Annotated in this window: 58 protein-coding genes and 1 riboswitch (1 of these 59 running past the window's edge); of the genes, 30 read left to right on the top strand and 28 right to left on the bottom strand. The window is 54.3% G+C overall.

Annotation, left to right across the window (positions count from 1 at the left end; all coding sequences use genetic code 11):
- Positions 1–160, bottom strand: partial view of an SDR family NAD(P)-dependent oxidoreductase gene (locus tag QWY30_RS12650; protein ID WP_290241589.1) — the 5' portion only. It extends 638 nt beyond the left edge of the window; the window shows 160 of its 798 coding nt (coding positions 1–160); the start codon lies at positions 158–160; its stop codon lies off the left edge, out of view.
- Positions 161–279: 119 nt separating this feature from the next.
- Here QWY30_RS12650 and QWY30_RS12645 point away from each other — a divergent pair, with 119 nt between their 5' ends.
- A complete protein-coding gene (locus tag QWY30_RS12645) occupies positions 280–1,161 on the top strand; it encodes a LysR family transcriptional regulator (RefSeq protein WP_290241588.1) in 882 nt (293 codons plus the stop codon).
- Positions 1,162–1,280: 119 nt separating this feature from the next.
- Positions 1,281–2,102 (top strand): alpha/beta fold hydrolase, encoded by an 822-nt coding sequence (locus QWY30_RS12640; RefSeq protein WP_290241587.1) that lies wholly within the window; start codon positions 1,281–1,283, stop codon positions 2,100–2,102.
- Positions 2,103–2,122: 20 nt separating this feature from the next.
- On the opposite strand, the gene QWY30_RS12635 is transcribed toward QWY30_RS12640, so the two are convergent.
- The 6 genes from QWY30_RS12635 to QWY30_RS12610 are packed head-to-tail and all read right to left on the bottom strand — an operon-like array spanning position 2,123 to position 7,865.
- Positions 2,123–3,376 carry an FAD-dependent oxidoreductase gene (locus QWY30_RS12635; RefSeq protein WP_290241586.1) on the bottom strand — a complete coding sequence of 418 codons (1,254 nt, stop codon included), beginning with the start codon at positions 3,374–3,376 and terminating at the stop codon, positions 2,123–2,125.
- Entirely contained in the window at positions 3,373–4,491 is a 1,119-nt protein-coding gene (locus QWY30_RS12630) for an acyl-CoA dehydrogenase family protein (protein ID WP_290241585.1), read from the bottom strand. The genes QWY30_RS12635 and QWY30_RS12630 overlap by 4 nt, the downstream gene beginning before the upstream one ends.
- A gap of 14 nt (positions 4,492–4,505) precedes the next feature.
- Positions 4,506–5,057, bottom strand: coding sequence for an OsmC family protein (locus tag QWY30_RS12625; RefSeq protein WP_290241584.1), 552 nt, complete (start codon positions 5,055–5,057; stop codon positions 4,506–4,508).
- The gene (locus QWY30_RS12620) at positions 5,054–5,809 is read right to left on the bottom strand and encodes an ABC transporter permease (protein WP_290241582.1); all 756 of its coding nucleotides are present in this window, start codon (positions 5,807–5,809) and stop codon (positions 5,054–5,056) included. Before QWY30_RS12620 ends, QWY30_RS12625 begins: the two co-directional genes overlap by 4 nt.
- Positions 5,810–5,812: 3 nt before the next feature.
- The gene (locus tag QWY30_RS12615; protein ID WP_290241580.1) at positions 5,813–7,012 is read right to left on the bottom strand and encodes an ABC transporter substrate-binding protein; all 1,200 of its coding nucleotides are present in this window, start codon (positions 7,010–7,012) and stop codon (positions 5,813–5,815) included.
- Positions 7,002–7,865, bottom strand: coding sequence for an ABC transporter ATP-binding protein (locus QWY30_RS12610; RefSeq protein ID WP_290241578.1), 864 nt, complete (start codon positions 7,863–7,865; stop codon positions 7,002–7,004). Before QWY30_RS12610 ends, QWY30_RS12615 begins: the two co-directional genes overlap by 11 nt.
- Before the next feature lie 90 nt (positions 7,866–7,955).
- Between QWY30_RS12610 and QWY30_RS12605 the strand changes: the two genes are divergently transcribed.
- Both QWY30_RS12605 and QWY30_RS12600 read left to right on the top strand, forming a co-directional pair.
- Positions 7,956–8,564: a TMEM175 family protein gene (locus tag QWY30_RS12605; protein WP_290241575.1), complete on the top strand. Its 609-nt coding sequence runs from the start codon at positions 7,956–7,958 to the stop codon at positions 8,562–8,564.
- A gap of 12 nt (positions 8,565–8,576) precedes the next feature.
- The gene (locus QWY30_RS12600) at positions 8,577–9,419 is read left to right on the top strand and encodes a PhzF family phenazine biosynthesis protein (protein ID WP_290241573.1); all 843 of its coding nucleotides are present in this window, start codon (positions 8,577–8,579) and stop codon (positions 9,417–9,419) included.
- Between the two features lie 39 nt (positions 9,420–9,458).
- Here QWY30_RS12600 and QWY30_RS12595 read toward each other — a convergent pair whose 3' ends face one another.
- Both QWY30_RS12595 and QWY30_RS12590 read right to left on the bottom strand, forming a co-directional pair.
- Positions 9,459–10,721: an aspartate carbamoyltransferase gene (locus QWY30_RS12595; RefSeq protein WP_290241571.1), complete on the bottom strand. Its 1,263-nt coding sequence runs from the start codon at positions 10,719–10,721 to the stop codon at positions 9,459–9,461.
- Between the two features lie 77 nt (positions 10,722–10,798).
- Positions 10,799–11,089 carry a GNAT family N-acetyltransferase gene (locus QWY30_RS12590; protein ID WP_290241569.1) on the bottom strand — a complete coding sequence of 97 codons (291 nt, stop codon included), beginning with the start codon at positions 11,087–11,089 and terminating at the stop codon, positions 10,799–10,801.
- Positions 11,090–11,138: 49 nt separating this feature from the next.
- On the opposite strand from QWY30_RS12590, the gene QWY30_RS12585 reads away from it, so the two are divergent.
- Both QWY30_RS12585 and QWY30_RS12580 read left to right on the top strand, forming a co-directional pair.
- Positions 11,139–11,894, top strand: a complete 756-nt coding sequence (locus tag QWY30_RS12585; protein WP_290241567.1) for an alpha/beta fold hydrolase — start codon at positions 11,139–11,141, stop codon at positions 11,892–11,894.
- A 2-nt stretch (positions 11,895–11,896) separates the two neighbouring features.
- The gene (locus QWY30_RS12580) at positions 11,897–13,273 is read left to right on the top strand and encodes a sensor histidine kinase (protein ID WP_290241564.1); all 1,377 of its coding nucleotides are present in this window, start codon (positions 11,897–11,899) and stop codon (positions 13,271–13,273) included.
- A gap of 79 nt (positions 13,274–13,352) precedes the next feature.
- Here the strand turns inward: QWY30_RS12580 and QWY30_RS12575 are convergent, their stop codons facing one another.
- Positions 13,353–14,330, bottom strand: coding sequence for a TerC family protein (locus QWY30_RS12575; protein ID WP_290241561.1), 978 nt, complete (start codon positions 14,328–14,330; stop codon positions 13,353–13,355).
- 142 nt (positions 14,331–14,472) lie between these two features.
- On the opposite strand from QWY30_RS12575, the gene nhaR reads away from it, so the two are divergent.
- From nhaR to QWY30_RS12560, 3 genes are all read left to right on the top strand, one after another.
- On the top strand, positions 14,473–15,351 hold the full coding sequence (gene nhaR, locus QWY30_RS12570; protein ID WP_290241559.1) for a transcriptional activator NhaR: 879 nt from the start codon (positions 14,473–14,475) through the stop codon (positions 15,349–15,351).
- A gap of 134 nt (positions 15,352–15,485) precedes the next feature.
- Positions 15,486–16,322, top strand: a complete 837-nt coding sequence (locus QWY30_RS12565) for a Bug family tripartite tricarboxylate transporter substrate binding protein (RefSeq protein ID WP_290241557.1) — start codon at positions 15,486–15,488, stop codon at positions 16,320–16,322.
- The gene (locus tag QWY30_RS12560; protein WP_290241555.1) at positions 16,288–16,455 is read left to right on the top strand and encodes a hypothetical protein; all 168 of its coding nucleotides are present in this window, start codon (positions 16,288–16,290) and stop codon (positions 16,453–16,455) included. Before QWY30_RS12565 ends, QWY30_RS12560 begins: the two co-directional genes overlap by 35 nt.
- Before the next feature lie 5 nt (positions 16,456–16,460).
- On the opposite strand, the gene QWY30_RS12555 is transcribed toward QWY30_RS12560, so the two are convergent.
- Positions 16,461–17,093, bottom strand: coding sequence for a trimeric intracellular cation channel family protein (locus QWY30_RS12555; protein ID WP_290241553.1), 633 nt, complete (start codon positions 17,091–17,093; stop codon positions 16,461–16,463).
- 211 nt (positions 17,094–17,304) lie between these two features.
- Here QWY30_RS12555 and QWY30_RS12550 point away from each other — a divergent pair, with 211 nt between their 5' ends.
- Positions 17,305–18,177 carry a transporter gene (locus QWY30_RS12550; protein WP_290241551.1) on the top strand — a complete coding sequence of 291 codons (873 nt, stop codon included), beginning with the start codon at positions 17,305–17,307 and terminating at the stop codon, positions 18,175–18,177.
- 10 nt (positions 18,178–18,187) lie between these two features.
- Here QWY30_RS12550 and QWY30_RS12545 read toward each other — a convergent pair whose 3' ends face one another.
- Complete coding sequence (locus QWY30_RS12545) at positions 18,188–19,126, bottom strand: LysR family transcriptional regulator (protein ID WP_290241549.1); 939 nt, start codon at positions 19,124–19,126, stop codon at positions 18,188–18,190.
- A 298-nt stretch (positions 19,127–19,424) separates the two neighbouring features.
- Between QWY30_RS12545 and QWY30_RS12540 the strand changes: the two genes are divergently transcribed.
- Both QWY30_RS12540 and QWY30_RS12535 read left to right on the top strand, forming a co-directional pair.
- Positions 19,425–20,819 (top strand): GntP family permease, encoded by a 1,395-nt coding sequence (locus QWY30_RS12540; RefSeq protein WP_290241547.1) that lies wholly within the window; start codon positions 19,425–19,427, stop codon positions 20,817–20,819.
- A gap of 125 nt (positions 20,820–20,944) precedes the next feature.
- On the top strand, positions 20,945–22,264 hold the full coding sequence (locus tag QWY30_RS12535) for an MATE family efflux transporter (protein ID WP_290241650.1): 1,320 nt from the start codon (positions 20,945–20,947) through the stop codon (positions 22,262–22,264).
- On the opposite strand, the gene QWY30_RS12530 is transcribed toward QWY30_RS12535, so the two are convergent.
- Together QWY30_RS12530 and QWY30_RS12525 are read right to left on the bottom strand one after the other, a co-directional pair.
- The gene (locus tag QWY30_RS12530; RefSeq protein WP_290241546.1) at positions 22,261–23,781 is read right to left on the bottom strand and encodes a glycosyltransferase; all 1,521 of its coding nucleotides are present in this window, start codon (positions 23,779–23,781) and stop codon (positions 22,261–22,263) included. The two genes, QWY30_RS12535 and QWY30_RS12530, sit on opposite strands and share 4 nt — an antisense overlap.
- Positions 23,782–23,867: 86 nt before the next feature.
- A complete protein-coding gene (locus QWY30_RS12525; protein ID WP_290241544.1) occupies positions 23,868–24,851 on the bottom strand; it encodes a high affinity choline transporter 1 in 984 nt (327 codons plus the stop codon).
- A gap of 230 nt (positions 24,852–25,081) precedes the next feature.
- Between QWY30_RS12525 and QWY30_RS12520 the strand changes: the two genes are divergently transcribed.
- From QWY30_RS12520 to can, 3 genes are read left to right on the top strand one after another with little or no spacing between them, the layout of a single operon-like run.
- A complete protein-coding gene (locus QWY30_RS12520) occupies positions 25,082–25,831 on the top strand; it encodes an SDR family NAD(P)-dependent oxidoreductase (protein ID WP_290241542.1) in 750 nt (249 codons plus the stop codon).
- A 15-nt stretch (positions 25,832–25,846) separates the two neighbouring features.
- Entirely contained in the window at positions 25,847–26,371 is a 525-nt protein-coding gene (locus tag QWY30_RS12515) for a hypothetical protein (RefSeq protein ID WP_290241540.1), read from the top strand.
- 35 nt (positions 26,372–26,406) lie between these two features.
- Complete coding sequence (gene can, locus QWY30_RS12510) at positions 26,407–27,087, top strand: carbonate dehydratase (RefSeq protein ID WP_290241537.1); 681 nt, start codon at positions 26,407–26,409, stop codon at positions 27,085–27,087.
- On the opposite strand, the gene QWY30_RS12505 is transcribed toward can, so the two are convergent.
- Positions 27,067–28,317 (bottom strand): MFS transporter, encoded by a 1,251-nt coding sequence (locus QWY30_RS12505; protein WP_290241536.1) that lies wholly within the window; start codon positions 28,315–28,317, stop codon positions 27,067–27,069. The genes can and QWY30_RS12505 overlap by 21 nt on opposite strands.
- An 82-nt stretch (positions 28,318–28,399) precedes the next feature.
- On the opposite strand from QWY30_RS12505, the gene QWY30_RS12500 reads away from it, so the two are divergent.
- Positions 28,400–29,293, top strand: a complete 894-nt coding sequence (locus QWY30_RS12500) for a DMT family transporter (protein WP_290241535.1) — start codon at positions 28,400–28,402, stop codon at positions 29,291–29,293.
- Between the two features lie 20 nt (positions 29,294–29,313).
- Here the strand turns inward: QWY30_RS12500 and QWY30_RS12495 are convergent, their stop codons facing one another.
- Entirely contained in the window at positions 29,314–29,508 is a 195-nt protein-coding gene (locus QWY30_RS12495) for a hypothetical protein (protein WP_290241533.1), read from the bottom strand.
- Positions 29,509–29,662: 154 nt separating this feature from the next.
- Here QWY30_RS12495 and QWY30_RS12490 point away from each other — a divergent pair, with 154 nt between their 5' ends.
- The 4 genes from QWY30_RS12490 (at position 29,663) to QWY30_RS12475 (ending at position 33,902) form a co-directional block, all read left to right on the top strand.
- Positions 29,663–30,817 (top strand): alpha-hydroxy acid oxidase, encoded by a 1,155-nt coding sequence (locus tag QWY30_RS12490; RefSeq protein WP_290241531.1) that lies wholly within the window; start codon positions 29,663–29,665, stop codon positions 30,815–30,817.
- Between the two features lie 67 nt (positions 30,818–30,884).
- Positions 30,885–31,406, top strand: a complete 522-nt coding sequence (locus tag QWY30_RS12485) for a TIGR00645 family protein (protein WP_290241529.1) — start codon at positions 30,885–30,887, stop codon at positions 31,404–31,406.
- Between the two features lie 39 nt (positions 31,407–31,445).
- Positions 31,446–33,053, top strand: a complete 1,608-nt coding sequence (locus QWY30_RS12480; protein WP_290241528.1) for an alkaline phosphatase D family protein — start codon at positions 31,446–31,448, stop codon at positions 33,051–33,053.
- 210 nt (positions 33,054–33,263) lie between these two features.
- Positions 33,264–33,902 carry a response regulator transcription factor gene (locus tag QWY30_RS12475; protein WP_290241525.1) on the top strand — a complete coding sequence of 213 codons (639 nt, stop codon included), beginning with the start codon at positions 33,264–33,266 and terminating at the stop codon, positions 33,900–33,902.
- Here the strand turns inward: QWY30_RS12475 and QWY30_RS12470 are convergent.
- The 6 genes from QWY30_RS12470 to apaG all read right to left on the bottom strand — a co-directional run bounded on the left by QWY30_RS12470 (position 33,895) and on the right by apaG (position 39,618).
- Positions 33,895–34,971 (bottom strand): AI-2E family transporter, encoded by a 1,077-nt coding sequence (locus QWY30_RS12470; protein WP_290241649.1) that lies wholly within the window; start codon positions 34,969–34,971, stop codon positions 33,895–33,897. The two genes, QWY30_RS12475 and QWY30_RS12470, sit on opposite strands and share 8 nt — an antisense overlap.
- Positions 34,968–35,915, bottom strand: a complete 948-nt coding sequence (locus tag QWY30_RS12465; RefSeq protein WP_290241523.1) for a D-2-hydroxyacid dehydrogenase family protein — start codon at positions 35,913–35,915, stop codon at positions 34,968–34,970. Before QWY30_RS12465 ends, QWY30_RS12470 begins: the two co-directional genes overlap by 4 nt.
- Before the next feature lie 49 nt (positions 35,916–35,964).
- Positions 35,965–36,702: a DsbC family protein gene (locus QWY30_RS12460; protein ID WP_290241521.1), complete on the bottom strand. Its 738-nt coding sequence runs from the start codon at positions 36,700–36,702 to the stop codon at positions 35,965–35,967.
- 8 nt (positions 36,703–36,710) lie between these two features.
- Positions 36,711–37,877: a UbiH/UbiF family hydroxylase gene (locus QWY30_RS12455; RefSeq protein ID WP_290241519.1), complete on the bottom strand. Its 1,167-nt coding sequence runs from the start codon at positions 37,875–37,877 to the stop codon at positions 36,711–36,713.
- Between the two features lie 12 nt (positions 37,878–37,889).
- Positions 37,890–39,170: a murein transglycosylase A gene (mltA, locus tag QWY30_RS12450; RefSeq protein WP_290241518.1), complete on the bottom strand. Its 1,281-nt coding sequence runs from the start codon at positions 39,168–39,170 to the stop codon at positions 37,890–37,892.
- Positions 39,171–39,243: 73 nt separating this feature from the next.
- Entirely contained in the window at positions 39,244–39,618 is a 375-nt protein-coding gene (gene apaG, locus QWY30_RS12445) for a Co2+/Mg2+ efflux facilitator ApaG/CorD (protein WP_290241517.1), read from the bottom strand.
- Positions 39,619–39,677: 59 nt separating this feature from the next.
- Between apaG and rpe the strand changes: the two genes are divergently transcribed.
- The 9 genes from rpe to QWY30_RS12400 all read left to right on the top strand — a co-directional run bounded on the left by rpe (position 39,678) and on the right by QWY30_RS12400 (position 49,410).
- Positions 39,678–40,388 carry a ribulose-phosphate 3-epimerase gene (gene rpe, locus QWY30_RS12440; RefSeq protein ID WP_290241515.1) on the top strand — a complete coding sequence of 237 codons (711 nt, stop codon included), beginning with the start codon at positions 39,678–39,680 and terminating at the stop codon, positions 40,386–40,388.
- Between the two features lie 9 nt (positions 40,389–40,397).
- On the top strand, positions 40,398–41,081 hold the full coding sequence (locus QWY30_RS12435) for a phosphoglycolate phosphatase (RefSeq protein WP_290241513.1): 684 nt from the start codon (positions 40,398–40,400) through the stop codon (positions 41,079–41,081).
- A gap of 249 nt (positions 41,082–41,330) precedes the next feature.
- Positions 41,331–42,869 carry an anthranilate synthase component I family protein gene (locus QWY30_RS12430; protein ID WP_290241511.1) on the top strand — a complete coding sequence of 513 codons (1,539 nt, stop codon included), beginning with the start codon at positions 41,331–41,333 and terminating at the stop codon, positions 42,867–42,869.
- Between the two features lie 23 nt (positions 42,870–42,892).
- Complete coding sequence (locus QWY30_RS12425) at positions 42,893–43,483, top strand: anthranilate synthase component II (RefSeq protein WP_290241509.1); 591 nt, start codon at positions 42,893–42,895, stop codon at positions 43,481–43,483.
- Between the two features lie 11 nt (positions 43,484–43,494).
- Positions 43,495–44,523 (top strand): anthranilate phosphoribosyltransferase, encoded by a 1,029-nt coding sequence (trpD, locus tag QWY30_RS12420; protein WP_290241507.1) that lies wholly within the window; start codon positions 43,495–43,497, stop codon positions 44,521–44,523.
- A complete protein-coding gene (gene trpC, locus QWY30_RS12415; protein WP_290241506.1) occupies positions 44,520–45,308 on the top strand; it encodes an indole-3-glycerol phosphate synthase TrpC in 789 nt (262 codons plus the stop codon). The genes trpD and trpC overlap by 4 nt, the downstream gene beginning before the upstream one ends.
- A gap of 8 nt (positions 45,309–45,316) precedes the next feature.
- The gene (locus QWY30_RS12410) at positions 45,317–46,057 is read left to right on the top strand and encodes a uracil-DNA glycosylase (protein ID WP_435433409.1); all 741 of its coding nucleotides are present in this window, start codon (positions 45,317–45,319) and stop codon (positions 46,055–46,057) included.
- 331 nt (positions 46,058–46,388) lie between these two features.
- The gene (locus tag QWY30_RS12405; protein ID WP_290241504.1) at positions 46,389–48,143 is read left to right on the top strand and encodes a DEAD/DEAH box helicase; all 1,755 of its coding nucleotides are present in this window, start codon (positions 46,389–46,391) and stop codon (positions 48,141–48,143) included.
- Positions 48,046–49,410 (top strand): class I SAM-dependent methyltransferase, encoded by a 1,365-nt coding sequence (locus QWY30_RS12400; protein ID WP_435433410.1) that lies wholly within the window; start codon positions 48,046–48,048, stop codon positions 49,408–49,410. Before QWY30_RS12405 ends, QWY30_RS12400 begins: the two co-directional genes overlap by 98 nt.
- A gap of 24 nt (positions 49,411–49,434) precedes the next feature.
- On the opposite strand, the gene QWY30_RS12395 is transcribed toward QWY30_RS12400, so the two are convergent.
- Together QWY30_RS12395 and QWY30_RS12390 are read right to left on the bottom strand one after the other, a co-directional pair.
- Positions 49,435–50,550 carry a tRNA nucleotidyltransferase/poly(A) polymerase-related protein gene (locus QWY30_RS12395; RefSeq protein ID WP_290241503.1) on the bottom strand — a complete coding sequence of 372 codons (1,116 nt, stop codon included), beginning with the start codon at positions 50,548–50,550 and terminating at the stop codon, positions 49,435–49,437.
- Positions 50,547–52,694: a lytic transglycosylase domain-containing protein gene (locus tag QWY30_RS12390; protein WP_290241501.1), complete on the bottom strand. Its 2,148-nt coding sequence runs from the start codon at positions 52,692–52,694 to the stop codon at positions 50,547–50,549. Before QWY30_RS12390 ends, QWY30_RS12395 begins: the two co-directional genes overlap by 4 nt.
- A gap of 69 nt (positions 52,695–52,763) precedes the next feature.
- Here QWY30_RS12390 and QWY30_RS12385 point away from each other — a divergent pair, with 69 nt between their 5' ends.
- Positions 52,764–53,384, top strand: a complete 621-nt coding sequence (locus QWY30_RS12385) for a 5-formyltetrahydrofolate cyclo-ligase (protein ID WP_290241499.1) — start codon at positions 52,764–52,766, stop codon at positions 53,382–53,384.
- A 46-nt stretch (positions 53,385–53,430) separates the two neighbouring features.
- Here the strand turns inward: QWY30_RS12385 and metF are convergent, their stop codons facing one another.
- The 4 genes from metF to QWY30_RS12365 form a co-directional block, all read right to left on the bottom strand.
- The gene (gene metF, locus QWY30_RS12380) at positions 53,431–54,276 is read right to left on the bottom strand and encodes a methylenetetrahydrofolate reductase [NAD(P)H] (protein ID WP_290241497.1); all 846 of its coding nucleotides are present in this window, start codon (positions 54,274–54,276) and stop codon (positions 53,431–53,433) included.
- Positions 54,273–54,611, bottom strand: a complete 339-nt coding sequence (locus tag QWY30_RS12375) for a phage holin family protein (protein WP_290241495.1) — start codon at positions 54,609–54,611, stop codon at positions 54,273–54,275. The genes metF and QWY30_RS12375 overlap by 4 nt, the downstream gene beginning before the upstream one ends.
- 79 nt (positions 54,612–54,690) lie before the next feature.
- Entirely contained in the window at positions 54,691–56,106 is a 1,416-nt protein-coding gene (ahcY, locus tag QWY30_RS12370; RefSeq protein WP_290241493.1) for an adenosylhomocysteinase, read from the bottom strand.
- Between the two features lie 81 nt (positions 56,107–56,187).
- A riboswitch (S-adenosyl-L-homocysteine riboswitch) is annotated at positions 56,188–56,282 on the bottom strand.
- A 61-nt stretch (positions 56,283–56,343) separates the two neighbouring features.
- A complete protein-coding gene (locus tag QWY30_RS12365) occupies positions 56,344–57,144 on the bottom strand; it encodes an N-acyl homoserine lactonase family protein (RefSeq protein WP_290241491.1) in 801 nt (266 codons plus the stop codon).
- Positions 57,145–57,275 lie beyond the last annotated feature (131 nt).

The following is a 57,275-nucleotide window of genomic DNA, read 5'->3' as shown; positions in this document are numbered from 1 at the left end:
GCGCCAGTGTTTCTGCCAAAGTTGCCTCGTCACGGTCCACCGCAAATACGCGAGCGCCCTCTTCTGCGAGCCTGACTGCCATCGCACGACCATTTCCCCACCCCTCTCCGACACAACCAGCACCAGTGACAATGGCGACTTTCTGATGAAACCTGTTCATGAATACCCTAATCCTTTTTAATCTTGCACTCAAACGACTGCTATGACATGCCATCAGTTTCGGCATAATGACCCATCATGTAAACTACATAGCTCCTATATCAGCTATACGATTACGCTATGGATCTGAAACAGCTTGAATACTTTATTGCTGTGGTGGAAAAAGGCAGCTTTAGCAAAGCAGCTATTTTTTTAAATCTTGCGCAACCCAGCATCAGCCGTAAAGTCGCCTTGTTGGAGGAGGAGTTAGGTCAAAGGCTGCTGGAGAGAACCGGGCGTGGGGTCAAAACCACCGACGCAGGTCAGACTTTGCTCGCGCATGCAAAACTGATGCTCGATACCGCAGCGACCGCGGCATTTCAGATCAAGGAAATGAGCACCGCAGTTTCCGGAAAAGTCGTGGTTGGTTTACCGCATCGTGTCGCCGAAGGCCTGTGTGTACCTTTAGTGCAAGAATTCAGAAAACGCATGCCACATGCCATGATTTCTGTTGTGGAGGGACTGAGCGTTTCTCTTCGCGAAGGTCTCATTAACGGGCGCATCGATCTTGCCGTACTCTTCGATCCACCACCCACGCCCTTGCTATCTTATGAAAAAATGATGCGCGAACGCTTGATCTTGATTGCACCGGACCAATATCAGCTAAAAAATCAGGTCAGCCTCGCAGAGCTGGCCCACTTTCCGATGATTTTGCCAGGGCAGCCCAATCCAATCAGAAATCTGGTGGATGCAGTGTTACTTCCACAAAATATTAGTTTGAATGTCATCGCCGAGGTAGGTGCTGTATACACGGCGCTCAAACTTGTTGAAAACGGTGTGGGCTGTTCGATTTTGCCTGAAAGCGCCTTGAAGCATAAACACAATCCAAACATCAAATACGCACAGATTGGTCCTCCAGCCATGCGCAACCTGTTAGTACTCGCCACGCCCAAATCTCGTCCGATCAACAGGCTGCATCAGGAAACCGCAAAACTATTGAGAGAACTGGACTTTCGCGCCTGAGTATTGCTCAAGACCCCTTTGTTATAGCACTCGCCTATACCTGTTATAGACAAGATGTCCTTCACGGTTTAAAAGAAAAGCGTGAAACTTTAATTTTCTGATTCGAAGAAGAACCAAGCATGACATTCTCCACCCGATCGGTCACCTATCAGTCGCCAAAAGATCAACAAGCCATCACGATTGAATATAGTGACCAGGGATCTGGTCGCATCATCGTCATGCTGCCTTCCCTTGCACGCTCAGGCAGAGATTACGATGAAGTTGCAGAACTCTTAGCCAATAAAGGCTTTCGCGTCATTCGTCCTGAACCACGGGGCATAAGAGGGAGTACCGGACCAATGAAGGATCTGGACCTTCACGATTTTGCAGCGGATGTTGCAGCCGTCCTGGATCAGGAAAAAACCGGGCCAATCGTCGTGGTCGGACACGCATGGGGCAGTCAACCGGCACGCATGCTGGCTGCAGATCGACCTGATCTGGTATGTGGTGTGGTCATGGCTGCCGCCTCAGCGGGAAAACTTCCTCCCGGATCCACAGAAAAGCCCTACAGCCGCTTGCGTGCAGAAATCGACGGTGCAGGCAACCCTGAGTTGTCAACCGAAGTCAGACTTGAAAATCTCAGAAAAGCATTTTTTGCTCCGGGCAGTGATCCCAGTGTCTGGCTGGATGGCTGGTACCAAGAAGCGCATCATGCGCAGAGCCATGCGCGCATATTCACCAACATCGATGAATATTTTTCTGCCGGTGAAGTCGTCCCGATTCTGGACTTACAGGCTGAGTTTGATGCCGTTGTCGTACCAAACGTGATGAAGCCATATCTCGGGGATCGTGTCACGGTGCAGGTGATTAAAAATGCTGGTCACTCCATGGCACCCGAACAACCTGTCGCGATGAGTCAGGCCATTGCAGACTTTGCCAGCAAAGTCTATTCGTCACACTGATGCGCCTGCGTTCGTGACTATTAGATCGTCATCGGTAACGAAGTCGTCTTGATCCGTACAGGTACACGCTGATTCGCGTAAGGGATCAACGTGTCTCCAATAATCTGACTCGCAATGGTCGTGGCTTGTCGTGCGATCGGTTCAATATAGCGGCATGTTTCCCCACCGATCGAGACACAATCACCGAGAGCATAAATATCTGAGACGCTTGCCTCAAGAGAAACAGGATCCACAACAATGCCGTTGTTCCACGCCAGACCTGCACTGCGAGCCAGGCGATCACACGTTTTTAAACCGGCTGCCACAACGATCGTATCCACGCATAACGTTTGGCCGTCACTCATCTTGACGTTCAAGTCGCCCGATAGAGATTTTTTAACCTCTGATACTTGGGTATTACCAAAGAACTGGATTGGCAAACATTCCCAGGCTTTCAACAACGCCTCAGAGCGCTGAGACTCAGTCAACAAACGCTCAAGCGGTCTGCGCGCGACATCAATCAGCGTGACCGAATGCCCACCCAAAGCCAGATCATTAGAGAGCTCTGAACCAATGAGTCCTGCTCCGATCACCAGCACACGGCTCGAATGGGCACCCAATGACTCGCGAAATCGGACATACTGACTCAAATGATTGATGCGCCAGCAATACTCGGCAGGCAAGTGCTCGGGCAAGACAGACTGAGCGCCCTGGGCAATGATCAGCTGTTTATAGTGCACACTGCCCAGTGTTGTCCGGACAATATGTCTGGATGGATTCACACTAATAGCCATTGTCTTGGAAAAAAGTGAAACGTTGAATCTTTTTGCTGCATCCATACCCGTTTCCTTGACCAATTCAGACAAGGAAAAATTTCGTGCCATCGCAACAGATAAAAGCGGTTTATCGTATCGATTGGCTTCGCATTGAGAAATCATCGCGATTGAATGCTTCTCTGACAAGCTACGCAATGATTCAACAGCCTTCCAGGCAGCAGTGCCGCCCCCTACGATCACAACATCAAAATGACGAACATTCGATCTGACACCAGGACGAGAGCCCTTTACAAAACTGATTTCAAGACGCTTTTTTGATTCGGATGGAAGGGTCTGTCGTTGCTCCACCAACACGAAATCCGCTTTGGTCACTCCGCATATCGGGCAGTACCAATCCTCGGGAATATCCTCGAAACGCGTACCTGGCGCCAAGCCGCTATCCACATCGCCGTCACGCTCACGATAAACATAGCCACAGGCATGACAGAGATATTCTCTCCAGGCTTCTTGCGTACTCATGCCGGCATCGTCTCCTGACTCAGTCTGGCCATTTCACTGCGCAAATGCTTGATCGCAGGTGTGACAATCGCGACGAAATGAGATTCACGCACACGACGCTGTACTTCAGAGCTCATGAGATAGCCCCGCGCGCCCTGATGCAACAACGCAGACTGCGCAGCCCTGAGGCTCAATTCCGCACCATGGGCGCGCGCATCCAGGACTTGAATGAAAAATGCGTCACTGTCGTCATAAGGGGTCTCTGCAAGCCGCATGATTCGAGCCAACAATTCATCGAGCTCACTCTGCAAGTCCTGCGGTCTATCTTCAAGATAACAGTTCACATGTCCCAGTTGATCTTCAACCGCCCACATCGAGTCAATCGCACCTTGTATGACTCCAGCCGCCATGCCACACTGCAACATGACAAATGCTGCTCTGATTTTTTTAATCAAGGGTCTGGCGGGGTCTGCGATCACGTCATCCGGGGACACAAAACAGTCATTGAGATGCAATGCATAAGTCCCTGTGCCCTCCATCCCGGAAAAGCTGGGACACTCTCTCAGGGTCACACCTGCGGCATCGCAGCGAAGCAAGAACATCAGCTCGCGTGATCCACTTTCATCCGCGATTGAAGCAATCGCGCCACAATAATGGTCAGGTCCGAGGTTGCTGACCCAAGGCAAGCTTCCTGTCACCCTGTACCCGCCATCGGCAGGTACAGCCTTGAGCATGAAGGATTCAATCTTGGCGTAGGTTTTCATCGGATTCGATAATGCCGTGCCACCCAGGCGCTCACCTGAAACATGCGACAAAAGCGGCGCACCCTGCAGTACAGTCGATGAAGCCTCTTGCATGTAAAGACCGCAAACCGCCTGACACCACATCATGAAACCCGTCGAGCCACAGACACGAGCCACTTCTGCAATCGACTGTATCGCCAAACCAAAGTCATTGAAACCGTGAGGAGCTCTAAGATGCGCACTCATCCCACCTGCGGCCGCGAGCTGACGCAGAACAGCCTCCGGATAGAGGCCCTGTTGGTCAATAGCCTGCACGGATTGCGCCAATTCATTCTGCGCGATCGTACGCACCATCCCAATTAAAGATTCTTTGCCTGCCTCGAACGGTTTCATGTCAATGTCTCTGACTAAGCGGTCGTGATTTCAAAGGGAATCGGATTGCGAATACTGTTCGCCACAGGTGAGTAATAATTGGCATGCTTGACGATTTCATCGAGAACTTCCTGCGAAGCATCGCCCTCTACATTGACCTTGACGCGTACGGCCTGAAAGCCCATCTGTGCAGGCTGTTTGTCCAAGGCGCCTCCGGCACCCCACGCGGCTGAATTACCAATATCACCCTCCAGAAAAATCTCAAGCTTCGTGAGCTTGACTTGTTTCCAGGTGGCGACTGCCTGTATACCTACCGCCAAGCAACCACCTAAACCCGAGAGGACGATTTCGCCCGGTGCTGGCGCTGTATTTTGACCAAACAAATGCAAAGGCTCGTCGACAATCACAGGCTCATGATCACCCACATAGTTCAAAGATCTGTACTGACCCTCCAGAACGGTATGAACTTTGTTGGTTCCCTTTGAGGCGGGATTTGCTCGCCCTTTTTCAGCAAATGCGGCGAGACCGGCTGCATCGATCGGACGCAGATAAACGTTCACTGTTTCTGCTTGCTGTGTATTGCTCATGCCTTGCTCCATAATTGACAAACTTCTCTGAAAATCCAGTCGAGAATAAATCCGAGTATTCCGATCAAAACGATCGTCGCCATCAATTCGTGATACGCCAGTCGATCTCGCGTATCCAGAATGAAATATCCCAAGCCCGCTGTGACGCCGAGCATTTCACACGGCACCAACACGATCCACACAATTCCAATCGCCAAACGTGCGCCGGTCAGTACATGACCGAGCACGCCAGGCAAGATCACTCCGCGCAAAGTTTCCCATTTCGTCGCGGCCAAACTCTTGGAGAGTTGCAACCAACGTGGATCAAGAGCGCGCACGCCAGCGATCGTATTGAGCATGATTGGCCACACTGCGGCAAAAGCCAATAGAAAATAAACAGGTTGATTCCCCACACCAAAGGCAATGACAGCAATCGGCATCCATGACAGAGGCGAGACCATACGTAAAAACTGAAATGCCGGAGAGAACGTCGCGTTCAGACGCGCAGATCCTCCCAGCAACAGTCCCAACGGCACACCGATGACTAAAGCAAATCCAAGACCGACAAATACACGCTGCAAACTGACACCGATATGCGTCCAGATCTCTGCTCCGCCAAGCATCTCAACCAGCGTGATCAAAGCAGGACCGGGCGCGAACCTGCGCACCATACCCGTGCCCTCTGAAAACGGGACAGTCAAGAGCCACCATAAGGCAACCAGTAAGATCAAGCCAGATATGCCACGCAATGCATGGATGGATTTCAGACTCACTGCTTAAGCCTTTGTCAGGTCGATTGTTTCTTGGCGCGAATAAGATCCCTCGACACCGAATTTCTTTAATCCGCCGACTGCTTCGATGGATTTTTTGACAAAACGGTCATCCACCAGATCTTTCGCCGCAAACACTGGGTCTAGATCAGTTAAAAAACCGCGCTCTGCCTCGACGGCTGTATTTTTCAAGCGTGTCACCAGCTCTTCTGTGTAACTTGGATAGGGGTAGGGCTGAAATCCAATCCTTTCTTCCTTCCAGTCACTGTGACGGATAGCGCGCGAGGCCAGATAACTTTGTGTGTCACTGGCAGGCGGTGCGAGAACTTTGGTGAGTGCAGCCAAGCCGTGGGGTGTATATTGTTTGCCGCTTTCACGTGCCAGTATTTTTGCGGCCTCGGCTCTGTTTTCCAAAATCCAGAGCTGTGCGCGTACGATCGCATCAACAACACCCTGAGACCACTGAGGACGACCATTTAAATCACGCTCGTGCATGAACACTGTGCAACATGCGTGATTGCGCCAGACATCACCTGTAAAGCGCAACACTTTACCCACGCCCATCAATTCTGCCGCGGCATTGAATGGCTCCGCCACGATATAACCGGAAATACTTCCGGCAGAAAGTGCAGGCAACATGTCCGAAGGCGGCATCACCACCAGGCTGACTTCGTCTGCCTCGACCTTGCCGACACGTCGCGCAACAGGTTTGAGCCCCTCAGCGCGCAGCATGTCCTGGAGCACGATGTTATGAATCGAATACCAGAACGGAATGGCAACTGTCGTGCCGCCCAAGTCTTTTAATTGATTAATCTTTGGTGCCACAGTCAATGCCGAACCATTGATATGGTTCCAGGCGACGACTTTGGCGGGAACCTTGCTGCCAAAACGCGCCCATACTGTCATTGGTGACAACAGATGCACGACGTTTGTTTGCCCGGCAATGAAAGACTCCGCCAACTGCGCCCAGCTTCGGAACAATGTTGGCTTTTCGACCTTGACACCTGCGTCCTGAAAATAGCCATTGTGATGGGCGATCAGTAAAGGCGCGGCATCAGTGATCGGCAGATAACCAATCTTGACTGGCTGATCCGGGTTGCTCTGCGCAACCGCATTCGCCGCCGACAGCAAAGGCGCTGCGCCTGCGACAGTAAACAGACTCGCGAGTTTAAGCAGATCGCGACGTGTGGTGTATTCAGTGCACATTCGAGAGTTCCTGATGCGGGTACGCGTGACGCAATATGTTGAAATCAAATGCCGGCGGTTGCGATGTCCTCTTACCCTCGATTGATCCACGCAAAGCTTGCAGAATCTCCACCCGTGTTGCCTGAAGCATCGGGTCAAGCAAGTCTCTTGATTGAGAGCGTCCAAGCGTCCACTGACCAAACACATGCGCAGGCGACCCGCCCAGCAATACGATTCGGTCTGATACAAGCAGGGCTTCATCAATATCATGCGTGATCAGCACAGCTGCCGTGCCAAAGTCATCCCGTACGCGCAAGAGCAATTGCTGCATCGATTCACGTGTGACTTCATCCAGAGCGCCAAAAGGTTCATCCAGCAGCAGCACCGACGGCTGCCGAGCGATGCACCGCGCAAGCGCCGTGCGTTGTGCCATGCCTCCGGATAACGCCTTCGGGTAAAGCTCGCGCGCATGCTCAAGTCCTACTTCACGGATCGCCAAATCAACGCGTGCTTGACGCTCTTTGGCACTGAGCTTGGGCTGATGCTTGAAATCCAATCCAAACGCCACGTTTTGTTCCAGCGTCAGCCAAGGTAGCAAGCTCGGGTCTTGAAATGCCATGGCGACACGAGGATGCGCACCCGTCACTTCCTCATCACCTGCGAATACCCGACCTCCATTCGAAGGCTGCAGTCCCGCAAATACACGTAACAGACTCGATTTGCCGATACCGCTTGGCCCGAGCACCGTCACAATTTCACCCGCCTCGACAGCGAGGGAAAAGTCAGCAATGAGCGGACGACCCGCGCCATAAGCCAGGCCCACATTGTGTGCGCTCAGTACTAACTTTGAGTAATTTGTATATAAGCTATTCATAACCAAACAGTATTAAGATGTAACCAAATCGTATCCAAAAGGCATAAAGCCTCAAACGATTGTTTTCTTATTTACATATGGAAAATGAATATGGCGAGCGAAGTCAGTAAGCAGCGGTTGGAAGCGCTCTCCGACGGCATTTATGCGGTCGCACTCACGATACTCGTGCTCGATTTGAAATTACCATCACAGTCTTTTGGCGGTGATGAAGGTGCTTTTTTAAATGCACTAGAGGGTTTGTTGCCCAATTTACTGACCTGGCTACTCAGCTTTTGGGTGTTGTCTATTTACTGGCTCGCGCAAGTCAAGCTTTACCGACTCACCAAAGACGTCGATCATGCGATGGTGCGGTTTGCTTTTGGAGAGCTCGCACTCATCAGTCTTTTGCCCTTTTCGACCTCCCTGATCGGCGAGCACGGAGACCACGTCGCGGCCGCAGCGATTTACAGTTTGAATCTGGTGGGCATTTCCGCACTTTCATTACTCAGAACAACGCACGTTCTCAATCGTACCGAGCTACATGAAAATCAGATTCTATCCTCATACAAGGTAGCATTGTCGATTGGCGTATGGACCAGACTGTGGTGCGCGTCGGCAACCTTTGCCTTGGCGTTTTTCTATCCTGGATGGAATATGCTGGCGATGTTGCTACCGACCATACTGGTACCATTTCTTTTAAAACGCCGTCGACTCACCTAATCAGGTTCGCTTATGAATATCCGCCGTTTCATTCAATGTGATGTCTTTAGCCCCATCCCATATCAAGGTAATGGCTTGGCTGTTGTCGTGGACGCGGATGGTTTGACGGCCGAACAGATGCAACGTTTTGCCGCATGGACAAACCTTGCAGAAACCACCTTCCTCTTGACGCCCACCGATCCAAGCGCCGACTATCGCGTGAGAATCTTCACGCCGAGCCGCGAGATGCTGTTTGCGGGCCACCCGACACTCGGGACATGCGCCTCGTGGCTGCACTGTGGTGGCATCCCAAAAACAAAAGGTCTTGTCAGACAAGAGTGCGGCGTTGGTATCGTTGAAGTGGATGTCTCTCGACAGCCCACACTTTCGTTTGCCGCGCCCCCAACCACAATCAAAGAGATGGATCCTGCCCATCGCAGCGAAATCATGCGTGTGCTGGATATCCCACCTGAATCAGTCATTCACACAGCAGAACTTTGTAACGGCCCTGTGTGGCAATTGTTTGAACTGAAACACGCCGATCAAGTCCTTGCCTTGGACTCCTCTCGCGTGAGATGGCCACAATTTAAATCGATCGGCCTCATCGCACCGCACACATCGGGTCACGAATGCGACTATGAGGTGAGGATGCTTGCCCCCTCGAGCGGGATGAGCGAGGATCCCATCACGGGATCTCTCAATGCGGCGATAGCGAAATGGCTACTGGCGCAAAATCGTTTGAAACAACCCTATCTTGTCGCGCAAGGCACCTCAATCGGACGAACGGGTCGCGTGATGGTGACCCCTGAAGGCAGCGAGACCGCTTGGATTGGCGGACAGGTGCACATCCTGATTGAGGGCAAGGTCAGCATCTAACCTGCTTCAGATCTGACCTTGCGCCACACCCGCAAGCGATTATTCGAAATCAGGCAGCGCGTCGTCGGGACCGATGTGCGCGGGCGTCACCCAGGTGACATCCTTCATCGACCGTTGCACGAGCTTGTCCACGCCCAAGAGCTTGGCAAAGATCGCCATGCGGATCGGAATGCCGTTATCCGTCTGACGGAAAATCGCCAGACGCGGATCCGCGTTCAAATCAATGCTCAAATCGTAGGAGCCCGGACGACCATCTCTTGGCAAAGGATGCATGATCACCACATCACTCTTGCACGCCTGATTCACAAGCTTTTGATTGATTTCAAACTCGGCGCCATAGCCATCGATCGCTTCCTCTCCAAAGCGCTCTTTTTGAATACGCGTGGCATACAAGATATCGGCTTTGGCCAGACCATTTGCCGGCGAATCACTGAACTCGACAACATGACCGTTGCGGCTCACGACGTCGACAATCTCTGCAGGCATTTCCAAAGACTGAGGCGCGATGAGCGTGAATGTCAAACCTCGATAGAGGGACAACAACTTGATCAGCGAATGTACGGTGCGCCCATATTTCAAATCGCCCACCATCGCGATATGCGCGCCATCGATGAGCTTGCCAAGTCGGGAAAATTCGCGCTGGATCGTATATAAATCAAGCAAAGCCTGGCTCGGGTGCTCGCCCGGACCATCACCACCGTTCACCACAGGGATATTCGTGGCGCGCGCAAACTCGGCGACGGCACCCTTTTCAGGGTGACGGATCACCATCGCATCAACGTAGCCACTCACCACACGGCTGGTGTCGTAAATAGACTCGCCTTTGGCCATCGAGGAAAAAGTAAATCCGGTCGTGTCGCAAACCGATCCGCCCAGTCGGCAAAAGGCAGCTCCGAAACTGATGCGGGTACGGGTACTCGCCTCGAAAAACAGATTCGCCAATACAGCGCCTTCGAGTACACGAGTGACTTTTTGACGCCTGGCGATCGGCTGCATCACATCGGCCAGCCAGAACAACTCCTCGACCGACTCGCGAGACAGCTGATCCACGGACAGCAGATGGTTCGCCGACAAGCCAGAGCCACCCACTCCACTCTGCGGACTATCAGGCAAATTATCCAAAATCTCAGTGACATACCGACGGGCGACCTCTGGCATCGCGCGATACTCGCTGGATTCGTCAGGCAAGAGCCAGCTGTCCAGAGTGCGACGCCGGCAGCCGATTCTTTCGGCAAACGCATCACGAGTCATATTTAATCGGCGCATTGCGTCCCTAAGCAGCGCCTGTGTTGCGATTGCCATAGCTCACCTATACACAAAAGTTGGCATGAATGACGTAATTATATGCACATTGCGTAAATCGGCGAGAAATATTTAACTCAGGATTCCTTGTCCTTGTTCAAAGTATCGCCCAAACCGATGCCTTGAAAAAACTGCGCGCCTAATGGGGAGATCGGGTCATGTACTTTGGCAATCGGTCCTTTTATTTTCTTGATTTCGTTAATCAGCAGCGTCCCGAACCCTTGACGACGATAAAGAGGATTGACATAAATGTACTCAACCTCACCCAAATCATTAAAGCGGCTATAACCAATCGTCGTATTTTGATTTTTGATCAGTACGACACCCTCGGATATATCAATCTGATAATCGTCTGATTTGCCTGACATCTGAGCAACCTATAATTTAAGAAACTAATTAGACTCAAAGAGAGACATTATGCCCATGTACGAAAAAGGTTCCGTCCGGATCCAATACAAAGAAGCCGGCTCAGGCATCCCGCTCCTGATTTTGCCAGGTGGCGGACTCAACGCGACGATGTCTTTTTTCAACACGCGCTCACCTTTTGATGCTGTTGAGGAATTCAAGAACGAATATCGCTGCATCACCATGGATCTTCGCAACGCCAATGGCGGCGAGTCCTCAGGCCCCCTGGAAATCGAGCGCCCCTGGGACGCATATGCCGATGACCAACTTGGACTGATGGATCACCTGGGGATCGATAAATTCCTGGTGATGGGTTTCTGCATTGGCGGTCCGTTCATCTGGAATCTGTTAAAGCGTGCGCCCGAGCGGATTATTGCCGCAGTCATGGTGCAGCCAAGCGGCTATCGCCCTGAGCTACCCGACCAGTTTTATGCCAACAACATCAAAGACTGGGGTCCCGCATTGTGCGCGCGCCGTCCCGATCTCGACATGGAAACAGTGCATCATTTTCTGGAAAAAATGTATCGCGCCAATCCCGATTTTGTTTTTACAGTCTCACGCGACTTTGTCCGGCAGTGTCAAACACCGATATTTGTCATGCCAGACGACACCGCCCCGCACCCTTACGCGGTGGCTAAAGAAGTGGTTGATCTGGCGCCCAATGCCGAAGTCAGTATCTATCCCTGGAAGGAGCCAAAAGAGCGCGTGCCTGAAGCTGTTGCGCAAGCGCGTGCTTTTTTAGCGCGGCAACGCAATAGAATCAGCTAAAAATGCAATTGAGCCTGATCCCGGCGATCTTCATATTCTTTGGAATATTGTCGATCGCCTATTCCTTAACTCTGCTGTTCTATTTCGCCAAACAGAAGAATCGCGCGATTGAAAACTGTGCGCTCGGCGCTTTCTTGCTCGGCACTGCTGGAATCATCACTGTTTTCAGAACAGAACTGCACACACTCATTTCATATGTCGGAGCGAACGCGCTCGCTTTTCTGGCTTATCAATACTTTAACTATTCGCTCATCAATCTGATCGGTGAGCAACCAAACCTTAAACCTTCGTTTTTGCGCAATCTGACAGTATTCACACTGTATTCACTTGGTCTTTACGCGACTGGGATTCTGTTTAATCCAGGTTATCAAACTATTTACGTCTGTCTTGCCATGGTTTACGTCACGACAGAAAGCGGCTTTTTATCGCTCAAAGCTTTCAAGAAAAACGGCATAGATCTCGTCAAGGTATACGGGATTCTGTTTTTTGCGACCGCTTTACTCTGGGGTGGTCGCATTGTCCTGGTGATGCTGGACATCGCGACGATTGCGTTTGATACAAACATCATCAACACAGTGATTTTTATCGCTTTATTTTTACTGGGCATTTTTCGCTACATGATTTTCCCGATTTTTCTACTCAAAATCGCGGAAAACGAAAAAGAAAAACTACTCATCGATAGTCTGGTGTGGGCCAATAAAACCGCCGCGACCGGCGCCCTCTCCGCGTCAATTGCGCACGAGCTGAATCAACCGCTAGGCGCCGTTCAAATCAACAGCGAATTCATGAAGCTTCAATTATCGAATGGTCGCTTCGACGAAGCTTTACTGAAAGATCTCGCTGAGAAAATCGTCCAGGACAATTTGCGGGCCGGCAGCATCATTCAGTCGCTGCGTTCGATTTTCAATGAGGATCAACCCAATGCCAATGCGATTGATCTCGGCGATATCGTGCAGTCGGTCCTCCAGATCACCAATCCCGAGTTATCCCGACGCAACATTCACGTCAAATTACGCCTCGCTTCGAAAACCATTTGCAAAATCAACGCCCCCGAAATTCAACAAGTCCTTCTCAACCTTTTGAACAACGCGATTCATGCCCTCGCAAGCGTTGAGCGCGCGGACAAAGAGATCACAATCGAGATTGCCCGCGTGAAGGACGGTGCCACGATCACGATTTCAGACAATGGCCCAGGTATTTCACCCGAGCGTAAAGAGAAGATATTTGAGCTGGCCTCGAGTGGCAAACGAAGCGGCATGGGTCTTGGACTATGGCTCTGCAAACAAATCGTCACGAGAAACAAGGGGACGATTACTTACGAAGATATTCCGACAGGTGGGGCTCAATTTTCAATACGTCTACCAGGTGAGGTCAGCTAGACGGACCTCTCACATGAAAATGCCCGCGAGATTCAACGTTCATCTCGCGGGCATCAACAGCATCGAAAGTATCGACAGATTACTTGCTTTCAGTCGCCGTTCCTGACTGAGCTCCCTTGTTGGGGATGAGCAAGCTGGCAATGATTGATGTCAGCAAGATCGCGCCTACTACCATCAGCGAGATGCCCACCGGGATCTTGTACCAGTCCACGATCAACATCTTCGTACCGACGAACACCAGGATAAAGCCCAGACCGTAAGTCAACAGGTGGAAACGGTCCTTGAGATCTGCCAACAAGAAATACATCGCTCTCAAACCCAGAATCGCGAAGATATTGGAAGTCATCACAATGAACGGATCTTCGGTGATCGCGAAAATCGCCGGGATACTATCGACAGCAAAAATGATGTCGGTAATACCAATCATGATGACCACCACAAACAAGGGTGTGAAGAAACGGACACCATTCTTGTAGACCCAGAATTGCTCTCCCTCGAAGTGCGGCAATATATTCATATGGCCGCGCATCCATTTGAGGATAGGATTTTTTTCGAGATCCGAATCCGCCTCAGCGAAAACAAGCATCTTGATACCGGTGACCAACAGGAACAGACCGAAAACATAAAGAATCCAGTGGAACTCTTTAATCAGCCACGCTCCGATCAAGATCATCACAGCGCGCAACACAATTGCGCCGATCACACCGAGGATCAGGACTCGCTTTTGCAGATGAGGTGGCACCGCAAAAAATGTAAACAACATCAAAAATACGAAAATGTTGTCCACGGCGAGTGACTTTTCAATCAGATATCCGGTCAGAAACTCCGAAGCCTTGACGTTTGCGACCTCGCGCCCAGCCTGCCCGTCCAGATACCACCAGAGCAGTGCGTTGAAAATCAATGCCAAAGCGACCCAGAGGGCCGACCAACGTAGCGCCTGACCCACCGACACCTTGTCATCGCCTTTTTTCTGCAACACCAAGAGATCGACTGCGCAGGCGACCACTACAAACACAGCGAAGCCGGTCCACATCCACCAACTACCAATCGTTTCCATCTCACTTCTCCCTAAGCCTTTCAATTGGACGCGAGACTCGCATCACCAATTCGTTCAAACACAGGCGAGAGACTAAAGACTATTCATCTCAATTAAAATGGTATATAAGCTGATTGTTATTATGAATTATTCGAACTAATAAATGCTTAATTACCATCATTTACGCTATTTCTGGGCCGTCGCAACCGAGGGCAACCTGGCGAGCGCGGCTGAAAAGCTCGGCGTCAGCATTCAAACAGTCAGCGGCCAAATCACCAAACTCGAGGGTGATCTTGGCCGGACTTTGTTCCAGCTCGAAGGTCGCCGCCTTGTACTGACTGAGGCGGGCCGTGTCGCACGACGCTACGCGGATGAGATTTTCCGCCTGGGCGAACAAATGCTGGATAGCCTTGCCGATGAATCCCTCGAGCGAACACTCCGGCTCACCATCGGAGTCTCCGACGTTTTACCCAAGACAGCTTCTTATCGACTGCTCGCGCCCGTTTTACACGGCAATCTGCAAGTCAAAATCGAGTGCATCGAAGGTCGCTTCGAAGAACTACTGCCCTCATTGCTCCTGCATAGACTGGACCTTGTGCTCTCAGACCGACCGTATGCCCAGGGCGGTCCGCAACAGATTCGTTCACACCTTCTGGGAAAAAGTCCGGTCGCGATATTCGGTAGTGCTGCGCTCGTGTCACAACTGAAAGGACCCTTTCCAAAATGTCTCAATGGCAAACCTATGTTGTTACCCACCCACGGCAGCGTATTGCGCGCCCAGATTGATGACTGGTTGACCCAGCATCGCGTCCAAGTCAGCGTCGTGGCCGAATTCGATGACGGTGCGCTCATGAAAACGTTCGGCATGCACGGAGAGGGATTCTTCCCAGCGCCTTTTATCGATCCGTCTGACATCACCGCTCAATTCCAAGTCACCCAGGTGGGTCAAGTGGAAGACGTGTATGAGAACTACTACGCGCTGGTGGACAAACCCAAACTCAACAACCCGGCCGTACAGGCCCTCCTCGCAGCCAAACCATAGGTGGATGCGAGAACACATTCTTCATACTTTACTTGCATACCCAAGGGACTTCCCCGATTTCATTTTCAGGGGATCGACTTATGCTGAGACACCTTGAGTATTTCACGAATGACTATTCTTTTAAGCGAGCACATATGCTGATTAAAAAACTGCTCTCCATGATGGTCGCCGTTGCGGCCACCACAACAGGCCTGACTGCCTTTGCGCAGGATGCCTATCCGAATAAACCCGTCAAATTGATCGTGCCCTTCCCGCCCGGTCAGGCCACTGATATTGTCGGGCGACTGCTCGCGGACGGACTCACCAAAGAGTGGGGCCAGCAAGTGATTGTGGATAATCGTGGCAATACGATCGTTGGCATGCTGGCTGGCAAAACAGCGCCCGCTGACGGCTACACAATTACGTTCGGTACGAGTGGCACACTGGGCGTCAATCCCAGCCTCTATTCCAAACTGCCTTACAGCCCGAAAGACTTTGAAATGGTCAATGGCGTCTTTATTGTGCCGCTGATGATCGTGGCGCATCCCTCATTCCCTTACAACACAGCAACCGAGCTGATTGCCGCGGCAAAAAAGGAACCCAACAAAATCAATATTGGTTATGCGGGCACAGGGACTTCCCAGCACTTGACCGGAGAGCTTTTCAAATCGAGCGCCAATATTGAAATGACTGGCGTCAATTACAAGGGCAGCGGCCCAGCGATGACCGACTTACTAGGCGGTCAAATTCCTGTCCTGGTTGATAGCCTGGCCTCGGCGTTGCCCCACGTCAAGGCCGGCAAAATCAAAGCCATCGCCATGACGAGCGCGCAGCGTGTCCCGCAACTTCCCGACGTGCCGACTGTCGCCGAGGCGGGACTGCCCGGTTTTGACGGTAGCGGCTGGGGTGGTCTCGTGGTGCCTGCAGGCACACCTCCTGCTATCGTCGCAAAAATCAGTGCCCGACGTACAAAAACTGCTGCGCGATCCTGAGTTTCAGGAAAAAATCATTGCCCGCGGCGCGATTCCCGATCCTCGTGGAGCCAAAGACTGGAGCGCCTTTGTGGACGCCGAAGTTGTGAAATGGGGTGATGTGATCAAAAAGGCCAACCTGAAAGCCGACTAAGTCCGCTAAGTCCTCCACGTGGGAAGTTTCCAGTCAAACACCATCGCCAGCACGCGCAGCGCGGAAGCGCTCGCGGCTGAGAGAAACAGGCAAGTCCACTGGGGCAAACCCAGATGATGCGCCAGGACCAAGACCCACCCACCGGCAAACGCGCACAACGCATAAGGCCGGTGGTCATTAAAGACTCGTGGGATTTCATTACACACGACATCTCGCAATACCCCGCCAAACACCGCGGTAATCATGCCCATCATGACCGCCACAAGTGCCGGCATCTCCATGCTCAGCGCGATCTGAGTGCCGCCCGCGCAGAATAGACCCATTCCAAGCGCATCAGGCCATTGCATCGCCCGTTCGGTCGGCTCGAAATGCTTGCCACGCATAAACAAAATGGCTGCGCTGGCCAACACCACCACGAGCCAGAGCAAAGAATGATTTTCTACCCAGAAAAAGGGGCGTCTATCCAGCAAGACGTCCCGAAGCGTCCCTCCGCCAAACGATGCGAGTATGGCTACTGCCGATACCCCAACCACATCCAGTCGCCTGCGAGCAGCCTCGATCACCCCCGAAAGAGCAAAGGCCACAATCCCGACGATCTCAATCACCAGTTGAGCCGTAGTAAAGACCGAAACATCCATTTTTTGACTCCGACTCACGAAAAAACAAGCAATCTGTTGAGCTTGCACGGGTTAAGAGGTAATCTACGATTGCCATTTTGACTATACACAAAGTTATAAATAGTATTTTTAGGTATAAATTTACATATTCCAACCAATGAACATCAAAAAAATACTGCAGATGGCGAAGAGGCAGTTTGCCCGCAGTGTTTCATTGCGTTCGACAGGCCCTATGAGTCAACCTGCTTTGCTTGTTGTCTTCTTTGTTTCCCTCTTTTTTGTTTCTCTCAGCAGCCACGCCATCGATCTCAACCCCTTTGATGCGGTCGCGCCACCACCAGATAGAAACTTTTTTTCCGCCGCCTTGGTCAACTCTGAACTCAAAGGCAACTACACCGACGGAAATAAATCTCGCGATACGCCCACCTTGTCCAGTAATCAGCTCCAGCTGCGTCTAGGACGATCCTACAGCATCGGGGGTTTGACCGGGCTTTCGTTTGTGCAGCTGCCGATGGGGGAGTTAAAACCTGGTGGCTCAGCCTCAAGCCAGCCAACAGACTACGGCCTTGGAGATCTCACACTGGCCACCGCGCTTTGGCTACATGCCAATCGTCAGACTCGCACCTATTTTGGAATGGCTGGGTATCTCACGTTACCAACTGGTAGCTACTCCAATCAGCAATTATTCAATATCGGCGGCAAACGCGTTGTGGGGGATATCCAATTCGCTTATCAAACAGCGCTCAGCAAAAGTTTTGATGGCATGGTCGGCTTCGATACGATGTGGTTTGGTCCGAATAATCAAGTCGGCCCTAATAACGCCCAGCTGACCCAAAAACCCTTATATACCGCCCAGATCGGCCCAATTTATCATCTCAACAACACGTTCTCCTTTGCCGCGACCTACCTCTACATGTGGGGTGCAGAGACTGCGGTAAACGGCCTGAGCAACAACAATGCCCTGCAAACACATCGCTATCTGCTCAGCGCTGTGGCCACCACGAACAAAGGCCGCTTCATGCTGCAATACGGCACGAATCTGGATACTCAATTCGGTTTTGCAGAGACGCGCAGAGTCTTGCTGCGTTACATGACGTCGTTCTGACCGAGTCATTTCACCCAATAAACGTCGCATCCACCCAGATTTTTTTCTGGCACAACTCTTTCATGACACGCTTGGCGACTTCACTGACGGCTTGCGCAGCCGTTGACAAAGGAATGTGACGGGCTCGACACAGTGCGACCCGACGCGTCACCTCGGGCGAGCGAATCGGCAGACTCGACAGTAAGCCACTTTCTATTTCTGCCTTGAGTGGCATGACCGGCAAAATGGTTTGTCCCATACCAGCCAGCAAAGAATTTCGCAAAATACTGATGGAACTGATGTCAGCCAATACGTTGGGAGGTTGCAGACCGGCTTTCAGAGCAGCATCTTCGATGATGGGACGCACGCCATGTGGTTGGGCGGGCAAGATCAGGGGCTGACTCAAGGCCTCTTTAAACGATACCGACGTTTTACCTCGCCGAGCTTTATCAGTCGTCGGATAAATCAGGGACATGCGCTCTGACACCAGCACCTCGGATAAAAAATCATCGAGCTGCCCATCATCAAACAAAATGGACAAATGCAATGAGCCCGCCTGCAGCTGCTGGGTCAGATTCCCGGTCAACTCTTCGGTTAACTCCAGATTCACCATTGGCAATGACTGACGGACCGCTGCGATCAGTGGCAAAGCCAGTGCGTGAGACACGCTGTGGGGCAATCCAAAAATCACGCGTCCTGAGGGCGCTTTGAGCAAGCTGGATACGCTTGCCTGCGCATCTGCGACCTGCCTGAGGATTGAGAGCGCATGTACATGAAAAAGCGCCCCCGCTTCGGTTAACGTCACGCCTCGACGCGAACGCAGAAAAAGTGCTGCGCCCAGTTCTTCTTCGAGCTGGGCAAGCTGATGACTCAGCGCGGACTGGGCAATATGAACCTTGCTGGCTGCTTTGGAAAACGTGCCATGCTCTGCGATCGCGACAAAATATCTAAGTTGCCTGAGCTCCATCATCCACATCCATCTGTTTAATAGATGGATATAGATTAAATCAATATTATGCAGATAGGTAAAAAAAGACTCTAATCGATCTACAGGTTGTTCATGTGTAACTGTTGATTACCGTTAACAGGTCGCCGTATCTTCAGAGCGGCCCGCACATCAAGGCCGATTCTTCTTACCAGAAGATGGATAAAAGGTGATCAATCCTTCGGTTGATCACCTTGTTTTTTGTTACATATGTTTCATGCCACAGAGTCTCGGCGAAACATCCCCATGCTAGGCTCAAGAACTTTTGTTGCAAAGGGTCTCCATGGAACTGCTCTCGATTTTGCTTTCTCTCGGTTTGCTGATGTATCTGGCGTATCGAGGCATGAGTGTGCTCATTTTGGCACCTACCATGGCGCTTCTCGCAGTCGTGCTCAATGGCGATATTCAGTCCCTTCTCCCTGTCTATACCCAGGTCTTCATGAAGGCGATGGGTGGCTACCTGATTCAGTACTTTCCGCTTTTTTTGCTTGGCTCAGTCTTCGGACGGCTCATGGAGACTACAGGCTACGCGCTTGCGCTCGCCAATGCCATCACAGAGAAACTCGGCCCGCGCAGGGCTATTCTTGCCGTGGTGGTTGCCTGCGCCCTTTTGACATACGGGGGCGTTTCACTGTTCGTTGTTGCCTTCATGATGTTCCCCATCGGCAAATCACTGTTTGAGCGTGCGCAGATCTCTAAAAACTTACTCCCGGGCGCGATCGCGCTGGGCGCGTTTACTTTCACCATGACCGCCCTGCCCGGGACACCTTCGGTACAGAACTCAATCCCCAGCCCCTTTTTCGGTACCGATGCGTTTGCCGCCCCTGGACTCGGCATCATCGGCAGCCTGTTGATGGCCTCGCTGGGCATGTGGTGGCTTACCCGGCAAAGCAAGCGATCCAACGAGCCCTCGCCAACATCCGACACCACCACGCTCCAAGCATCCACCCCTGCTATGGTCCCGTCCACCAGGCTGACTGTTGCCTTGATACCCATCCTGCTCATGGCCGGCACCAACCTCCTGATGGCCAAATGGTGGCTACCTGCGTGGCAACCAGAATTCCTCACACACGCCAGCTTCGGGCTGACGACCCTGAGCTCCGTGTCCGGCCTCTGGGCCATCATCATCGCACTGAGCGCTGGCGTGCTGTACTTGTATGCTACCCAAGTGCTCAACTCGCTTACGTTTACTCAGGCCAACGAGGCACTCAACGAAGGTGCCAAGGGATCAATGCTGCCGATCCTGAACACCGCCTCAGAGGTGGGCTATGGTTCAGTCATCGCCAGCTTGAGTGGCTTCTTGCTGATTCGGGAGTTTGTCCTCAGCATCGCACCTGGTAACCCTCTCATTAGCGAAGCCGTTGCGGTCAACGTACTGGCCGGCATCACCGGCTCGGCTTCAGGAGGGCTCTCTATCGCGCTGCAGACACTCGGTTCTGACTATCTGGCCCGTGCGCTTGCGCTTGGTATGAGCCCCGAGCTTTTGCACCGTATCGCCGTCATGGCATCGGGCTGCATGGATACCTTGCCTCATAATGGAGCCGTGATCACCTTGCTGGGCATCTGCCAACTAACTCACCGCCAAGCCTATTCGCATATTGCGATGGTCACACTTGTCTTTCCACTCATCACTCTAGGCGTTGTACTAACACTGGCGACTTTTTTCGGGAATTTTTAGATATCTAGTATGCTCGCTCAAGCACACATTCAAAATAACAAGCGGACAACACAGAACTTACCGTGAGCAACACAGCGAGCAATACTTCCCCGACTCCCAAACCTGGCAATGCGCGGCTGGAAGCGATGCTAAAGGGACCGATCTTCCTCACCCTACTGAGCCTGGCCTGGCCCAACCTGGTCATGATGCTCGCTCAGTCAAGCACCGGGTTTATCGAGGCATGGTTCCTGTCCAAACTTGGCATCGACGCCTTGGCGGGTGCCGCTCTGGTTCTGCCCATCCTGATGCTGATGCAAAGCATGTCACAGGGTGCGATGGGAGGGGGGATTTCATCGGCGGTTGCACGAGCGCTTGGCGCAAACAGTCACGCTCAAGCAAATAGTCTCGCCCTGCACGCAGTGGTGCTCAACACTGCGCTTGGTATCATTTGTTCGGCGCTACTGGTCACCTTCAGCAAACCTCTTTTTGAACTGATGGGCGCCAAAGACGCATCACTCGCGGCGGCAATGGCCTACGCAAATATCGCCTTTCCTGGACTGATTCTCATGTGGATCATGAATGCCCTGGCCAGCATCATCCGCGGCTCCGGAAATATGTTCACTCCAGGCATTGTGATCTCTGGTGGGGCCTTATTGCTGGTTCCGATTTCTCCTCTGCTGATATTTGGGTGGGGGCCCTTGCCCGCGCTTGGCATCGCAGGCGCTGGGTGGGCTCTGGTGGTCTATTACGCAAGCGGCACCGCAATTTTATTTTGGTATGTTGTTTCAGGTCGCAATCTGGCACGCCTTCAAAAAGGGCCGCTGAGCTGGTCACCGATGCGCAATATCCTGGGCGTGGGTGGCTTAGCCACCCTCAACCCACTTCTCACCAATGGACTGATCGCTTCCACCACCGCGCTGGTCGGTGCTTATCTCGGCACGGCGGCACTCGCAGGCTATGGCACCGCCGCCAGACTCGAATACCTGATTTTCCCGGTAGCATTTGGAATTGGTGCGCCGCTTGTCGCGATGGTGGCCTCCAACCTGGGCGCCAAACAGCCCGAGCGCGCTTTGCGCATTGCACTGACAGGCGGCGCGATGGCTTTTGTCGTTGCAGAGTCAGTCGGACTGGCCGCTGCCATCTGGCCACACAGCTGGATGCGTCTGTTCGGCGAAGACCCTGAAATGATCGCAGCGGGTGCGGCCTACCTTCAGATTGTCGGACCTTTTTTTGGCTTTTTCGGCATGGGTTTCACACTGTATTTCGCGGCGCAAGGTGCCAGAAAACTTGTCTGGCCACTCGCCTCGGGCGTACTGCGCCTGATCATCGCCGTGCTCGGTGGCTGGGCCATCCTGCACACGACATCATCACTCACCTGGTTTTTCGCTGCCTCGGCTCTTGCGATGGCCGCCTATGGCAGCGTGATCCTGGCAACCACCAATCCGCGCAGGTGGTTTAAACACTAGACAGTTAGCTGTATCTCGGAAAATGACCGGACCTGCTGAATAGTGGGACAACTCGAATAATCATGACTCACAGGCTCAATCACAAAAGCACGATCTGCACGCGTCAATAAATCGATGTGATCATTCCCGCTACTAATCACCCAGATTTCTTTAAAGAAGGGCGCACTTGTTTTAGCCCTGAACTGAACGAGCACATTCACTTGACGCACAGAGTCATCCGTTCGGTCATGATCGTTTAAAAATGCTTCGTTCAGCAGCACATGTCCCATGCAAATATCATTTTGAAACTGTAAGACATGCGCGAGCGCAAAGTCTGCAAAAATTCGCTTTCTCATGATTTCAGTGCCTGCGAAAAATTGATTCGAAAGCAAACCCACCATGAAACCCTCTCGCCGCATCTGATTGACACATTCAATCACACCGGGTTTCAGTGTCAACCCCATCGCAATTTTTTCGAACTGACTGCGATGAACAAACTTGAATAAGGCAGCGATACGCTGACAACGCTCCCGATCGCTCAGATCGCTCTCATGACTGATCGCGCGCAATTCACTCTCGACACCCGCCGCTTGCGCAAGCATGTCGATGTAACGTTCTTCGCAAATCGTTTCATCCATATCGAGCAAGAGCAACTTGGTGCGATCCTTTTGGCGCGTCAACACGTACTCAAAAGACGCAATCGCCTGGCGTTGATTCTCGTACATTTCATTAATCTGCTCGACATGCAGTCGACCCGCCTCGCGCGAATAATGATGAATGACCCGAGAGACCTCAAACGCCATGGAGGTCAAGTCAGCAAGGGCCTGACTCTCATGCTCTAAAGAGCCGATATCGACCTCGGCAAGCCTTGCGCCCTTGCGAAACGCATCAATCAGCAAACCAATATCCACGCCGTAACCTGCTTCGAAAGTCAAATTTCTGAACAAGCTCACGCGACCAGAAATAATGCCCCCCAAGGGTTGGGAAAAATGTGCAAGCTCCGGGAAAAAAACTTTGAGCATCGGCTTGGCCGTCAACTCTGTGACGCGCCCACCACCTCGCCCAAACTTTGCTTTCACGAAATCGGCTTCATTTTTTCTGAGTGGTGCGACCATGTCAGAAATGATGCCGGGCTGCAAGCCTGACAAATCGCCATCTAAAAACACAACAAATTCATGACGCGCCGCGCCCACGCCATCTCGCATGGACATACCCTTGCCAAGCATCGTACTGGTCATCACTGTTGCGCCTGCGGCGCGCGCGATTTCGACTGTTCGATCAATCGAACTATCATCGATCACAAGCACTTCGCCCGTCGCGGGATCGCTCAACGCATACTGAATCACAGAAGCGATCGCTTTCTCTTCATTCAGCGCAGGAATGATCACTGTTGCCAACGCATCATTTGCAATGCTTGGATTGACAGCCTGGTCAGACGTTGAGAATGTATTTGGCAGCCTGCTTAAATGCGTACGTCGCAAGAACTGCCGAAAACTGTAATTGATTGAGCGCCACAGTCGCGCAAAATGTGTCCCCATGGTTGACTCCCACGTGGTTTCATTCGGCACTCATTGTAACGGTATCACTGCGCACGTGCTGCAAACTATTTCTTGCAAGATGCAAACTATGTATGCAAATGTTTTTTATTCGGTGTGATGTATGAACCCAGGATCATTCCGCCCAAGCTCGCGAACAGACCGAAGAGCTGAGGAGGCACGGGCACATCAACGCCTGTAATTTCCAAAATGATCCATGTCGATAGACCAAACAAAATGGCAAACGCAGCACCCAGGTTACTGGCGCGCTTCCAGAACAGACCTGCCGCAAGTGGTACGAATGCGCCTGCGAGCGTGATCCGGTAAGCATTTTCTACCATTGTGTGAATGGTGGCTTCCGTTGCCACAGCATAAAAGGTCACCATACAGCTAAAGACCAGCACAGTGATCCGAGTCGACCACAACAACTGCCTGTCGGTCATGTGTGGCGCAAAGCCCTTCAAAATATTTTCAGTAAATGTGATCGAAGGTGCGAGCAAGGTGCCCGAGGCTGTACTCATGATGACAGAGATCAATGCACCAAAAAAAATCACCTGCATATAAAACGGCATGTGATTCATGATCAAGGTTGGCAAGATCAACTGCGAATCCGTGTTGATCAAATCAGCAACCATCTTCGGATCGATGATGTTGGCCGTATAGGCAAGCAGCAATGGAACAGACGCGAAAAAGAAATATGAAACTCCGCCCAAGGTCGTCGCCCACACGGCAATCTGCTCGTTGCGCGAAGAATTCACGCGCTGAAAAACATCTTGCTGTGGAATGGAACCCAAAGCCATCGTCACCAGTGCCGCCATCCACCCCAGCATGTCCCAGATCTCGAAAGAAGGCAAAAATTCAAATTTGCCCTCAGCCGATGCTTTCGCAAGCACATTGGATAAACCACCGGCTTGCTCGGTTGCAAAGTTGGTGACTAGCAACAGTCCGATAATGATGACAATCATCTGGACAAAAGTCGTGAGTGCCACAGACCACATACCACCAAACATTGTGTAAAGCACCACGACGGCAGCGCCAATCAACATACCCTGCGTCATGGAAATCACGTCCATGCTGGTAACAGCACCTCCACCATTCTGTATTGGGGTGTGATTATTATCGCCATCGTGGGCGTCCTGCTGGTTGGCAACGCAAAAGCCAAGAAAGCCAAAGCCGCCGCCGAAGCACACTAAAAGTCACAGAACAACCAACCCGTTCTGTCACTGCCAAATGGCCCCTTCGGGGGCCATTTTTTTTCTGCAGCGATTACACTGCCCAAGTACATTTGAACTAGGAAATTGTCATGATGCAGATCGATTTGAAAGGCAAAAGAGCGCTAATCGCCGGCGGAAGTCGGGGTATCGGTTTTGGAATCGCTCAATGCTTTGCGAAAGCCGGGGCGGATGTCTCCATATGCGCCCGCACACCAAGCTCCCTAGCCGAGGCGCAACAAACACTCTCCCAGTATGGCGGTCGCGTCCTGACAACCGCATGCGACTTGGGCGATGCCAATGCGATCAAATCCTGGGTCAATCACTCTGCCTCCGAGCTCGGTGGCATCGATATTCTGGTGAATAATGCCTCAGCCTTTGGTCGCCAGGATAATGAAGAGGACTGGGCGGCAAGCGTGCAAATCGACCTGATGGCGGCCGTGCGCGCCAGTGCCGCAGCCCTGCCTTTCCTTGAAAAACAGGGCGGAAATATCATTCATATTTCGTCAATTTCCGGCCTCAAGGCGACCGTGCGCTCGGTGCCTTATGGTGCGATCAAAGCCGCGATGATGGAATATACGCAAACACAAGCGTTGTCCTACGCCAAGAAAAACATACGCGTAAACTGTATCGCACCAGGATCAGTCATTTTCGAAGGCGGCAACTGGGACAAAGCTAAACGCGACAACCCGAAACTATACGAAGCCACGCTGGCCAAAATTCCTTTTGGTCGCTATGGAAAACCTGAGGAAATCGGTCAGGTTGTTGCTTTCCTCGTGAGTGACCTGGGCGCCTGGATCACCGGGCAAACCATCGTCGTAGACGGTGGACAAACACTCTAGTTCATGGAACACCTTATGCCACGCACACTGCGATCCTCTCTTCGCGTACTTTTTCAATCCGTTCTTGGCGCAACGCTCCTCTCTCTGGCGATCGGTTGTAGTTCGACCGACAGCGAAAAGAAAAAAGAGACTCGGGTCGTGATCCCTGAACGGCCAGTAGAAGTTGTTTTCAAAAACATGTCCACGGTACAGGTCAAAAACAATCTCATGAGCGCATGTTCGCAAAGCCGTTTACGTGTTGTTCCTGATCGCGACGAAGTCGTTTGCATACGCCACAATCTCGACTCTCGCAGAGAACAAATGTTGCTCACACTGATCAACGACGATTACGCGAGAAACATGACGGACAACATCAAGTTTGTTCTGACACCGGAGGAGCGTGACGTGCGAGTCGTAGGGAATGCCTATGTTCAGTTCGCTTCGCCACTTGGAATCGAAATCGATGCAGGCGTCAAAATTACGCGCGTCAATTTGCGCGACAATGAGTCGTTTTCAATGCTGGAAGCGGTAGTCAAGCAAGCCAGTGACATGAAGCCTTGAAAACGCCTGACGCGACATAAACAACGCCTATCTCTATGACGAATCCAACGACCACCAAAGCGAGCAACCCGCACGAACTCACCCAGCTTTTTGAGAATAACAGGGAATGGGTCGCGTCCGTCATCAAAAGCGATCCTGACTTTTTCAATCGCTTGGCTAACCAACAATCACCCGAGTACCTGTGGATCGGCTGCTCGGACTCTCGCGTGCCCGCCAACCAGATCACGGGTCTCGCGCCAGGCGAAGTGTTTGTCCACAGAAACATCGCCAACGTTGTCGTCCATACGGATCTCAACGCGCTTTCAGTCATTCAGTTCGCGATTGACCAGCTCAAGGTCAAACACATCATCGTCGTCGGTCATTACGGCTGTGGTGGCGTGCGAGCCGCGATGGAAAATTTTCGTATCGGTCTGGCCGACAACTGGATCCGTCATGTCAAAGATGTCCACGACAAACATGGCACCTATCTCGGTCGACTCACCAACCACACCGAGAGACTCAATCGCCTGTGCGAACTCAACGTGATCGAACAGGTCGTCAACGTTTGCCAAACCACCAGCGTCCAGGATGCTTGGCATCGAAACCAACCCGTCACGGTGCATGGATGGGTCTACGGTGTCGAAGACGGCTTGGCGCGCGACCTCGGCGTGAGTGTCGCCTCACCCGATGAACTCGAACAGCGCTACCAGCTGGTCCTAGCCAAACGATTTACCTGACAGACTGATAGTCTGGCGTCTCAAGCGCCAGAACAGCCAGACGGCGATCGAAAGATTGAGCGCGTTCCAGATCAAACCATTGATCATGGCGACCTTGTAAGACCCCGTGATGTCAAATATTTTTCCAGACATCCAGCCGCCTAACGCCATCCCGAGCATGGTGGCCATGATGACCGACCCCACGCGTTTTCCTGTTTCAGCTGCGGGAAAGTGCTCACGGATAATGATCGCGTAAGACGGGACGATTCCACCTTGAAACAAGCCAAACGTTGCCGCGATCAGATACAGCGATACCAGACCATCAAAGGGCAAAAACATCAGCAGCGCGATCCCCTGCAACGATGAGCCCAGCAACAACGTCCGGATCCCACCGATCCTATCGCAAATAACACCCGAAATCAGTCGGCTCACGACACCACACGCCAACATCAGCGACAGCATCTCCGCACCGCGGGCCGCCCCGTAACCGAGATCCACACAATAGGCGACGATATGCACCTGGGGCATGGACATGGCGACGCAGCAGGCGAGACCCGCAATAATCAGGAGTGTCTGGGCCTGACCCATACTCAATCCAAAAGGTCGCGTCGAGGAAAAAACGTTAGACGCCGCCGAGGTCGACGGCACGTTCAGTGGGGGACGCCTTCTCAAAAACAGGGCCAAAATACCCATCCCGACACCACACACCACCCCCATCCAGAGATAAGTTTCACGCCAGCCAATCGTGGTCACGCCCCATTGCGCGAGATAAGGCCACACAGCGCCGGCTACGTAATTGCCGCTCGCGCAGACCGCGACAGCGATGCCGCGTCTTTTGTTCCACCACAAGGAGGTATCCGCCACCAAAGGCGCAAAAGTCGAAGATGTCCCCAGCAAACCCAAGAAAAGACCGTGCGCCAGCGCAAATCCCATGATGCTTGTGCTCAAGCCCGCCCACGTAAAACCGATCAAAATACCTGCTGAACCGATTAGCAGGGAAATCGTGACCCCGAAACGATCCGCGATTTTGCCCATGTAGACGCCACCAACGCCGAACCCGATCATCATCAAGGTGTAGGGCAACGAGGCATCCGAGCGTGAAACACCGAACTCGGCCTGCACTTCAGGTAAAACGACTGCCACCACGAACATGGAGCTGCTGCCCATCAACATCGCAAGCAATGCGATCACAAGGCGCCAAAACGCATAACGCGAGTCAATCAGTTCTGCAGGGGCCGGTGTATTGTTCATGGGGAGCGTTCAGAAGGTACAGGCAGCGTAACATGACTCAAACCGTCTCGACAGATCGTCATCTGGACGTACACTCTTGCCTATGACAAGCACCTTTTGGTTTACCCCGGTTTTTATCCTGATCTGGAGCACCGGCTTCATCATCGCCCGCTACGGTATGCCCTATTCCGAGCCGATGACCTTTTTAGCAATCCGCTTTGGCGCGGTCGTGCTTTGCATGATCCCGATCGTGCTGTGGCTTAAAGCCCCCTGGCCGCGAGGCCGTCAAGTCTGGCACATCGCGATTGCCGGAGCGCTTTTCCAGTTTGGTTACCTCGGTGGCGTATGGGCCGCCGTCAAACTTGGCATGCCCGCGGGACTGGCCGCGCTGATCATCGGCCTGCAACCCATTTTGACAGGACTGCTCGCCTCCTTTGTCTCCGAACACGTCACACCGCGGCAGTGGTTGGGTTTGTTTCTGGGCCTGACGGGTGTGGCCCTGGTGCTATTCACCAATATCCGCCTCGAAGGCCTGTCTCTCGCAAGTATCCTCCTGGCTTTTGGCGGCATGTTCGCGATTACCTCAGGCACGCTCTATCAAAAGCGTTTTTGCCCGTCATTTGATCTGCGCACAGGGTCCGTCATTCAGTTTTCAATCAGCACGCTGTTGTGCGTGATCATGATGTTTCTTTTCGAAACGCGCGAGATTCAATGGACCGTACCCATGATTGGTGCGATGCTATGGGGAATCCTCGCAATCTCGATTGGCGCCATGAGTCTTTGGTTTATTTTGCTGCGTCGTGGAGACGCCACCAAAGTCAGCAGCATGATGTATCTTGTGCCGCCCACCACCGCGATCATGGCCTGGATCTTGTTTGACGAGCCCATGACACCCACCGTCCTCATGGGGATTTTTATCACCATGCTTGGCGTACTCATCATCAACCAGGCTTCCTGGCCAGACTGGCTGAAACGTCGCGCCTCCACCCAGACCTGAATTCTGACTGCGCGGCTGTGTTAGCGTCGGCTCTGCCAAATCAAAAGGCCCGTGACGAGCGCAATCACCGCAATCATTGTGATTGGAAAATGATCCGCGGAAGTCATCGTATGAAAAAGATCCTCCAGCAGACTCGTGCCATGGCCCGGATGCGCGTGCGCCGGCGCACTCGATGCGGCGATCACGCCTAAAAGTCCTAATTTTTTCTTTCCCATCAAACACTCCTTGAAAACACATCCCTGGCGGGAGTTGTTGAAAATAACCTGCAGAAACAATCCGCGCCCGTTAAACTCTAGCTACTGCGCTGAATCACTCAACGCATGCACCACTTTGGTTCATTCATGCACTCATGTCCGGAGACCATGCACCATGGCTGTGATTACCAACGTCGAAGATCTACGCGTTCTGGCTAAAAAACGTGTGCCACGCATGTTTTACGATTACGCGGACTCGGGCTCTTGGACTGAGAGCACGTATCGTGCCAACGAGAGCGATTTCCAAAAAATCAAACTGCGTCAACGCATTTTGGTCAACATGGAGAATCGTTCAACCGCGACAACCATGATTGGTCAACAGGTCGCCATGCCGGTCGCGATCGCCCCCACGGGTCTGACAGGCATGCAACATGCGGACGGCGAGATTCTGGCCGCCCGGGCAGCCAGAGACTTTGGCGTACCCTTCACCCTTTCGACCATGAGTATTTGTTCGATCGAGGATGTCGCCGAGGGCACCAATCATCATCCCTTCTGGTTCCAGCTTTACGTCATGAAAGACCGGGACTTCATCGAGCGCCTGATCGAGCGGGCTAAACGCGCCAATTGCTCCGCGCTCGTCCTGACACTGGATCTTCAAATTCTCGGTCAGCGTCACAAAGACCTCAAAAACGGTCTGAGCGCCCCTCCGAAAATGACACTCGCCAATATCCTCGACATCGCCACTAAACCGCGTTGGGCACTTGGCATGCTGGGCACCCCCCGCCGCCAGTTTGGCAATATTGTCGGCCATGTCAAAGGTGTCTCCGATATGAGCAAACTCAGCGAGTGGACCGCGTCTCAGTTTGATCCCGCGCTGAATTGGAATGATGTTGAATGGATCAAAAAATTATGGGGCGGCAAACTCATCCTGAAAGGCATCCAGGACCCCGAGGATGCGCGTCTGGCCCTGAATAGTGGCGCTGACGCATTGATCGTCAGTAACCACGGCGGTCGGCAACTGGACGGTGCGGAGTCCAGCATCCAGTGTCTGCCCGCGATTGTCGATGCCGTCGGTAAGCAAATCGAGGTCCACATGGACGGCGGCATTCGAAGCGGCCAGGATGTGCTCAAGGCCCGTGCGCTTGGTGCGCAGGGTTGCTACATTGGGCGAGCCTTTTTGTACGGTCTAGGCGCCATGGGTGGTCCTGGCGTCACCAAAGTGCTTGAAATGATCCATAAAGAACTCGACCTGACGATGGCGTTTTGCGGTCGAACGGACATTGAGACAGTCGACAAAAGCATTCTTTTACCCGGGACTTTTCCGACTTGAACATCGCAATTTCAGCATTGAAATATGATTTAATTCTCGCCGCTTATTCCTTTTAACCTCACAAAAAATGACTCAGAAACAAAGCACGATGCGTACCCTGCCACGCTGGATTTTCATGAGCCGCTGGCTTCAGGCCCCACTCTATCTTGGCCTGATCGTTGCCCAAGGCATCTACGTCTGGCAGTTCTGGAAAGAATTGATTCACCTCATTGGCATGATGGCCATTGAAAAAACCGTGACAGAGACCGAGCTCATGCTCATCGTGCTCGGTCTGATTGACGTTGTGATGATTTCAAACCTGCTGGTCATGGTGATCGTGGGAGGCTGGGAAACCTTTGTCTCGAGGCTCGACCTCAAAGACCATCCTGATCAGCCTGAATGGCTCTCGCATGTCAATGCGGGCGTTCTCAAGGTCAAGCTCGCCACAGCCATTATCGGGATCTCGTCGATTCATTTGCTGAAAACTTTTATCAATGCCCCGAGCATGGAAGACTCAACCATGATGTGGCAGACGATTATTCACCTCGCTTTTGTATTGTCCGCGCTCGCGATCGCTTACACCGAAAAGCTGCTGCGCTCGGATCACTGACGCGCTCACTGACGCACCCACTCACGCGCTCAAGGACACGTGCGACGCCGCCAACTACTCGGCCTGGGTGCCGCCTCGGCGGCACTGATCAGCTTGCCCAGTGCGAGCTGGGGGAGGGGGAGCGTATCAGCCGGTTCCGCTTCAGGCAAACACCACTCTACCGATCGCTGGTCGACCGATCCCTTTACGCTCGGGGTCGCGAGCGGCTCTCCCACCAGCGACTCCATGGTGCTCTGGACGCGCTTGGGATCCGAAGCGCTGGCACAAACAGGCAGAGCGCACGCGCACGTCCCGGTAGCTTGGCAGCTCGCTCACGACGAACAATTCACTCGAATCGCACAACAAGGTCAGCTGACCGCCACGCCTGAGCTGGGTCACTCCCTGCACGCCGAAGTTTCAGGACTTTCACCCGCCCGGGAGTACTTCTATCGGTTCATCGCGGGCGACGTCACGAGTCCAACCGGAAGGACCCGTACATTTCCCGCTCCCGACCAGGCCGCCTCTCGCCTGCGACTGGCCTATGCTTCCTGCCAACGCTGGGGCGATGGTTTCTATTCTGCATACCGGGACATGCGGGGACAAAATCTCGATGTCGTCATATTTCTGGGAGACTACATTTACGAATACCCTGCTTCGCCGTCTCGCGACGTGAGAGTCACCACGGGCGGATGGGTGCTCACCCTGGACGATTATCGCGCGCGCTATGCCCTGCACAAGTCCGATCCCCACCTGCAAGCCATGCATGCAGCATGCCCATGGATTGTGACCTGGGATGACCACGAAGTGCAGAACGATTATGCGGAGTTGCACGCTGGTTTTTCAGGCGCCCCTGTGCCGGACTTTGCAGCCCGCAGACGATCAGCCTATCAGGCCTTTTATGAAAATATGCCTGTTCGCCACGCTGATTTCGCGCAGCTCCTTAAGCAGCAAGGGGATCAGGTAACGGTCTTTGGAAGCACTCAATTCGGTCGCTTAGCCACCCTCTACAACTTGGACAACCGCCAGTACAGACACCGCCAGGCATGTACCCCGGGCGATCGAGCAGGCGGAGGAAGGATCAATCCGGATCAATGTGCGCTCTTGAACCAGGAATACCGCACGCTTCTGGGCGAACAACAAGAGGGTTGGCTCAAGCGCCAGTTCGAACGCAGTCAAACCCATTGGAATCTCATCGGTCAGCAAAGTCTGCTCGGGCCGCGCAACATGGGGGGCGCCACACCAAGTGTCTGGAATGACGGCTGGGGTGGCTACCCTGCGGCGCGGCAGCGACTCATTGATTCCATCCGCACGACACGTCTGAAAAATCCCGTGGTTCTCGGTGGCGATGTGCACCAAAACTGGGTGGGTCGGATACTGTCGGACTACGCCCGCCCAGACAGTCAGACTGTTGGCGTGGAGTTTTGCGGAACCAGCATCACCTCCCGCAACCGCGCGACCGAGGCTGAGCTGGCAAAGATCCTGCAAAACAGTCCTTATTTCTTATATGCCAATGCTGAGTATCGAGGCTACGGTGTTGTGGACGTGCAGCAACACACTCTGACCACCACATTACGTGCGGTTAAAAATATTCGCGATCCAAATTCAGAGGTCTTTACTTTGCGCAAGTTTGGTGTCGACACAGGTCGCCCAGAGGTACAGACCCTCTAACCAGCAGAGAAAATGCCTGATTAAACGTTTACAAAAAAGAAAAGGATCGAGCCCTTTTGCAATTGAATACCCTGAATGGCGTATATCCACGAATTGAAAAGTTTTGTAATGTTCAGCTGCAAGATGTAAGCGCAAGGATCAAACGGCGTTAGCACTCTCCGCTTTCGTCGATTGCTCTACTCAGAGTCATCACACTATTTTTGGTGCAGCGTGGATACTACAGGCTCAGGTCATATCTATTTAATTGATGATGATGCGTCCATTCGACGCGCACTTTCTGGCACATTGGAGCGCTTGGGCTATACGGTCAGCGTCTACGAGGCACCAGATGATTTTTTAAAAGGTGCTGTGCCGATCTCACCGGCCGTCGTTCTGCTCGATATGCGCATGCCTGGAAAATCTGGGGTCGAGGTACAAGCCGAGCTCATCGCCAACAAATGGCGCACGCCGATTATTTTTATCAGCGGCGAAAGCTTGCCTGCACAAATCGTTCGCGCGATGAAGCAAGGCGCAGCGGATTTCCTGCTCAAGCCTTTTTCAATGGAATCTTTGCTGCGCGCCGTGGATAGCGGTCTTGCCAAAGATGCCGAGCAACACGCTTTGTTGCTGCGCTCGCTCAACATCCAGCAACGCTACGAGCTGCTGACACCTCGAGAAAAAGAAGTCTGCAGCGAAATCATCTCGGGTCGCTCGAACAAAGAAATCGCGGAGATGAGTGGTTCGGCGGCCGCAACGATCAAACTTCACCGCGCACGCGTATTGAGCAAGATGCAAGCCAAGTCTTTGAGCGACCTGATCGCCATGTTCGAGGGCACGGATCTCCTGCCCCCGATTAAAAGTGTCAGCTAGGCGGTTGTTCGGTGCTTGACTGCACCTCAGATACCCACTCCCGCCACAATGCGACGATCAGGGCCATCAAAACCGGGCCAATAAACAGTCCGACAAAACCCATTGTCGTGACGCCACCCACCAAACCAAAAAACGTCGGTAAAAACGGCAATTTGACCGGTCCGCCCACGAGTCGGGGGCGCAAGGTCTTATCGACGATGAATAACTCGATGGAGCCCCACGCAAACAACGCGGCCCCGGTCAAAGGTTCACCCGAACCCACCAGATAAAGCGAAACAAGCGTAAAAGACAGGGGCGCACCACCCGGGATCATCGCCATCACAGCAGTGATCACACCCAGCAACACGGGCGAGGGGACGTCGGCGATCCAGTACGCCACGCCAAGGACTACACCTTCGCCAATCGCGATTAAACCCATGCCTGTGACTGTCGCACTAATCGTGGCAGGAATCACCCGCGAAAAATGCTGCCACCGTTGCGGCAACACACGCTCGCCCAGAATATCCAGCTGACCGACCATGCGGTGTCCGTCTTTATAGACAAACAAAAGTGTGATCAACATGAAAAGCAGCGTCAGCAGAATATGGAACACATTGCCGGTCGTGGACAAGATCAGACGATAAATGTTGCCGATATGCTGACCGCTCACCATCTCGATCATGCTGCCCAAGGCATGCGGCTGCCCCAGATATTCGTCCCAGTACCCCCCCAAACGCTCACCCACCAAAGGCAGGGCCGAAATCCAGGCCGGCGCGCTCACGCCATCTTTGTTCGCAGCGATCAACCAGCTCAACAAGTGACTGACCTCATTGATCGCAAAATAAAGTGCGGCCGAGAGCGGGATGATCAACACGAGCGTAATAAAAACAAGTGCACCGCTTGCGGCAAGCGTTGTGCGCCCGCCGCACACATCCACCCAGCGCGAGTAAAGCGGCCAGCTGGCAAACCCCACAATCAGGGCTGCCAGCACCGGCACCACAAAGCCACTAAAAAAATAAACGCCTGCCGCCAGCAATAAAACCAGCAGAATGCGCGCGACGATATGGACCGGCAGAACGGGTTGCATCAGGTCAGCACACGGGTGGGAGCACCGGCTGCAAAGGCCCCGATATTGGCCACGACGTTCTTGTAAAACACCGCAAAGTTCTCAGGTGTCGCGTAACCCAAATGTGGTGTCAGCACTGTACGCGGCACTTGGCGCCAGGGATCATTGGCCGTCACAGGCTCTGAGGCGTATACATCCAGACCGGCACCACCAATCTTGCCTTGTTCAAGCGCGGCTTTCAGGGCATCCAGATCCACCAGGCCCGCGCGCGAAGTGTTCACCAGATACGCAGTCGGTTTCATTGACTGAATACAAGCCGCATCCACGATCTTGCGCGTGCGCTCGCTTAGCACGAGATGGATACTGATCGCATCTGATGTTTTAAAGAGCTCTTCTTTGCTCACCAGTTTCACACCCGCCTCGGCGGCACGCTCCGCAGTCAGATTGGGGCTCCAGGCCACGACATCCATTCCGAAAGCGAGACCCACGCGACCAACCTGCTGACCCAGATTGCCGACACCCAACAATCCGAGACGCTTGCCTTTGATCGTTGGCGGCATCGAAGTCTGCCACAACCCCTTTCTCATGTTGGCATCTTCCTGGGGAATCTTTTTAAACAAGGCCAGCAGTAACGCCCAGGACAACTCGGCGGTCGCCCCTGTGCTCAGTGGGTCGCCGGGTGAGCCCGAAACCACCACGCCTTTCTTACGGCAAGCGTCCAGGTCGATCGAGTTATTACGCAGACCCGTTGTCACCAACAGTTTGAGATTGGGTAACGCCTCGATCAGTGAAGCCGGGAAAGCCGAGCGCTCACGCATCGCGACCACAACATCAAAGGGCGCAAGCGTGGCAGCCATTTTTTCGGGTTGAATGAATTCATTGAAAAAAGTGATCTCAGCCTTAAGAGAGTCCCAGTTGGCCATCCCTTTGGCCACTTTCAAGTAATCATCGAGTACGGCAATACGCATGTCTATCTCCGGTTGAATCTAATTGGATGAATGTTCAATATGATTTGGTTTACTTCAAACGCTTTTCAATTTCATCTTTCGGGATTGCTCCACCCACCCGACTGCCGTCGGCAAAAAACAAAGCGGGCGTGCCACGCACCATGAGCTTTTTACCCAAGGCGACCATCTCATCGATCGGCACCTCGCAATCCGCTTTAGGCGGAACTTGACCCTTGAGCATCCAAGCATCCCAAGTGGCTGCGCGATCGCTTGCGCACCAGACATTTTTCACTTTTTGGGTCGAGTCGGGTGACAAAATCGGGAACGGGAAAGTGTAAACCGTCAGATTATCAATTTCACCCAGGGACTTTCGCAAGAGTTTGCAATAGCCGCAATTAGGATCTTCGAAAATGGCAAGCTTGCGCGAACCATCACCCTTGACTTGCTTCATCGCTAGCTCGAAGGGCAGCTGATCAAAGGGCACGCGTGAAATCGCGTCCAGACGCTCTCGCGTATAGTCCTGACGCGTTTTTGCATCAATCAACGTGCCATCAAATACAAAGGTCACTTTTTCGTCTGTGTAAACAAGATCGGGGCCCAGCTGAACTTCATACAAACCATAAGGCGTCGGCCGCACCGCCGTAATCGACGGATTGTCAAAACGTTGCTCGAACAGTTTTTGCACGGCCTTGGACTTGGCATCCGTGGTCCCTGCGCCCGCTGCGGAAGGCGCGCCTTGAGCGAAGGAAGACGCCGTAAAAGACGTCGCGCACAGCACGGTCAACCCTAACAAAAAACGCTTAATCATGACTGCTCCTAACGAGAGGCACCTTCAATTAACTGGCGCTTGATAAAAGGCAGTTTTTCAACCACATTCATACCGGCATTGCGCAACCAGACTACGGGTGCTTGCCGGGCATCAAACAAACGAAACAAACCATCGGTCACCAAGCGCATGGCCAGCACAGGCTCGGCGCGCGCGCGGCGATAACGCCTCAAGAGCATCGCATCACCAGGACTGCGAAAAGACTCGCGACCCACTATGGTATCAACAAGCGCCTCGACATCCCCCAAACCGAGGTTTAAACCCTGGCCTGCCAAGGGGTGCAGGCGGTGAGCCGCATCGCCCGCAAGCGCCAAACCCTCGGCGATCATCGGAGACTGATTCAAACTCAAGGGAAAACCATGCAAGGGACTGCGCATGGTCAGCGCGCCAAGACGCGATGCCGTCATTTCATTGAGTTTCGCACTCAAATACTTGGACTGCTCTGGCGCGGACATCGACAACACTTCGTTCGCCATGGACTCTTTCGCGGACCACACCATCGAGACTTGGGGTCCCTGCGTTGTCGTGGGCATGGGCAACAACGCCAACACCCCCTCAGAGGTAAACCACTGCAGCGCCGTCCCCTGATGCGGGAGTTGACAGTTGAAATGCGCCACCAGCCCGGTCGCGCCGTAGGGTCGGACCGTCACAGGCGCGCCTGCCGCAGCGCGCAAAGGCGATTGCGCACCATCAGCCGCCACAAACAACTCCGCCTCCAGTACAGAGCCCTGCTCAGTCGTGATCCGCCCTGGCGCATAGGTGGCAAATTTTTCAGGCACCCAGGACACCCCAAACATCTGAACCGCTTGCGTCAGGACGCGCTCGATCTCAAGCGACTCGACGATCCAGGCGAGTTCGGTCTGCGCCGTCTGCCAGGCGTTTAAATTCAGCAAACCATCGCCATCGCCATGAATTTCCATCGCCTCGACCGCAGTCAGCCGCTTGGCATCCAACAATCCCCAAACGCCCAACTCAGCAAGGAATCGCTGACTGGACGGAGAAATCGCATACACGCGCGCGTGAAATTCCTCAGCGCGTGCGGGCTCGAAGCTGCGCTTGGGTCCGAGCAATGTCGCACGCTCGCCCCGACGGGCAAACGCCAGAGCGGTCGCCAGACCAACGATGCCTGTCCCGCAGACGACGATTGGGTCGCTCATAAAATGTTCATCTCATCGCGCCGAAGGTTGGCCGGCTTGTTTGGGCCACAACACCCACATTTGACCCTGCTGCTTCATGCGTCCTGCCATATTGCCAGCCGCCTCGCCAAATCCCCAATAAAAATCCGCACGCGCGGGACCGCGGATCGCCGTTCCCGTATCCTGGGCAAAAACCAGTCGGTTGAGGGGATCTTTTGAAGACGGCATGGTGGTTGCCAAAAATACTGGTGTTCCGAGCGGCACGAAATTCGTGTCGATCGCAATCGATCGCTGCGCCATGAGCGGGATACCGTAGGCACCCTTTGGTCCGATCTCCGGATCCGTGACAGGCTCTTCCTGGAAAAAAACCAGTGCGGGGTTGGCATTCAACATTTCCTGGACACGATTAGGATTGCGTTTGGCCCAGGCACGAATGTTTTGCATCGAAGTCTGCGCGAGGGGGACCTCGCCCTTGTCGGCTAACCACTTTCCGATCGACACGTATGGATGCCCGTTGTGATCGGCATACGCCACACGTATGGTTTTTCCGTCAGGGAGCTGCACACGGCCCGAGCCCTGAACCTGCAAAAAGAAATTATCCACGGGGTCGTCCACATAGACGATCGCAGGGGGGCGTCGACCTGAGGACTCAAGTGCGGCGCGGCTGTCATAGGGCACCACGCGTTTACCCTCGAGTTTGCCGCGCACGCGTTTGCCAGCGAGCTCGGGATACACCCGTCCCAGATCAATCGTCAGCAGATCGGCAGGTACGGTATACAGCGGCCACTGATAGGCGCCCCCTTTTGTGCGTGAGCCCTTAACAAGAGGCTCGTAGTACCCCGTGACGATATTGGACGCTGGCTTGCCATCAGGCCCCTGCAAACGCCAGGGCGCAAGCCATGTCTGAATGAAACGGCGCACTGCCTGAGGATCATTGGCGGCAGGCGCACGCTTGGGATCAAGTGCCGCGGCGCACACTGGCTGCCAGGCTCGCGGAGTCGCACGGGTCGGTCCGGCCAGATTGGTGGAGGTCGGACGCATCAGCCCCCGGCAATTTCGCACAAAGGTTGTCCAGACATTACGCAGATCGTCATTATTCCAGCCTGGCAAATCAGACCAGCTCGCCGCCACAAACTTTCCCTGCAAAGCACGGGGAGCGCTATCTGGCAACGCACCGATGCCGGGGACCGTGAGCGGCGCATCCGGGGTGGCCACACCTGGCTCGGCTGATTCCGGTGGCGTCGACACCGTCGAACATCCTGCAATCAGGACAACGATCGCAGCCAAACCCAGACGAAAAGCTCTTTTTTGCATTGCTCTATCTCAATCAATGTTTAATGCAACGGTTACCGCAAGACAACTGAACGCGTCGATGCTCAATGCAGTGTCAATGCAGGGTTCTGGGCATGGCCAACACGAACTCAGGAATATCCACCTCAAAGGGCACGCCGTTTTCACCCACGCAATGGTAGCTGCCACGCATCGTACCTACCGGTGTTTTAAGCGGGCAGCCACTGGTGTACTCAAAGGTCTCGCCAGGTCCCAGCAAAGGTTGTTGTCCCACCACACCCAAGCCGCGCACTTCGTGCTCGCCCTGTTCACCATCCGTGATGATCCAGTGGCGACTGATGACTTGTGCCGGACGCTCACCAGTATTGGTGATCCGGACTTTATAGGCGAACACAAACTGTTGTTTGCCCGGATCAGACTGCTCCGGCACAAAATGCGGTTCAACCGCGACTGAGAGCTCAAAAGGTTTCACAAGCACATCCAAAGAAAACTGCAATAATGAGGGTCACCCAGACTCGGTGCTCGACCATCATGCCAGAAACTCACACTTTACCGAACGCCCGCCTCGCGCCCAGTATTTTATCTGCGGACTTCGCCCGACTGGGAGAAGAAGTTAGAAATGTTGTGGCTGCCGGTGCTGACTGGATCCATTTTGACGTCATGGACAACCATTACGTTCCCAACCTGACGATTGGCCCGATGGTTTGTGAGGCTATTCGCCCCCATGTGCAGGTTCCCATCGACGTGCATCTTATGGTCGAACCAGTCGATAGCCTGATCCCGATGTTCGCCAAGGCGGGCGCCAATGTGATCACTTTTCATCCGGAAGCCTCCCGCCACGTCGATCGCACCCTCTCGCTGATCCGCGACCAAGGTTGTCAGGCAGGGCTGGTTTTTAATCCCGCCACCCCGCTGGAGTGCCTCGCTCATGTGATGCACAAGGTCGACATTATTTTGCTGATGTCCGTGAATCCAGGCTTTGGCGGCCAAAGTTTTATCCCCGGGACACTCGCCAAGCTTCGCCAGGCACGCGCGCTGATCGATGCCCATACGCGAGCAGGTGGACAACCGATCGCGCTCGAAGTCGATGGCGGCGTGAAAACCGATAATATTGGCGCCATTCGTGCCGCCGGCGCGGATACCTTTGTCGCAGGCTCAGCAATTTTTGGTCAACCAGACTATGCCCGCGTCATTCAGGAAATGCGCACTCAAATCGCTCTCGCCGATCAACAACCTAGGTAGTAAAAATAAATGCCCGCATCCAAATCCTACGACGCCGTCTTGCTGGATCTTGACGGTACATTGATGGACACCATCCCCGACCTGGCGATCGCAGTCAACGCCATGCTGACGCAGCTTGACTTTGCCACCATGCCGCAAGCCGAGATTTCGACCTATATCGGCAAAGGCTCTGACAACCTGATGCGCCGCATCCTGGCAACCGCCCAGGGTGGCAAGCCCGCCTCCGAAGAGTTGTTTTTACGTGGCCGCGACATTTACTACGCCGAGTATCACAAGATCAACGGCGACAACGCCATCATTTTTGACGGCGTGATCCCCGGGCTCGAACGCATCCAGAGCATGGGCCTGAAAATGGCCGTCGTGACCAACAAAAACACCGAGTTCACCATGCCGCTGCTGGAGCGAACCGGACTGTTGCGCTTCATGGACGGCGTCGTCTGCGGTGACACCCTGCCTGAGCGAAAACCCCATCCGGCGCCGATGCTCCACGCCTGCTCGCTTCTGGGCTCCCAGCCCGTTCGTACCTGTGCGGTGGGCGATTCGATTAACGACGCCTTATCGGCGCGCGCTGCCGGGTGCTCGGTCCTAGCCGTACCCTATGGCTACAACGAGGGCCAGAGCGTGCACACTCTGGATGTCGATGCTATAGTAGACTCCATTGATGCAGCAGCCCTTTGGGTCGCAGCACGCTAGTTCGAAAGATTTAGCCAGAAGATTAAGTACTTGAGATTTAGATATACAGATGAATACACCCGCTCACATACAAGCCATTCCCCGCGCCTCGTGGCGCTGGTGGCGTTTGTGTTCCGGGTGACGGTTCGTCTGACTCCGGCCGCGAGGCTGTAACCTCAAAGCCAACGATACAAACCAAGCCCGTCCAACCATGGCCGGGCTTTTTTATTGGACAACCCGGTCTGCAAACTGCGAGAACCGCCCAAACAGATGACTGAAATCGAATTCAAAGCGCTTGCCGCCCAAGGCTACAACCGAATCCCGCTGATCGCCGAAACCTATGCCGATCTGGACACCCCTCTCGGGATTTATCTCAAACTCGCCCATAGCGGACCTCAGGGCGGAAAAAACACCTGCCTGCTCGAATCCGTGGTGGGTGGCGAACGCTTTGGTCGCTATTCCTTTATTGGTCTGCCCGCGCGCAATGTCATTCAGGCGCGTGGCACCAAAACCGTTCTGCTGCGCGATGACAAAATCGTCGAAACACACGAAGGCGACCCGCTCAGCTTTATCTCCGAGTATCAGAGCCGCTTCAAGGTAGCCTTGCGGCCTGGCCTGCCACGTTTTGCGGGGGGGCTGGCGGGCTATTTTGGCTATGACACCGTCCGCAACATCGAGCCCAAGCTAGGTCCTGCAGTGAAACCCTATCCTGCAGGCATGGGTGAAGGACCACCGGACATCCTGTTACTGCAAACCGACGAGCTCGTGATCGTCGACAATCTGGCCGGTCGTATTTACTTGATGGTTTACGCGGACCCTGCCGAGCCCGAAGCCTTTAACCGCGCGCAACAGCGTCTCAAAGAACTGCGTATCAAACTGCGCAAACCCGTCGAAATCCCCTACAGCCACTCCAGCGTGGTCACCAAGGAAGAGCGCAGTTTCGCCAAGGCGGACTATCTGGCAGCCGTGCGACGCGCCAAGGAATACATCGCTGCGGGCGATCTGATGCAAGTCCAGGTCGGACAAGTCATCACTAAGCCTTTCAGCGATTCGCCCCTGTCGCTTTACCGCGCCTTGCGCTCGCTTAATCCCTCGCCGTATATGTACTTCTGGAATTTTGGTGATTTCCAGGTCGTCGGCGCCTCGCCCGAGATTCTGGTGCGCCAAGAAGCTCTGCCTGTTGCCGAAGATGCTCCCGCAGGCACGCAACCCGAAACAGAGATCACGATCCGCCCGCTGGCCGGTACGCGCAAGCGCGGAGCCACCCCCGAGGAGGATGCGGCGTTGGCACAAGAGCTGCTCGCCGATCCCAAAGAGCGCGCCGAACACGTCATGCTGATCGACCTCGCGCGCAATGACGTCGGTCGCGTGGCCAAAATTGGCTCGGTCAAAGTCACCGACACCATGGTGATCGAACGCTATTCGCACGTCATGCACCTTGTGTCCAACGTCACCGGCACGCTCGAAGCAGGCATGAGCAACATGGATGTGCTGCGCGCGTCCTTCCCCGCTGGCACGCTGACCGGGGCGCCTAAAGTGCGCGCCATGGAAATGATCGATGAGCTCGAGCCCGTTCGCCGCGGCATTTATGGCGGCGCGGCTGGCTACCTGAGCTACGGCGGAGAAATGGATGTCGCCATCGCGATTCGCACGGGCATCATCAAGGACGGCATGCTGTATGTGCAAGCTGCTGCCGGCATCGTGGCCGACTCAGATCCCGAAATGGAATGGCTCGAAACCGAAGCCAAAGCGCGCGCTGTTTTGCGCGCCGCCGAACAAGTGCAAAACGGTCTGGATGATCCGTTCTAACTCGCCAAAACAGGACTGATGACATGTTATTGATGATCGACAACTACGACTCGTTTACTTACAACCTGGTGCAGTATTTTGGCGAGCTCGGCGAGGACGTGCGCGTCTACCGCAACGACCAGATTACCCTCGACGAAATCGACGCGCTCAAGCCAGATCACATCTGCATTTCGCCCGGCCCCTGCTCGCCTGCCGAGGCGGGTGTGTCTGTCGACGTGATCAAACGCTACGCTGGCAAAGTGCCCATTCTCGGCGTATGCCTGGGACATCAGGCAATTGGCGCCGCCTTTGGCGGCAAGATTGTCCGTGCCCAACAAATCATGCACGGCAAAACCTCGGAGATTACGCACACAGGTTCGGATGTGTTCAAAGGCCTGCCTTCTCCCTTTACGGTGATCCGCTATCACTCCCTGGCGATTGAGCGTGCGACGATCCCGGACTGCCTCGAAATCACCGCGCAAACTGCGGACGGAGAAATCATGGGCGTACGTCACAAAACACTGCCGATATACGGCGTGCAGTTTCACCCCGAATCCATTTTGAGCGAACACGGTCACGCCCTGTTGCGTAATTTTCTCGAGCTGCCTGTCACCACAATCGCCTCGACCAAATAGGACTGCGCACCATGATCACACCTAGCGAAGCACTGCACCGCTGCATCGAACATCGTGAAATCTTTCATGACGAAATGCTGCACCTCATGCGCATGCTGATGCGTGGCGAAATGTCGCCCACCATCGCTGCGGCCTTGTTGATGGGTCTGCGCGTAAAAAAAGAAACCATTGGTGAAATTACGGCTGCCGCGCAAGTCATGCGCGAGTTCGCCACGCCCGTGCATGTCGCCAACCCGCAAGATATGGTGGATATGTGCGGCACAGGCGGCGATGGCAGCAACACGTTCAATATCTCCACAACAGCCATGTTTGTCGCCGCGGCCGCAGGCGTGCCCATTGCCAAACACGGCGGGCGCAGCGCCTCCTCATCCTCCGGCAGTGCGGACGTGCTCGAGGCGCTCGGCGCCAATCTTTCACTGACACCCGAGCAAGTCTCCGCATGCATCGCGGAAACTGGTATTGGTTTCATGTTTGCCCCCGCCCATCATGGCGCGATGAAAAACATCGCCCCGATCCGCAAAGAACTGGGTGTGCGCACGATTTTCAATATCCTCGGGCCTCTGACCAACCCCGCAGGCGCGGCCAATCAGCTGATGGGCGTTTTTCACGCCGATCTGGTGGGCATCCAGGTGCGCGTATTACAACTCTTGGGTTCGCGACATGTCATGATCGTGCATGGCAAGGACGGCATGGACGAGGCCTCGCTGGGCTCCGGCACGCTGGTCGGCGAGCTCAAAGACGGTGTCATTCACGAATACGAAATCCATCCCGAGGACTTTGGACTGAACATGGCCTCCAATCGCAGCATCAAAGTCGCGAGCAAGGAAGAGTCTCGTGATTACGTACTCGAAGCGCTGGGTAACACGCCCGGTACCGCCCGGGATATTGTGGCCTACAACGCCGGACTGGCGATTTATGTCGGCAATCATGCCGCGACGATCCAGGATGGGATTAAGATGGCTTTTGAAGCCATCGCGAGCGGTGCCGCACGCGACAAACTCGAAGCCTTTTGTGCACACACACGGAAATATGCAGCATGAGCGACATCCTGAAAAAAATCCTCGCCGTCAAAGCCCAAGAAGTCGCGACCGAGCGCCAGGCGCGCAGCGAAGCCGAGCTGTTAAAGGAAGCCAAAGCGCGCAAAGATGTCCGCGGTTTTGGTAAAGCCCTCGAGGCAAAGATCGCGGCTGGCTTACCTGGTGTGATCGCGGAAATTAAAAAGGCCTCTCCCTCCAAAGGCGTGCTGCGGGAAATTTTTCTGCCCGCTGAAATCGCCCAGTCGTATGCCGAGCATGGTGCGGCTTGCCTGTCAGTGCTCACTGACAAACAGTTTTTTCTGGGCGACGATGACTATCTGCGCCAGGCTCGCGAAGCTTGTGTGCTGCCCGTCTTGCGCAAAGACTTCATTGTCGACCCCTATCAAATCATCGCCGCGCGCGCGATGGGCGCGGACTGCATCCTGTTGATCGTGTCAGCACTCAGCCCGGCGCAGCTTGCCGAGTTTGAACAATGCGCGTTCGAGCTTGGCATGGACGTCCTCGTCGAGGTCCACGATGCCGAGGAGCTTGAGATTGCGCTGGAAATGAATACTTCTTTGCTGGGTATCAATAATCGCAACCTGCGCACTTTTGAAACATCCCTGCAAAACACACTCGACTTGTTGCAGCGTATCCCCATCGGCAAACTCGTCATCACCGAGAGCGGTATTCTGGCGCCCGAGGATGTCAAACTGATGCGTGACAACGACGTCAATGCTTTCCTGGTGGGAGAGGCCTTCATGCGTGCGCCAAACCCCGGTGCAGAGCTCGCCAGACTCTTTGCCTGAGTCTTGTTTTGAAGAGCAACCAGCTCGAGCACGCTTCACTCTGGACGCATATCGATTGCCTGCCGCAATCTTGGCGTCCCTGCTTTGAAGCATCGCCTGTACGTACCGCGCTCGACAGTCTCAACGCGATGCTGCAAGCCCGCCTTTCCCAGGGCGTCATCATCTATCCAGCGCGGCCCTTTCGCGCGCTGGAATCGCTGGAACCCCACGCCGTCAAGGTTGTGATCCTTGGTCAAGATCCCTATCACGGTCCGGGACAAGCACAGGGTCTCGCCTTTTCCGTGCCGGACGGTTTTAAACGCCCACCCAGCCTGAGAAACATTTTCCAAGAAATCGAACTTGAGTTTCCTACTGATCACGGCACGCTCACGCTCGAGTCCGATCTGCTTAAAAATGACTTGTCACGCTGGGCTGAGCAAGGCGTACTGCTCCTGAATACCAGCCTCACCGTCGAGGACGGACAACCCGCCTCGCACGCGCGCGCAGGCTGGGAAACCGTGACAGACGCGCTGATCGCAGACGTCGCCCGCGATCCGGGTCCCAAAGTGTTTATGCTGTGGGGCGCTCACGCCCAGGCCAAGCGCGCCTTGATCGCGGGGCATGGAGAGCACCTGATTTTGATGTCCAACCACCCCTCTCCGCTCTCTGCGCGCAGACCCCCGACACCCTTTGTCGGATGCGGTCATTTTCGACAGGCGAATGACTGGTTGGCGCAACACAATATCCAAGTAATTGACTGGAAAGCATAATTTTTCGCATAAAGGGTTTACCCCAACCAAAAAATAGGTTAGTATTCGGGCTCTGCATTAAAAGTGTTTCAGCACAGTCTTCACATAAGCAGTGCTTTGCATATAAGTGCATATGTCCGAAAACAGGCAAACAACCTGAACTTCGGCTTCACATCATCGATTCCTGACCTCCTTTCCTTTCGTGGGCAGCTAGTGTGATCCAGATAGATGGATCTCCAGCCCAGACGTTCGGTTGATTCGGTCGGCACGATGCTCGATTCAACCGACTACCGCCGGTCTACCAATTCTCCGGGCTGCGTCATATGGCCACTATCTGGCCAAAAGGAAAGTCATGTCCTTCGATTCGTTGGGGCTTGCCCCCGCTTTTTTGTCTTCCATTGAACGTACCGGCTTCACCACGCCGACACCCGTGCAAATGTCTGCGATTCCAGCAGCGCTGGCCGGTGCCGATTTGATGGTGTCCGCCCAGACAGGTAGCGGCAAAACCGCGGCCTTTATGCTTCCCGCACTGAACAAAATCGCACACAAGCCTGCCAACAAAGGCCGTGGCGTACAAGTGCTGGTGCTGACCCCCACCCGCGAACTCGCCATGCAGGTGAGCGAAGCCACCGAAATGTACGGCAGCAATCTCGATGATCTGCGTGTCGCGACCGTTGTCGGCGGTATGCCCTACGGCGCACAGCTCAAAGCCCTCTCGCGCCGCGTTGACGTGCTGGTGGCCACACCTGGCCGTCTGCTCGATCACCTCCAGGCCCGCCGCGTTGATTTGTCGACCGTTCATACGCTCGTACTCGACGAAGCCGACCGCATGCTCGACATGGGTTTTATCGACGACATCAACACCATCGTGGACCGTTGCCCCGAATCACGCCAAACCTTGCTGTTCTCGGCAACGCTGGACGGCACGGTTGCCAAGCTGGCCGCTCGCATGATGCGAGATCCACAACGCATCGAAATGACCTCGCAGTCAGATCGTCACGCCAACATTACACAAACACTTTTGTATGCAGATGATGCCGGCCACAAACTGCGCCTGCTCGATCATCTGTTGCGCGATGTCTCGATGGACCAGGCCATTATTTTTACCGCCACCAAGCGTGGCGCGGATGATCTGGCCGAACACCTCTCGGATAGCGGCTTCTCAGCGATGGCTCTGCATGGCGACATGAATCAGCGCCAGCGTTCACGCACCTTGTCCGAAGTTCAAGACGGCCGTGTCCGTGTCCTGGTCGCGACCGACGTCGCCGCACGCGGCATTGATGTGCAGGCCATCAGCCACGCCATCAACTACGACTTGCCGATGCAGCCCGAAGATTACGTCCACCGTATTGGCCGCACCGGTCGCGCCGGTCGCGATGGCGCAGCCTTTACGCTTGCTGTCCACAGCGAGCGTCATAAAGTGCGCCGCATCGAACACTTCATCGGCAACACCATTCCGCCTGGCGTGATCGCAGGTCTCGAGCCACAGCGCACACCAAGCTCACGCCCCGAAGGCGCATCGCGCGGTGCGGGCGGCAAAAAGCCTAACCGCTGGAGCAATGATCGCAGCGGTGACCGCTTTGGAAGCAGCAACGACCGTTATTCCGCTGGTCGCAGCGAGCCACGTACCTTTGCACCTCGCGGTGACAAGCCCTATGCGGATCGCGGCGAGAAATCTTTCGCGCCTCGCGGTGACAGACCATTTGCTCCACGTGGCGACAAGCCCGCCTATGCACCACGCGGTGACAAGCCTTTCGGTGATCGCGAGCGCACATTCGCGCCACGCGGTGACAAACCCGCTTACGCACCTCGCGGTGATCGTCCACAAGGTGCGCGCAGCGACAATCCTTTCGCCAGCACACGCGGTGAAGGTCGTCCTTTCGAGCACCGCGGCGATCGCGCACCGTCAGACCGTCCAGCCTACGCAGGTAAACCTGCCGCCCGCCCCGGTCGCGATTTCGCGCCTCGCTCAGCTGCGCCAGGCGGCAAGACTTTCGCCCCACGCGGTGATGGTCCTGCACGCGCACCTGGTGCGGCACGTCCTGGTGCGCCTCGCGCTGCGGCAGGCGCACGACGTGGCTTCAACTTTGACGGTGGTCGCCGCTAATCAAGCGATCCCCATCAGCGCGGACGCACTGGCTCATAGTCAGCGCGTCCGCGCTTTTTTGCATCAACAAATCCAGCAGGCTGGTGGTTGGCTACCCTTTAGCGTCTGGATGCATCATGTCCTGTACGCCCCCGGACTCGGCTACTACGCGGCAGGCAACACCAAACTGGCTGAAACGCCAAGCCATCACGCCACTGCACTGAGTGGTGACTTTGTCACGGCGCCCCAGCTCACCCCCTTGTTCGGACAAACTCTCGCGCGACAAGTCGCGGAGATACTGCATCAAACGGACACGCTTGATGTGCTGGAGTTCGGTGCGGGCAGCGGCGCGCTTGCGCACGATATCCTGAGCGCACTGAACGAGATGGGACTCCATGTCCGCTACAACATCCTCGAAGTGTCCGCCGATCTTAGACAACGCCAGCAACAACGACTGGCTGCCTGGGGCGAGCGGGTGACTTGGCTCGAGACACTTCCTACAAGTTTTAGCGGCTGTGTGATTGGCAATGAACTACTCGATGCCATGCCAGTCGAGCTCTTTGTCTGGTCTGAACAAGGCGAAGTGCTGGAGCGCGGTGTCGTGTCGCTCGCACCGGTTCAGGCACCCGATCAAGCACCCAATCAGACAACAAACCAGACAACAGATGCCGACTCTGAAGGCTTTTTCCCAGGATTCGCCTTTCAAGACAGACCCGCCGCGCCGCAACTCGCCGCCACGGTCCAGGCACGTATGCCTGCCTTGCCCGGCTACACCTCTGAAATCAATCTGCAAGCAGAAGCCTGGATCCGTGATCTTGGCCACTGGTTGACTCGCGGCGCGGCCTTGTTGATCGATTACGGTTTTCCGCGTCATGAGTACTACCATCCTCAGCGTCAACGTGGCACCTTGATGTGTCATATCCAGCATCGCACGCACGACGATGTTTTTCTCGCACCGGGTCTCCAGGACATCACCGCACACGTGGACTTCACTGCCATTGCCGAGGCCGCGCAAGACAGCGGCTTAAGCGTGCTGGGTTACACCTCGCAAGCACGTTTTTTATTGAATGCAGGCTTGCCCCAAGTCCTTGAGGCCTATGCCCAGCAACAGATCGAGCACCCTGATCCAAAAGCTCGCGCACGTACCTATGCCGCTGTTCAAAAACTGATTTCTGAGGCGGAAATGGGTGAGCTTTTTAAAGTGATCGCACTCGGTCGTGGCGTTCAAGCACCACTGAGCGGCTTTACCCAAAGCGATCGCTCAGGACAACTCGTTCAAAGCAATTAATTCAAAGCAGTTAATTCAAAGCAGTTAATTCAACGCAGCTAATCGCGCGGCACGTACCGCTTGTTTGATTTGCGCGGGCTCAGAGGCCGTTCTTGCCGCAGCACCCGCATCAACGGCTAATACAGCATCCAGCCGCTTGCGCCACCAGACGACATCCACGTTTTGCACCAGCTTGGCCGTTTCGAGCAACACACCGAAGCGCTCGGGTTTCCTGATTGCATCACACGTTTCTAACAACGACATCACGTGTTCAGCAGTATTGTGCCCCGCGGCATTGGACGCGGCTGGCTGTTGCACACTGACCAAAACAAGAGGCAACAAACGCGCCAGATCGATACACTCGGTCGGAACACGTAAACGCTTGGCCAGTTCGGCACGCGCGTCTGTATCCAGACAAAGCAACGCATAACGCGCACTCAACGGCAAGGACACCGTCGCGGCGGCTGCCGCATCGATAAGCTGCGCGACCCGCGCACTGTAGTGCCACTCGGGCATGATGCGCACACTCGCCCCCGTATCCACTAAAACAGCCAGCATGCGCGACGGTTTTTCACTCATCAAGCCGCGCGACAATTCCTGCCAGACACGCTCGGGCACCAGCGCATCGACTTCGCCCGTCGCGACCATCCGGCGACAGAGTGCCAAGGTTTCAGGCGCGACTGAAAAATCAGTAAACCGCGCGGCAAAACGCGCCAGTCGCAAAATCCGAACGGGATCTTCCTCGAACGCGGGACCCACGTGACGAAACAAGTGTGATTGCAAGTCCGCCACACCATTGAGAGGATCGACAAGCTCGCCCGTCATGGTCTGCGCCATCGCGTTGATCGTCAAATCCCGACGTTTTAAATCCTCTTCAAGCGTGACATCCGCGCCTGTGTAAAAGGTAAAACCTTTGTATCCACGGCCCGATTTTCGTTCGGTGCGTGCCAGGGCATATTCTTCTTTGGATTGAGGATGTAAAAAAACAGGAAAGTCGCCACCCACAGGAATAAATCCTCGCGAGAGCATTTCCTCGGGCGTCGCGCCCACCACCACCCAGTCACGGTCACCCGCCGGACGACCTAACAACGCATCGCGTACAGCTCCACCCACGATGTAGACCTGCAAACCACGCAAGGCGGCATCCGCATCCTTTGTCACGGCAGAGGCGAACGACCGTAGGGTCGAGGCTCGATTTGACCCAGACGCTGTTTGAGCGACTGAGGGTTGCCCGTAAAGACCGCAGCATAGTATGTCGCATTGGACATCACTTTTTTGACGTAATCACGCGTTTCATTGAACGGAATCGTTTCAGCGAAAATCGCACCTTCGACAGGCGCGTCGAGTTTGGAACGCCACAGCATGGGACGTCCCGGACCCGCGTTATAGCCCGCGCTGGCGAGCACCTGCGAGCCACCCAGATCGGCTTGCACCATACTCAGATAACTCGTTCCCAGCTTGGTGTTGGTATCGAAATCATTCACGCTGCTGGGTGTGAAATCCGTCAAACCGATTTTCTTGGCCATCCATTTAGCCGTCGCCGGCATCAATTGCATCAAGCCCGAAGCGCCCACATGTGAACGCGCATCCATGATGAACAGAGACTCTTGACGGATCAGCCCATACACCCACGCTGGTTCGACATTGACTTCACGCGCCTGCGCGCTGACACGTCCCTCAAAAGGCGCGACAAAACGCTGCGTAAAATCCACCTCGCTCTTGGTGCGACCCGAAGTCACCACCACACGGTCGTAAATACTCTCGCGACGCGCGAGCTCAGACGCCGCCAGCAACTGACGATCCGTCATCCCGCGAATCGCAAAATTCCACTCGGGGACCGCCTCCGGACGCCAGCCTCGCTTGAATAAAGTGACCGCGCGTTGCAAACCAGGATTGGCACGCGCCTGCGCCAACTCTTGCTCAGTCACCGGATCAGGTCGTTTCGGCGCGGTGATCGTGCGGCCCAACTCTTCGGCTGCGAGCTGACCATAAAAACTATAGTCCGCCGCAATCGAGGCATAGGCTTTTTCGGCATCGGCTTTTTTACCCGTCGCAGCCAAACCACGGGCTTTCCAATACACCCAGGTCGGATCGCTGCGCTGCGGCTCGCGCATCGTATCGATCCCTTGCATGACCCACTTCCAGTCGATTTTGGGTTGACGCAACGCAATCCGAACGCGCCAGGCCTCGTTGTTATCAGACAAACGTACCGTGCCCGACTCGCGATACCACTGATACGCGCGTGGATCGAGGTTCATGCTTGCGACCAATGCCATCTGGCCATAGACCCATTGCGAGTACTTCTTGGGCAGCAAATTCTTCCACTGTCTGTTCATCAACGAATCGGCCGCTGCCAAATCCGTACGCGCCACGCGCGCAAGACCAATCGCAATGATCTCATTGCGCTCGACCGAACCCAGCGCGGTTTGTGTCGCTAACCAGGCCGCCGGAGCCTTGATCATCGCGTCATAGGCCGTCAATTCTTTGGTATCAAAGACATACGCCGCAAACCGACGCGCATCCGGTAATTTGTTATTTTCAATCGCCTCATGCAAATAAGGAATCAGCTCCGCATTCGTCAAGACACGATCAGCGACCAACTGATCGAACAGCTTCCAACAGGCCCCGAACGGGACAAAAATCTTCATCGCTTCGGCAGCTGTTGCACGCTGACCGCCCATGTGTCTGGCTTCAAGTTGCGCGCACAAGACTTGATTGCTCGGGTTCAGCACCTGCCCGAGATTTCGCACGGTGACAAAATCTCCACTGCGCGCAGCGGTCAACACCCACTCCCCGCGCAAACGGTCCGCGAGATAAGAACCATTATTTTTTTCGAGAAACTGTTCAAGACTTTGCGCGACATTGGGCGTGCGGTACAGGCCCAACTGGGTGCGCAGATACCAATATTCGGGATAGGTCGCCAAGACATCGCCACGCGCTTGCGGCACATAACTGGCAAGCTGACCATATTGTTTACTGTTGAGAGCCTGACGGGCGGCCGCGACGGCTTGAGCCGCAGCTGTCGCATCCGGGGCAGCGATGGTTTCTTTAACAGTGGGCGCGGCACTAGCGGTCGCAGGCGCGGAGCTATTTGGTTTGAGTGCGGATGTCGACAAAGATGGAGTCTGAGCAGTAGCACCAACAGGCGCCATGCTGCCGTCGGCCTTCAGTACATATTGCTCAGCCGCAGGCTGCGCCTGCGCGTGCGCAGGTAGGGACATCGTCACTGTGCCACTACAGGCCAGTGCGGCCACCAAGACGCGAACCTGAACCCGGATATTCTGATACTTTGCGCTTGTGTGCATACAATGCCTTTAGACGACTTGCTCAACCATTCAACATTCGCAACGATTTGCGACTCACTGCCACGGTATATGTTAAAGAATAGCGCAGACCTGCTCCGTATGCGGCTTCGCAGCATACGACAGACCATTCCTGTTGCCGAACGCCAACAACTGAGCGTCCAGCTTTGCGCCAAACTGCAAGAATGGTTTGAGGCAAGGCTTTTGGCCCGCCCTTTGATCGGACATTCAGAACCGGAAATAGTTGCGGGTTTTTGGCCGTTAGCAGACGAGCCGGATTTGCGGCCCTTGCTCCGTCATCTCCATTCGCAAGGCACCGTCGTCGCCTTGCCTCTGATGATCAAAAAAGACCACCCGCTCGAATTTCATGTCTGGCGCCCGGATGATCCTCTCATTCCTGGAAACTTTGGCGTCATGGAACCTGTTCGGGGTGAGGTGTTGCAGCCCACGATACTGCTGGTGCCGACGCTGGGATTTACCGAGCAAGCCGCGCGCATCGGCTACGGTGGCGGATATTACGATCGCACGCTCGCTCAGCTTAGCCAGACCGGTCAGCCCTTCACGACGATTGGCATCGCCTGGGATCAGGGGATGATCCACAAAGAAGAGGGTTACGAACCCGAGGCACACGACTATCCACTCGACGCCGTGCTGACGCCCTCAGGCTGGACGCCAGACATGCCACCCGCCTGATGCAACTTAGCGCGAAGCAACTTAGCGCGAAGCAACTCAGCCCGATTTAACGGCCCAGTCCACGCCAGATCGACAGCGTGGCTTCGGCATTATTGAGTGTGTAAAAGTGCAAACCGGGCACGCCATTGTCCAAAAGCGTTTCGCACAGACTGGTCACAACGTCAGCGCCAAACGCACGGATCGACTCCTTGTCATCACCCATCTCGGCGAGACGCAAACGGATCCAGCGCGGCACCTCGGCGCCGCACATTTCCGAAAACCGCATCAACTGTGTGTAGTTGGTGATGGGCATAATGCCCGGCACGATCGGGATATTGACGCCTTTGGCTTGAACACGATCGACAAAATCGAAATACGCGTCGGCATTGAAAAAATACTGGGTGATCGCACTATTGGCGCCCGCACGGACTTTGTGAACAAAATGCGCGAGATCTTTTTCAGGTCCTGAGGCCTGGGGATGCATCTCGGGATAGGCGGCAACCTCGATATGAAACCAGTCGCCAGTTTCCTGACGGATGAATTCGACCAAATCGCTTGCATGATGCAAGGCACCGGCCGCACTCGCCCCCATTCCCGAAGGCATATCGCCGCGCAATGCAACGATGCGACGCACGCCTTCGTCACGATAGCGCTGCAACAAGGCCTTGAGATCGTCGCGTGACGAACCAATACACGACAGATGCGGAGCAGCATCGCAGCCGAGCCCGCGCATCGTGCGAACGGTATCAAGCGTACCGTCTCGGGTCGAACCACCCGCGCCAAACGTCACGCTGACGTAATGAGGCTCGATCACCAACATTTGTTTAGCGCCATCAACGAGTCGCTGCTGGGCGGCAGCGTCGCGGGGAGGGAAAAATTCGAGGCTGAAAGCCGGCGTTACTTGTGAGGTCATTGATTAATCAGACTTGTCAAAAACCCGGAGATCACGCTGTAGAGCAGCGCACCACCCACCGCCCACCAGAAACCGTTGACCTGAAAACCTTTCAGAATCGAGCCGGCGAGCCAGAACATCAGCGCATTGATCACGAGTAAAAACAGACCCAGCGTCACGATCGTGATGGGCAAGGTCAATAATATGAGAATTGGTTTGACCAGCATATTGATCAAACCAAGCACAACAGCCGCGAGCATGGCAGACCAGAAACTGGACACCACGATGCCGGGCAACACGTAAGCGACGATCAGCAGTGTCACCGCATTTAATATCCAGACCAACAATAAAGCCATGACAATCTCCGGTGAGCACTGCTTTGAGCCGCTAGCCGGAACATCCGGCTAGACGACTCTGTCTTTCCACTCAAACCGATCAATAACGGTAGTGATCGGACTTGAAAGGACCTTCTTGCTTGACGCTGATGTAAGCCGCTTGCTGAGGGGTCAACGTCGTCAAGTTCGCACCAATTTTCTTGAGATGCAAACGGGCGACTTTTTCGTCCAGATGCTTGGGCAATACATAGACCTGGCCAGCCTTGTACTGATCATTGCGCGAGAACAATTCGATCTGGGCAATCGTCTGGTTCGTGAACGATGACGACATCACAAACGAGGGGTGACCCGTACCGCAGCCGAGGTTCACGAGACGACCCTTTGCCAGCAAGATGATGCGCTTACCGTCAGGGAAAATCACGTGGTCGACTTGTGGCTTGATTTCTTCCCACTGCAAATCTTCGATCCCGACGACATCGATTTCGTTGTCGAAGTGGCCGATATTACAAACAATGGCCTGATCCTTCATGCGATCCATGTGGGCGCGCGTGATGACGTTGTAGTTACCGGTGGCTGTGACAAAAATATCTGCCTTGTCAGCCGCTTCTTCCATGGTGACCACTTTGAAGCCTTCCATCGATGCCTGCAGTGCGCAGATAGGATCGATCTCGGTGACCCAGACCTGGGCGCGCAGGGCTGCGAGCGCCTGGGCAGAACCCTTGCCCACATCGCCGTAACCTGCAACCACAGCGATCTTGCCAGCGATCATGACATCGGTCGCGCGCTTGATGGCGTCAACCAGCGACTCACGGCAGCCATACAAGTTGTCAAACTTGGACTTGGTGACGGAGTCATTCACGTTGATGGCCGCGAAAGCCAGTTCGCCTTTCTTCGACATCTGATACAGACGCAGCACGCCTGTGGTGGTTTCCTCGGTCACGCCCTTGATCTGGGCCAGACGTGTGGAGTACCACTTTGGATCTTTTTTGAGTTGCGCTTTGATCGCGGCAAACAATACGACTTCTTCTTCGGAGCTCGGGCTATTCAACACCGAAAGGTCTGTCTCGGCTTTGGTGCCGAGGTGCAGCAACAGCGTTGCATCGCCACCATCGTCCAGAATCATGTTGGCCTGCTTGTCGCCTGGCCATTCAAAAATCTTGTGCGTGTAGTCCCAGTACTCAACCAGTGTTTCGCCTTTCTTGGCAAAAACAGGTGTGCCCATTGCTGCGATCGCGGCAGCGGCATGATCCTGGGTCGAGAAAATGTTGCACGACGCCCAACGCACTTCGGCACCAAGTGCCTGCAGTGTTTCGATCAGCACAGCTGTCTGGATCGTCATATGCAGGCTGCCTGTGATACGGGCGCCTTTCAGAGGTTTGGTTTTCGCGAACTCTTCGCGTGTGGCCATCAGGCCGGGCATTTCTGTTTCAGCAATGGCGATTTCCCGACGACCAAAATCGGCAAGTCCGATATCGGCGACGATGTAATCCGTGAATTTCTCTTTGATTGCGTTCATAGTGTTTAGGCTCCGGTAAGCCCGCGGAGCAACAATTGAACGGCTGTGTATTGAGCACCACCGCAATCGCTGCCGGGCAGGATTGGGTGAGCGCCGTTAAGGTCGACAAATGGCCGACGGTAACGTAGAAGCTTTTGAGCCTGGCGGGTGATCCCGTCGCAACGCTCCTCAAAAGCACAGCCATTGTAGCCCGTTTTCCGACACATGGACAGGGTTAACCCGGCAACCCTGAAAAAGCTAAGCCTTTAGTGGTGGAAAATGTAACGCCACAATATCGTTGGCCGGATCACCATGGAACGGGTAACGCGCACGTACCAGGGGATCATGTCCCGGAATGATGTGTTCGGGCGAGGCGGCCGCCGCGCGCAGCGTCGCATATCCAGCCACCATGTCACCCACATGAAACACGATCGGAAAGGGCGAGGGACGTTCCATGTTTTCGTAATAATGACTGGCATCCGAAGCCAGCACGACCCAGCCACGGGCGGTATGGACGCGTAAAGATTGCAGCCCTTTGGTATGTCCGCCGATTTTCATCAACTCAATACCCGGTGCGAGCTCAACCCGCCCCTGATGAAAATGCACACGCTCGGCATACACGCGACGCACCAGACTGACCACATCCTCTACATCATAAGCATGGCGAAACAACCCATGACACATGTGCTTGCCGCAGGCATAGTCCAACTCGTCTTCCTGCACATGAAAACGCGCGTTCGGAAGCAAATCGATATTGCCCGCATGGTCATAATGCAAGTGCGTCAGCACGACGTCTTCGATATCCGTGGGTGCCAGCCCCAACAACGACAAAGCACCAATGGGACAACGCAAGAGCGTGCGACCACGCTCTTTGGCCTGTCGCGCATTGAAACCCGTATCCACCAAAATATTGCGCTGCCCATCGCGGATCAGCCAGACAAAATAATCCATCGGCATCGACTCATCGTGCGGATCCTGAGCGATGAAGTTTTCGCGGCGCATGCGTTGCTGAATCGTCGCATAGCGCAACGCATAAATTTCATACTTGGGCAGGTTCATTGTTTCTTATATGGACGCCTCCCGGTTTGGCAAGAAATATTTGATTTCGACAGTTAAGGTGGTTGCAGTCTTATATCCGGTCTGTTTGTGCAGACGCGAAGCCTGCTGACCCTGATGGAATTCGCCGAGAA

It is taken from the genome of Zwartia panacis, assembly GCF_030410395.1.
Lineage (GTDB): Bacteria > Pseudomonadota > Gammaproteobacteria > Burkholderiales > Burkholderiaceae_B > Zwartia > Zwartia panacis.
The sequence above is the reverse complement of the archived record's forward strand: the minus strand, read 5'-3'. Positions and strand labels throughout refer to the sequence as shown.

Coding starts and splice junctions, on each gene's coding strand:
- QWY30_RS12645 (WP_290241588.1), top strand. CDS start 280: ATGGATCTGAAACAGCTTGAATACTTTATTGCTGTGGTGGAAAAAGGC.
- QWY30_RS12640 (WP_290241587.1), top strand. CDS start 1,281: ATGACATTCTCCACCCGATCGGTCACCTATCAGTCGCCAAAAGATCAA.
- QWY30_RS12635 (WP_290241586.1), bottom strand. CDS start 3,376: ATGAGTACGCAAGAAGCCTGGAGAGAATATCTCTGTCATGCCTGTGGC.
- QWY30_RS12630 (WP_290241585.1), bottom strand. CDS start 4,491: ATGAAACCGTTCGAGGCAGGCAAAGAATCTTTAATTGGGATGGTGCGT.
- QWY30_RS12625 (WP_290241584.1), bottom strand. CDS start 5,057: ATGAGCAATACACAGCAAGCAGAAACAGTGAACGTTTATCTGCGTCCG.
- QWY30_RS12615 (WP_290241580.1), bottom strand. CDS start 7,012: ATGTGCACTGAATACACCACACGTCGCGATCTGCTTAAACTCGCGAGT.
- QWY30_RS12610 (WP_290241578.1), bottom strand. CDS start 7,865: ATGAATAGCTTATATACAAATTACTCAAAGTTAGTACTGAGCGCACAC.
- QWY30_RS12605 (WP_290241575.1), top strand. CDS start 7,956: ATGGCGAGCGAAGTCAGTAAGCAGCGGTTGGAAGCGCTCTCCGACGGC.
- QWY30_RS12600 (WP_290241573.1), top strand. CDS start 8,577: ATGAATATCCGCCGTTTCATTCAATGTGATGTCTTTAGCCCCATCCCA.
- QWY30_RS12595 (WP_290241571.1), bottom strand. CDS start 10,721: ATGGCAATCGCAACACAGGCGCTGCTTAGGGACGCAATGCGCCGATTA.
- QWY30_RS12590 (WP_290241569.1), bottom strand. CDS start 11,089: ATGTCAGGCAAATCAGACGATTATCAGATTGATATATCCGAGGGTGTC.
- QWY30_RS12585 (WP_290241567.1), top strand. CDS start 11,139: ATGCCCATGTACGAAAAAGGTTCCGTCCGGATCCAATACAAAGAAGCC.
- QWY30_RS12580 (WP_290241564.1), top strand. CDS start 11,897: ATGCAATTGAGCCTGATCCCGGCGATCTTCATATTCTTTGGAATATTG.
- QWY30_RS12575 (WP_290241561.1), bottom strand. CDS start 14,330: ATGGAAACGATTGGTAGTTGGTGGATGTGGACCGGCTTCGCTGTGTTT.
- nhaR (WP_290241559.1), top strand. CDS start 14,473: ATGCTTAATTACCATCATTTACGCTATTTCTGGGCCGTCGCAACCGAG.
- QWY30_RS12565 (WP_290241557.1), top strand. CDS start 15,486: ATGCTGATTAAAAAACTGCTCTCCATGATGGTCGCCGTTGCGGCCACC.
- QWY30_RS12555 (WP_290241553.1), bottom strand. CDS start 17,093: ATGGATGTTTCGGTCTTTACTACGGCTCAACTGGTGATTGAGATCGTC.
- QWY30_RS12550 (WP_290241551.1), top strand. CDS start 17,305: ATGAGTCAACCTGCTTTGCTTGTTGTCTTCTTTGTTTCCCTCTTTTTT.
- QWY30_RS12545 (WP_290241549.1), bottom strand. CDS start 19,126: ATGATGGAGCTCAGGCAACTTAGATATTTTGTCGCGATCGCAGAGCAT.
- QWY30_RS12540 (WP_290241547.1), top strand. CDS start 19,425: ATGGAACTGCTCTCGATTTTGCTTTCTCTCGGTTTGCTGATGTATCTG.
- QWY30_RS12535 (WP_290241650.1), top strand. CDS start 20,945: ATGCTAAAGGGACCGATCTTCCTCACCCTACTGAGCCTGGCCTGGCCC.
- QWY30_RS12530 (WP_290241546.1), bottom strand. CDS start 23,781: ATGGGGACACATTTTGCGCGACTGTGGCGCTCAATCAATTACAGTTTT.
- QWY30_RS12525 (WP_290241544.1), bottom strand. CDS start 24,851: ATGGACGTGATTTCCATGACGCAGGGTATGTTGATTGGCGCTGCCGTC.
- QWY30_RS12520 (WP_290241542.1), top strand. CDS start 25,082: ATGATGCAGATCGATTTGAAAGGCAAAAGAGCGCTAATCGCCGGCGGA.
- QWY30_RS12515 (WP_290241540.1), top strand. CDS start 25,847: ATGCCACGCACACTGCGATCCTCTCTTCGCGTACTTTTTCAATCCGTT.
- can (WP_290241537.1), top strand. CDS start 26,407: ATGACGAATCCAACGACCACCAAAGCGAGCAACCCGCACGAACTCACC.
- QWY30_RS12505 (WP_290241536.1), bottom strand. CDS start 28,317: ATGAACAATACACCGGCCCCTGCAGAACTGATTGACTCGCGTTATGCG.
- QWY30_RS12500 (WP_290241535.1), top strand. CDS start 28,400: ATGACAAGCACCTTTTGGTTTACCCCGGTTTTTATCCTGATCTGGAGC.
- QWY30_RS12495 (WP_290241533.1), bottom strand. CDS start 29,508: ATGGGAAAGAAAAAATTAGGACTTTTAGGCGTGATCGCCGCATCGAGT.
- QWY30_RS12490 (WP_290241531.1), top strand. CDS start 29,663: ATGGCTGTGATTACCAACGTCGAAGATCTACGCGTTCTGGCTAAAAAA.
- QWY30_RS12485 (WP_290241529.1), top strand. CDS start 30,885: ATGACTCAGAAACAAAGCACGATGCGTACCCTGCCACGCTGGATTTTC.
- QWY30_RS12465 (WP_290241523.1), bottom strand. CDS start 35,915: ATGCGTATTGCCGTACTCGATGATTACTTGAAAGTGGCCAAAGGGATG.
- QWY30_RS12460 (WP_290241521.1), bottom strand. CDS start 36,702: ATGATTAAGCGTTTTTTGTTAGGGTTGACCGTGCTGTGCGCGACGTCT.
- QWY30_RS12455 (WP_290241519.1), bottom strand. CDS start 37,877: ATGAGCGACCCAATCGTCGTCTGCGGGACAGGCATCGTTGGTCTGGCG.
- mltA (WP_290241518.1), bottom strand. CDS start 39,170: ATGCAAAAAAGAGCTTTTCGTCTGGGTTTGGCTGCGATCGTTGTCCTG.
- rpe (WP_290241515.1), top strand. CDS start 39,678: ATGCCAGAAACTCACACTTTACCGAACGCCCGCCTCGCGCCCAGTATT.
- QWY30_RS12435 (WP_290241513.1), top strand. CDS start 40,398: ATGCCCGCATCCAAATCCTACGACGCCGTCTTGCTGGATCTTGACGGT.
- QWY30_RS12430 (WP_290241511.1), top strand. CDS start 41,331: ATGACTGAAATCGAATTCAAAGCGCTTGCCGCCCAAGGCTACAACCGA.
- QWY30_RS12425 (WP_290241509.1), top strand. CDS start 42,893: ATGTTATTGATGATCGACAACTACGACTCGTTTACTTACAACCTGGTG.
- trpD (WP_290241507.1), top strand. CDS start 43,495: ATGATCACACCTAGCGAAGCACTGCACCGCTGCATCGAACATCGTGAA.
- trpC (WP_290241506.1), top strand. CDS start 44,520: ATGAGCGACATCCTGAAAAAAATCCTCGCCGTCAAAGCCCAAGAAGTC.
- QWY30_RS12405 (WP_290241504.1), top strand. CDS start 46,389: ATGTCCTTCGATTCGTTGGGGCTTGCCCCCGCTTTTTTGTCTTCCATT.
- QWY30_RS12400 (WP_435433410.1), top strand. CDS start 48,046: ATGGTCCTGCACGCGCACCTGGTGCGGCACGTCCTGGTGCGCCTCGCG.
- QWY30_RS12390 (WP_290241501.1), bottom strand. CDS start 52,694: ATGCACACAAGCGCAAAGTATCAGAATATCCGGGTTCAGGTTCGCGTC.
- QWY30_RS12385 (WP_290241499.1), top strand. CDS start 52,764: ATGTTAAAGAATAGCGCAGACCTGCTCCGTATGCGGCTTCGCAGCATA.
- metF (WP_290241497.1), bottom strand. CDS start 54,276: ATGACCTCACAAGTAACGCCGGCTTTCAGCCTCGAATTTTTCCCTCCC.
- QWY30_RS12375 (WP_290241495.1), bottom strand. CDS start 54,611: ATGGCTTTATTGTTGGTCTGGATATTAAATGCGGTGACACTGCTGATC.
- ahcY (WP_290241493.1), bottom strand. CDS start 56,106: ATGAACGCAATCAAAGAGAAATTCACGGATTACATCGTCGCCGATATC.
- QWY30_RS12365 (WP_290241491.1), bottom strand. CDS start 57,144: ATGAACCTGCCCAAGTATGAAATTTATGCGTTGCGCTATGCGACGATT.